Raw genomic sequence first — 57,671 nt, 5'->3', positions numbered from 1 at the left:
GGCGCCCTGCCGGGCGCGCTGTACGTCTACCAGGGCGACGAGCTCGGCCTGCCCGAGGCGGACGTGCCGCGCGAGCTGATCCAGGACCCGATGCACTTCCGGTCCGAGGGCGTGGACCCAGGCCGCGACGGCTGCCGCGTGCCGCTGCCGTGGACCCGCGGCGGCACCAGCCTGGGCTTCGGGCCCGACGGCGGCGCCGCGCCCTGGCTGCCCCAGCCCGCCGGCTGGGCGGACCGGTCGGTGCAGGCGCAGGACGGCGACCCGGACTCGATGCTCAGCCTGTACCGCACGGCGCTGCACCTGCGGCGCGACCTGACGGCCCTGCACACCGAGGACCTCACCTGGCTCGACCTCGGCGGCGACGACGTCCTCGCCTTCGCTCGCGGCGCCGGCTTCGCCTGCGTCGTCAACCTCGGGACGACCCCCGTCCCCCTGCCCGCCGGGGCCACCGTGCTCCTGGCGAGCGGCCCCGTCGACGGCGCCGTCGGCCCGGACATCGCTGTCTGGCTCGGCCTGCCGTCCTGATCAACTGCAGCTTTCCCCCAGACGTGCCGTCCCAGCGGCACACGACCAAGGAGTGACAATGAAGTCAGCAAACAAGCGCGCGGCGTTCGCCCTGGTGGGTGTCCTCTCGCTCGCGGGAACCCTCACGGCCTGCGGCTCGTCGACCGACGCCGCCGAGGAGCCGGACGGTCCCGTGACCATCGAGGTCTCGATCGACGCCGGCCTCGAGCAGCCCGCGATCGACGCGTTCGACGAGCGCATCGCGCAGTTCGAGGAGGCCAACCCGGACATCACGGTGGAGACCAAGGAGTTCACCTGGTCCGGCACGACCTTCGCCGCCGAGCTCGCGGGCGGCACCCTGCCCGACGTCTTCCCGATCCCGTTCACCGACGGCCGGGCGCTGATCGAGCGCGGGCAGATCGCCGACGTCAGCGGGCTCGTGGCCGAGCTGCCGTACGCCGACCAGTTCAACCCCACCATCGCCGCCGCCGGCCAGGACGCCGAGGGCAACATGTGGGCCGTCCCGATCGCCGCCTACAACCAGGGCCTGCACTACAACCGGGCGCTCTTCGAGGAGGCCGGGCTCGACCCCGACAACCCGCCCGCCACGTGGGACGAGGTGCGCGAGGCCGCCAAGGCGATCTCCGAGAAGACCGGCCAGGCGGGCTACGCCCACATGACCCAGAGCAACACCGGCGGCTGGATCCTCACCACCGAGACCTACGCCCTGGGCGGCCGCATGACCGAGGGCGAGGGCGAGGAGACCACCGCGACCGTCGACAACGACGCCACGGTCGCGGCGCTGGAGATGCTCCAGGAGATGCGCTGGGAGGACAACTCCATGGGCTCGTCCTTCCTGTACGACTGGGGCACCATCAACCAGGACTTCGCCGCCGGCAAGATCGGCATGTACGTCTCGGGCGGCGCCAACTACCCCAACCTGTTCACGCAGAACCAGATGAACCCGGACGAGTACGGCGTCACCGTGCTGCCCCTGGAGGGCGACGACGCCGGCACGCTCGGCGGCGGCACGCTGGCCGCGGTGAGCTCCGCGGCGTCCGAGGCCGAGCAGGCCGCGGCCGTGAAGTGGATCGACTTCTACTACATCTCCAAGCTGACCGACCAGGACGCCGCCGTGGCCGAGGCCGAGGTCGCCGCCGAGACCGACCAGCCCGTCGGCGCCCCGGCCCTGCCGATCTTCGACCAGGCCACCTACGAGGAGCAGCAGAGCTGGATCAAGGACCTCGTCAACGTCCCGCTGGAGAACTTCGCGCCGATGACGGACCAGATGTTCGACCAGCCCGTCATCCCCGAGCCCGCCGTCGCCACCCAGGACGTGTACGCGGCGCTCGACCCGGTGGTCCAGGCGGTACTGACGGACGAGAACGCGGACATCGACGCGCTCCTCGCCGACGCCCAGACCCAGGTCCAGGGACTGCTCGACCGCAGCTGACCCTGGGATGACGACACTGTCCAGCCCGCTCCGGGCGACGACGGCGGACGCCCCGCCGTCGTCGCCCGGACCCCGCCGGCGTGCCCGCCGCACGCCCCGGGACTGGCTGCGCGACGGCGGCCTGAGCACCCTGGTCATCGCCCTGCCGATGATCCTCGTGTTCGGGGTGTTCTCCTGGTTCCCGATCGGCCGGGCGCTCGTCATGAGCGTCCAGCAGACCAACCTCATCTCGACCCCGGAGTTCGTGGGGCTCGAAAACTTCGTGTTCGTGCTGCAGGACCCCCTGCTCGGCAAGGCCGTGGCGAACACCCTGTGGTTCGCCCTGCTCGCGCTCGTCTTCGGCTACCCGCTGCCGCTGGCCGCCGCCGTCCTGATGAGCGAGGTGCGGCGCATGCGCGGCCTGTTCTCGGCGCTCGCGTACCTGCCCGTCGTCGTGCCGCCCGTCGTGGCCGTGCTGCTGTGGAAGTTCTTCTACGACGCCTCGCCCACCGGCGTGTTCAACACCATCGCCGGCTGGGTCGGCCTCGGGCCGTTCCCGTGGCTGCAGAACGCGGACAGCGCCATGCCGTCCCTGGTGCTCGAGGCCACCTGGGCCGCGGCCGGCGGGACCGTCATCATCTACCTCGCCGCGCTCGTCGGTGTCCGCACCGAGCTCTACGAGGCGGCCGAGGTGGACGGCGCCGGGGTGTGGCGCAAGATCTGGCACGTGACCCTGCCGCAGCTGCGCGGCGTCCTGTTCATCACCCTGATCCTGCAGGTCATCGGCACCTCCCAGGTGTTCCTGGAGCCGTTCCTGTTCACCGGGGGCGGCCCCAACAACGCGACGCTGACGATCCTCATGCTGATCTACGACTACGCGTTCGGCAGCAGCCTCGGCGGCAACTACGGCGCCGCGACCGCCCTGAGCCTCATGCTCGCCGGCGTCCTCGCCGTCCTGTCCGCGATCTACTTCCGCGTGACCCGACCCTGGAGCAGCTGACATGGCAGTCAAGAACCAGGCCGCGGTCGCCGAGCGCGGCATCGTCTCGGCCCACGACCGGCGCCGGGCGAGCGTACGGGGCTCGCTCGGCGTGCTCCAGGGCGGCCTCCTGGCCACCCTGGTCCTCGCCGGGCTCGGGCCGATCCTGTGGCTCGCGAAGGCCGCGGTCACCCCGACGCAGGACACCCTGCGCCAGCCGCTGGGCCTCTTCCCCCACGGCGTCGACTGGGCCAACCTCGCCACCGCGTGGGGCCGGGCCGAGATCGACCACTACTTCGTCAACACGCTGATCCTCGCGGTCGGGGCCTGGTTCTTCCAGCTCCTCGTCGCGACCACGGGCGGCTACGTGCTGTCCGTGCTGCGGCCCCGGTACGGCAACCTGATCTTCGGCCTCGTGCTCGCCACGCTCTTCGTGCCGGCGGTCGTGCTGCTCGTGCCGCTGTACCTGACGATCCTCGACGTACCGCTCCTGAACATCAGCCTGCTCAACACCTTCTGGGCCGTCTGGCTGCCCATGGGCGCCAGCGCGTTCAACGTGCTGCTCGTCAAGCGGTTCTTCGACGGCCTGCCGCGCGAGGTCTTCGAGGCCGCGCGGGTCGACGGCGCCGGACCCTTCCGGCTGCTGTGGTCCATCGTGCTGCCGATGTCCAAGCCCATCCTCGGCGTCGTCTCGGTGTTCGCCGTGATCGCCGCATGGAAGGACTACCTCTGGCCGCTGCTGGTGCTGCCCGACCCGGACAACCAGCCGCTGTCCGTCCGCCTGCCCGCGATCGCGCCCTACCTAGAGCTCGACGTGTTCCTCGCGGCGCTCGCGATCTCGACCGTGCTGCCCATCGCGCTGTTCCTGGCGTTCCAGCGCCTGTTCCTCAGCGGCGCGGGCCTCGGCGGGGCCGTGAAGGGGTAGTCCCGGAAGGCTTCCGGCGGGTGCCCGGGCCTGTGGACGAGGCAGGGTGGATGTCGGTGGTCCGGCCTAGGATCGACCGTGTGACCAGCCTTTCCGACGCACCCGCCGCAAGCACCGATTCCGCCGAGATTCCCGAGGTGGAGGAGCTGCTCGACCTCGCGGTCGGCCAGCTCGGTGGCGGGCGCAGAGAGGGCCAGCACGCCATGGCCGTCGCGGTCGGCGAGGCCATCGACAAGGGCGAGCACCTGCTGGTCCAGGCGGGCACGGGTACCGGCAAGTCGCTCGGGTACCTGGTGCCCGCCGTCCGGCACGCCGTGGCCGCGCAGAGCAAGGTCATCGTCTCCACCGCGACCCTCGCCCTGCAGCGGCAGGTCATCACGCGCGACCTGCCGCTCGTGGCCAAGGCCGTCGCGCCGGCGCTCCCGCGCGAGCCCCGCGTCGCGCTGCTCAAGGGCTGGCACAACTACCTGTGCGTGCACAAGGTGGGCGGCGGCTACCCGGAGGACGAGACCACCCTCTTCGACCTGCCCGGCGGCGAGGACCACCCCAAGACCGAGGAGGCCTCGGGCGGGGCCGGCCGCTCGCGGCGGCGGGACGACGGCGCCACGCTCGCCGACCACGTCCGGCGCCTGCACGAGTGGGCGAGCGAGACGGACAGCGGCGACCGCGACGACCTGGTGCCCGGCGTGCCCGAGCGGGCCTGGCGCCAGGTGTCGGTGACGGCGATGGAGTGCCTGGGCGGCAAGTGCCCCATGCTCGCCGAGTGCTTCCCGGACAAGGCGCGCGCCGCCGCCCGCGAGGCGGACGTCGTGGTCACCAACCACGCGATGCTCGGCATCGCGGCCACCGGCAGCCCGGGCGTGCTCCCGGAGCACGACGTCGTCGTGGTGGACGAGGCGCACGAGCTCACCGACCGCGTGACGTCGTCGGCGACCGTGGACCTGTCCATGGCGTCCGTGGAGAGCGCGGCGCGGCTCGCGCGGCGGCACGCCGGGACGAACACCGACAACCTCGACGCCGCGGCGCAGAACCTCGGAACGCTGCTGGTCACCGCACCGGCGGAGCGGTTCCCGAGCGGCCTGCCGGACGAGCTGCGCACGGCGGTCGGCGCGGTGCGGGACGCCGCGCGCGAGGTGCTGAGCGCGCTCAAGCCCGAGGCCGGCGGCAAGGGCGCGAAGGCCAAGGACGCGGGCCAGCCCGACCCGGGGCTCAAGATGGCGCAGGGCGCCATGCTCCAGCTCTTCGAGACGGCCGAGCGCATGGCGTCGCAGGACACGACCGCCGACGTGCTGTGGTGCTCGCGCCCCGACAACGGCTGGGGAGGGTTCGGCGACAACGTGACGCGGCTGCACGCCGCCCCGCTGCACGTCGCCGGCCTGATCCGCACGCACCTGCTGGGGGAGTCGACCGGCGTGTTCACCTCGGCCACCCTCGCGCTGGGCGGCACGTTCGACGCCGTGGCCGGCACCCTCGGGCTCAAGGGCGAGGACGCCCCGCCGTGGCACGGCCTCGACGCGGGCAGCCCCTTCGACTACCCCAAGCAGGGCATCCTCTACATCGCGCGGCACCTGCCGGCCCCCGGCCGCGAGCCCACCACCGAGGCGCAGCTCGACGAGATCGCCGAGCTCATCACGGCCGCCGGTGGCCGCACGCTCGGCCTGTTCTCGTCCCGGCGGGCCGCGAACGCCGCCGCCGAGGCCATGCGGGAGCGGCTCGACTTCCCGATCCTGGCGCAGGGCGACGACCAGCTCCCCACCCTGGTGCGGGAGTTCGCCGACGACCCGGCCACGTGCCTGTTCGGCACACTGTCCCTGTGGCAGGGCGTCGACGTGCCCGGGCCGTCGAACCAGCTCGTGCTCATCGACCGCATCCCGTTCCCACGGCCCGACGACCCGGTCAAGGCCGCGCGCGCCCGCGCCGTCGAGCAGGCGGGCGGCAACGGGTTCATGGCCGTCTCCGCGCAGCACGCCGCGCTGCTGCTCGCGCAGGGCGCGGGGCGTTTGGTCCGCAGCATGGACGACCGCGGTGTGGTCGCGGTCCTGGACCCGCGGCTCGCGACGGCGCGGTACGCGTCGTTCCTCACCCGGTCGATGCCCGGGTTCTGGCCGACCACCGACCCGAAGCTGGTCCGCGCCGCGCTCGCCAGGCTCGACACATAGCCTGAGGGCATGGCAGCCCCCTCGGACATCCCCGCCGCCCAGCCCGCCTCCCGGACCACCAAGATCGCCGTGGTGGGCGCCGGGGCGGTGGGCTCCACGCTCGCCTTCGCGGCGCTGACCCGCGGCTCGGCGCGCACCATCGCGCTGCTGGACATCGACCGGCAGAAGGTCGACGCCGAGGTGCTCGACCTGCAGCACGGCCTGATGTTCACGCCGCAGGCGCACGTGATCGGCTCGGACGACCCGGCGGTGTGCGAGGGGGCCGACGTCGTCGTCGTGACCGCGGGGGCCAAGCAGAAGCCCGGGCAGAGCCGCGTCGACCTGGCGGAGGCGACCATCGGGCTGATGCGCAACATCCTGCCGGGGCTGGTCGAGGTCGCGCCGGACGCGACCTACCTGATGGTGACCAACCCCGTGGACGTGGTGACCTACGCGGCCCTGAAGATCTCGGGCCTGCCGCCCGAGCGACTGTTCGGCAGCGGCACCGTGCTCGACTCCTCGCGGCTGCGCGTGGTGCTCGCCGAACGCTGCGGCGTGGCCGTCGGGAACGTGCACGCCTACATCGCGGGCGAGCACGGCGACTCGGAGATCGCGCTGTGGAGCTCCGCCTCGATCGGCGGCGTGCCGCTGCTCGACTGGGTGCCGGTGGGTGGCACCGGGCCGATCGACGCGGCGACGCGGGCCGAGGTGCACCACGAGGTGGTCGACTCCGCCTACCGGATCATCGCGGGCAAGGGCGCCACCAACTACGCCGTCGGACTCGCCGCGACGCGCATCATCGAGGCCGTGCTCAAGGACGAGCGGCGGATCATGCCGGTGTCCTCGCTGCTGGACGACTACCACGGCATCAGCGACGTGTGCCTGTCCGTGCCGTCCCTGGTGGACCGGCGGGGCGTCACCGGCACGGTGCGCGTGCCGATGTCCGACGACGAGCTGGCCGGGCTGCGCGCCTCGGCGGAGAGCGTGCGGGCGGTGCAGCGGAGGTTCGGGTTCTAGGTCTCGACAGGCTCGACCAACGCAGGACGGGCTCGACCAGCAGTCGCTGGTCGAGCCCGTCGGACCTACCTCAGAGGCTGCGCAGCACCGCGACGACGCGGCCCAGGATCTGCGCCTCGTCACCCGGGATGGGCTCGTAGGCCGGGTTCTGCGGCAGCAGCAGCACGTGCCCGTCGGTCTGCTTGAACGTCTTGACCGTGGCCTCGCCGTCGATCATGGCGGCGACGATCTCGCCCTGCTCCGCCACGTTCTGGCGGCGCACGACGACCCAGTCGCCGTCGCAGATCGCGGCGTCGACCATCGAGTCGCCGGCGACCTTGAGCAGGAACAGCTCGCCGTCACCGACCAGCTGGCGGGGGAGCGGGAAGACGTCCTCGACGACCTGCTCGGCGAGGATCGGGCCACCGGCCGCGATCCGGCCGACGAGCGGCACGTACGACGGCGGCGGGGTGCCGGCGTCGTCGGGCACCGAGCTGCCCCAGTGCACCTGGCCGCTGCGCCGCGGCTCCGGCCAGTGGATCTCGCCGCGCGACGGCTTGTCGACCTGCTCCGCCATGGGCTCGACCAGCTCCATCGCGCGGGGCCGGTTGGGATCGCGGCGCAGGAAGCCCTTCTTCTCCAGCATCTGGAGCTGGTGCTTGACGCTCGACGGGCTGGCCAGCCCGACGGCCTCGCCGATCTCTCGCATCGACGGCGGGTAACCGCGCGTCTCGAACGACTGCCGAATCGTGTCCAGCACAAGGCGCTGTCGCTCGGTGAGGCGGTCTGCCGGCGAGATCGTGTGCACGTCGGCGACGACTCCGTCGCCCGGCGCGTCCAACGTGGCTACACCCGAGAGTGCCGTGTCGACGGCTCTCGTGTCGCTGGTCCCGTCCCGTCCCGTCATGCCCGTGCCCCTCCCGTTCCGACAAATGTTCTCCTGTGCGCTGCCCACTCTAGATCACAATTCCACTCGGCTCAAACGAATGTTCGAGCGTGTCTCGACATCGACGGTGTCCCGTGCTACACAATGGTACGAGCGTTCGACGAACGTGTGTATGACGGACAAGAGTTCGAGTCACCTTTCGAGGAGGGGCCATGGGGGACGTGATCCCGCTGCGGCAGTACACCCCGGCGTACGGGCAGGTGTCCGGAACGAGTGCGGCGGTGCGGGCGTACCGGCTCAGCCCGGCGCACCCGGCCGTCCGGAGGGTCGCCCCGGCCGGGCCCCGCGCGGTCGCCCCGGCCCAGGGACCGTCCCGTGCGCACGCGTCGCACCGTGACAACGCGTCGCACCAGACGTACGCGTCGCACCAGGCCTACGCCCCGCAGGGCGCGCGCTCGGTCGCCGACCGGCTCGGGCTCGACGGCCTCCGGCTCACCCGCCGCGGCCGGTTCGTGCTGGTGCTGCTGGCGATGCTCCTGGTCGCGCCGATGGTCACGTGGGGCGCGACCGCCGTGGCGAGCTCGCCCGGCGAACCGACCGAGGTGCGGGTGCACGCGGTCCAGCCGGGGGAGACCCTCTGGGGCTTCGCCCAGGAGGTCGCGAGGCCCGGCGAGGACGTGCGGCACGCCGTCGGCCGGCTGCAGGACCTGAACGAGATGTCGACCGCCACGGTGCGGGTCGGAGAGCTGCTCCTGCTCCCGAAGGAGTGACCGCGGACACCCCGAATCTGGCCAGAGGCGACGATTCGCCGTCAAATGTTGCGGCGATGTTGCATGGGGGTGGTTTGCCCGCTTACGGTCGGGGCGCGACCGGATGTCTCCGGTCCGTGGCCGACCATGCAGGAGTGAAGCATGCACTGCCCGTTCTGTCGCCACGCCGACTCGCGCGTGGTTGACTCGCGGACCGCCGACGACGGCCTGTCGATCCGGCGCAGAAGGCAGTGCCCGAACTGCAACCGCCGGTTCACCACGGTCGAGACGGCGAGCCTCTCGGTGGTCAAGCGCTCCGGCGCCACCGAACCCTTCAGCAGGGACAAGGTCGCGGCCGGCGTGCGCAAGGCGTGCCAGGGCCGCCCCGTCAGCGACGACGACCTCGCGATCCTGGCCCAGCGCGTCGAGGAGACCCTGCGCAGCAACGGCAGCGCCGAGATCGACGCGTACGAGGTGGGCCTCGCGATCCTCGGCCCCCTGCGCGAGCTCGACGAGGTGGCCTACCTCCGGTTCGCCAGCGTCTACCAGTCCTTCGACTCGCTCGAGGACTTCGAGAGCGCCATCACCTCGCTGCGCGCCGAGCGCGCCGAGCGTGAGGCCGAACGGGCCGCCGCCCAGGCGTAGGGCCTGGCCCGCGGGGCGAAAAAGCGATTGGCACCCCGGCGCGCGGTGGTGCAGGCTGGGGCCGACGACGGACCCGATCGAGGGACCCCCGAAACAAGAGGAGGTGATCGGTGTGACGGACGAGAAGACCGATGCCGAGGAGGCAGTGGCCCAGGGCGCAGAGGCGCCCAAGGCCGCGACCGCGCCGAGCACGGACGCGAAGGCGCGGTTCAAGGAAGCGCTGGACCGGAAGAACGCCGCGCGCGGCCGTTCCGCCGCCGGCGACGTGAACACCGGATCGGTGCACGGTTCGGAGACGACCGGCCCCGTGCAGAAGATGTTCCGCCGCAAGTCCGGCTGAGCCTGCTCGAACGAGGCCGCTGACCAGGTATCTGACCTGGTCAGCGGCCTTTGTCATGCAGCTGTGACGCCGGCTACGGCAAGAAGCCGCTGATCAGCTTCGCGACCGCCTCGGGCTGCTCGGCGAGCATCGCGTGGCTCGCCTCCAGCTCCTCGACCCGGATGTGCGCGGGGAGCCCGGCCAGGTCACGGCGGACGCCGCGGCGGAACGCGGTCATCAGCGCGCCGCCGGGCATGCCGGGCGGGTCCTGGGTGGGGATGACCACGAGCGCGGGGCAGGCGACGCGGCGCAGCAGCGGTACGGTGTCGCGGAACTCGGGGGTGTATCGCACCGCGGCGAGGAGCTCCGCCGAGGGGCGGGCGTAGGCCTGCCCGTCCCGTTCGGTGAGCGCCCGGGCCGGCAGCATGGCGCGCAGTTCGTCGGGCAGCGGATGGCTCACGCTCGCGGCCTGCGCGTCGAACATCGCCCGGAGCCGTGCCAGCTCCTCGTCGCGTGCGGCGGGATCCATGCCGGGGTAGTTGCCGGGATCGCTTTCGGCGGACCGGAGCCCGTCGAGGTTGACGATGCCCGGGCACTCCGGGTGGCGCAGCGCCCACCGGGTGGCGAGCATCCCGCCCAGGGAGTGCCCGACGACCGCGGGGTTGCCGAGGCCGAGGTACCGCACCACGGCCTCGACGTCGTCCAGCACCTGCGTCCAGTCCCACGGGGCGTCGCCCGACAGCCCGTGGCCGCGCAGGTCCATCGACACGGCCCGGCGCCCGTCGAGACCCTGTCCGTCGAGGCCCAGTGGGTCCCAGGCCTCCAGCGTCCCGCCGAGGCCGTGGAGCAGCAGCACCGGTGTGCCCCGCCCTCCGTGGTCCCGGACGGCGAGGGGGATCTCGTGGTCGTCGACAACCAGGTCCTGCGGCATGGTCTCTCCTCTTTCGGTGCGGGCGGACACGATCGGGGTGGGCACCAGGCCGGTCACCGGACCTGGTTCAGCCGTGCGTGGACGGACGTCGTCGTCACGCCGCCGTCGGGGTGGCGGTCGAGCTTGGCGCGCTTGACCAGGTCGTGGACACCCTGCCGCGTGATGCCGAGCATCGCCCCGGCCACGGCGAACGTGACCGAGTCGCGGCCCGGGTGGCCGATGCGCCTGGCCACCACCCGCCCGAACGCGGTGCCCCACCACTCCTCGGGCGGGGCGAACACCGCGTCCCCGGGGAAGAGCGCGGCGATCAGGCGGGCGCAGGTGTTCACGGCCAGGGCCTGGTCGGGGCCCAGCAGCTGGGCGGCCCACACCTCGCTCTCGATCCGCAGGCGGTCGCCGACCGGGCTCACCAGGTCGGCCGATCCGAGGAGGATCTCCAGGGGGTCCACGATCCGCCGGTGGACCAGGGTCAGCAGCTCACCTGCCAGCTCGACATGCTCGTCCGTCGTCACTTGACGGACTCTAGCAAGTACTTGACGAACGGTGTCAAGTGGCGTGGCCGGCGGGCGGGTTCGATGGGACCGTCCGCTTATGCGCTCATCCCGTCCGTCTCCACGTCCAGGAGCCGGTGGTGCCGGAACGTGAGCGCCCGCTCGACGCCCGCGAGGGCCGCGGCGACGGTCAGCACCGCGTTCGCCCGTGCCGGGAGGTCGACGGGGGAGACGAACGACGGGAAGCGGTCCGCCCAGAGCGGCAGGTGGGTCACCACCTCGAGCAGCTGCGGTGCGAGCAGCGTCAGGTTGACCACCAGCACGATCACGGCCCCGGTGGCCAGGGCCCGCCCGAGCGCCGGGTGGCGCCGGGAGAGCTGGGCCCGCCAGTGCTCGGGCGTCCCGGGAGCCGGATCGAGCCGCCGCTCGCCGCCGTCCGCGCCGACCAGGTGGATGCGCTGCATGCCGTACCTGCTCGCGGCTACCTCGATGCGGCCCGGTCCGACCGGGAACCGGGTAGGCATGTCGGCGGTCCGCACGTGGCGGCCGTCCCGGTAGAGCGACGCGCGGCCCTCCATGTGGTCGACGTCGACGGTTGCCACCGAGGCGTCGGGGAGCACCGTCTCGAACCGGGTCCGCTCGAGCGAGGCGGAGGGGCGGAACGGCGGCAACGGCGCACCGGGCCTCGGTGCGGGCGTCGACCACGCGCCCGAACCGTCGTCGGCGTCGCCGAGCCCGTCGAGTCCGTCCAGGCCCCCGAGGCCGTAGGGATCGTCGCGTGTCACGCCGGCTCCTCTCCGTGGATCTGGGTGCGTCACTGGTCCGTCGGGCACCACTCCCCACCGTGCCGCAGGGGCCCGGTCAACCCTCGGGCGGAAGGTCGTGACACCTGTCATGCGTCTGCCGCCGCCGTGTCACGCACACGCGTGACTTACCGGCACTCCCGGCTGCCGCGGCCCGCCGGGAGGGTTGCGACATGAGCCGAACCAGCACGCGCCTGCCCCACCCGGTCCCCGCGGGAGCTCCCTACCACCTGGCGCTCGCGGGCGAGGAGCGCCGCATCGGCCGGGGCGTCCTCGCGATCGTGCTGCTGCACGCCGGCCTGCTGGGCTTCGGCGCCGCGTTCGCGCAGCTCGGGGGCCAGATCGACCTCGCGCTCGGGCGGGACAGCGTCGTGACGGGCGGCACCGAGTTCACGTCCGTCACCCTGGCCAGCACCTACGCCTCCACGGCGCTGCTGATCCCGTGGAGCATGCTGATCCAGCGCTGGCTGTACGGCGTCGGCGGCACCTCGCTGCACTCGGTCGCGGGCGTGTTCCGGCCCGCGGTCCTCGGCCGGGCGATCCTGGTCCTGGCGCCGGTCTGGGCGCTCTACATGGCGGCGCTCGCGGTGCTCGAGCCGTCCCCGGCCGGGTCGTGGACGACGGCCGACCTCGTGCTCATGTTCGTGGTCACGATCGTCGTCGTGCCGCTGCAGAGCGCCGGGGAGGAGTACGGCTACCGCGGGCTGATCTTCCGGGTCGCCGCGAGCTGGGGCCGGGGGCCGCGGGCCGCGCTGGTGCTCGGTGTCGCCGTCTCGGCCGTGCTCTTCGCGACGATCCACCTGTCGACCGACGTGTGGCTGAACCTGCAGTTCCTGGCGGTCGGCGTCGCGTTCGCCCTGATCGCCTGGCGCACGGGTGGCCTCGAGACCGGGGTCGTGCTGCACGCCGCCAACAACGTCTTCGGGCTCCTGCTGGCCCTGGTGCTGCACGCCGATCTCAACGCGTCGACGGACCGGTCCGCCGGGGCCGGGTCCGTCGTGTACGTGATCCCAGTAGTCCTGCTGGCGGCGGTCACCGCGGTGGTCTGGTACCGCACGCGCGCGCCGCGGGAGGCCTGACCCCTGCGGCGCGCACCGCGCGGACGCGGCTCGGGTAGGCCCGCCCCGGTCAGTCGGCGACGTGGGCCGTGCTGTCCAGCCAGTGCCGGACGAGCGCGGCGTCGCCGTCGACGGCGACGCCGGCCGGTGCGCCGTCGACGGCGAGCGGGAGCCGCCGGGTCAGCGTGAGCAGGAGTGCCCCGGCCGGGCCGGTCACCGTCACGTCGGCCGGCCCGGTCCCGGGGTGCCACCGGGCGCCGTCGGGCCGCCGCTCGACGAACCAGGCGCCCGTGCCGTCGTCGGTGTCGGTGGCCCGCCACTGCAGGGTCTGGCCGGTGCCCCGGATGGCGCCCGCGGACTCGGGCCGCCGCATCTTCCACGTGGGGGAGGTCAGCATCGCGAGGTGGTTGTCGATCAGCGGCGCCGCGACGTCGGGCTCGACATCGACCCACCGGCCCGCGGCGTTCGCGCCGTCGAAGCCGTGCACCACCGACTCGTTGAGCACGCTGGCCATCCAGAACCGCGCGCCGGTCCGCGCGTCCCCCGCGGCGTTGAACACCAGGGCGTCGAGGGCGTCGTCGTCGAGCGAGTCGGCGACCCGCCGCGCGGACCCCGCCAGCCAGGCGGGCCACTCGCCGGGGTCGGCGGGCAGCTCGGCGTCCCCGGCGGGCAGCCGGGCCGGGTCGATGATGCGCCGCTCGACGATCTCCGCGACCCAGTGCTGGGTCTGGCCCACGTGCGCGACCAGGTCGGCGACGGTCCACTCCGGCGTGGTGGGGACGGCGGCCGCGGGGCCGGCCGCGGCGGCGGAGACCGCCAGCTGCCGGGTGTGCTCGACGATCGCCCGGCGGGCGACCTCGGGGTTCAGCTCGGTCATGGGTCCGTCCGTTCCGTAGGTTCGGTGTTCCCTGACTGACGTGGCGGGGCGGGTGAACTCATCGCCGGGCCGCGCATCGCCCGACGTGCGAGTGGCGACGGGCCGTGATGAGGGTGGAATTCGCCGCAGCACCGCCCGCGACCGGAGGGGTTCCTGATGGAGGACAAGATCGAGGAAGTGCTCGACGGCGGTGACATGCCACCCGTCGGGCGTTACCTGTTCGATCTGGCGACCGAGACGTGGTCGTGGTCCAGCGAGGTCTACCGCATGCACGGCTTCGAGCCCGGTCAGGTGGTGCCGACCACGGCGCTCATGCTCGCGCACAAGCACCCGGAGGACCTGGGCCGGACCGACGGGATGCTGAAGGAGGCGGCGGAGACCGGCAGGACGTTCAGCTCGGTGCACCGCATCCTCGACGCCCAGGGCGGCACACGCACGCTCGTGATCACGGGCGAGGCCCGGCGCGACCCCGGCACCGGCCGGGTGGCGGAGCTGGCCGGCTACTTCATCGACGTGACGGGCTCGCACCGGGCGGCCGCGGCACGCGACGCCACGCTCTCCATCCAGGCGTCCTCGGAGCGCCGGGCGGTGATCGACCAGGCCAAGGGGATCCTGATGATGACCTACTCCCTGGAGGACACGATGGCGTTCGAGCTGCTGCGCCGGGTGTCCAACGAGACCAACGTCCCGGTGCGTGACATCGCCCGGTCGCTGGTGGACCTCGCGTCGTCGTCCGCGCTGGTCGCCGCGGTGGAACGGTCCGTGGTCGACGAGTTCCTGCGGTCACTGAGCCCGGCCGGCCGGGACTGAGGTCAGGCGGGCGGCTCGGGCGGCCGGGGCGCGGTGAGCACGGCGATGACGTCGGCCGCCGTGCTCCGGGTGCTGGTGAGCTCCACGATCAGGCGGGCGACGTCGCGAACCGCGACGTTGGTGTCGTTGGAGGCGCTGCGCAGGCGCTCGAAGGCCTCCGCCGAGTCGATGCCCAGCGCGAACGCGATGATGCCCTTGGCCTGCTCGATCGGGGCGCGGGTGGCGGCCGCAGCCCGGATGGACGTGTCCGCCGCGCGGTTCGCCTGGTCCTTGATCCCGGCGGTCACGTCGATGAAGTAGCCCACGAGCTCGACGACCTGCCGGGTGCCCGGGTCGCGGCGGCCCTGACCGACCACCGCGAGCGTCCGCTCCTGCCCGCGCGCGTCCATGATGCGGTGCACGCTGCTGAACGGTTTGCCCGTCGCGGCGACGTAGGCCGCGACCTGGGGCGTGGACGGCAGGTCCTCGGGATGCTTGTGCGCGAGCATCAGGGCTGTCGTGGGCACCACGTCGCCAGGCTCGAAACCGTGGATCCGGTAGGTCTCGTCCGACCACCACCACTCTTCGGTAGCCAAGTCGTAGCGGTATCGACCTACTGTGTGGTTCACACCCAGCGTCAGGGCGCGCTCCACTTCCATGGGTTCTGCGGTCAACGGCAAGCCTCCTCGTGCGCTATGCGCCGACGAGCCGCGTCCTGACCCGCGAATACCCTAGCCTGAATGCACCGTTACTGACACATCGGATGGAAGAGGCACGGCCTGCCCGGCACACAGCGCATCACCGGCCGACTGATGTCCGGCGCCCGCATGTCATGCGACACGCGTTCGCCCGGTGGCCCGCCGACGCTGGACGGGGGCGTCAGACACGGGCTACGACGCGGTCGTGCTCCGGGCCGCCCGGCGGCGCTCCACCACCCGGGTGACCAGGGCGACGACCGCGCCCCCGGCGAGGGTGCCCAGCAGCACGAGCAGGGCGCCGACGGCCCAGAGCCCGGAGTCGTCGGTCGCCTGCGCCTGGATGGTCCACGCCGCGGTGAACGGCACGGCCACCGCGAGCACCGCGGCCCACGCCGGGGCGGACAGGGTGCCGACCACCACCAGGGCGGCGAGCACGAGCACGCACGCGATCACCTGGGGTGCCCCGTACGGGCCGGTGACGTCCCCGGTCGCGGGGTCGACCTCCCGGACGACGTCCCGGCCCAGGAAGATCCACCAGGCCACGACGGTCAGCACGACCACGGTGAGCGTCGTCAGGGTGGGGGAGGGCTTCTTCCGCGTCGTCATTCCCCCACCCTGCCCTTGATCCGTCCGAAAAGTGCTGTGACATCCCGGCGGGGTGCGCGTCTGAGAGGCATGACACACACGACCGGCAGCGTGACGTCGCCCTCTACCACCACCGCCACCGAGCTGCGGACGGCCCCTCCGGCCGCCCTCCGAGCAAGCACCGGGACCCGCACCCTGGTCGCCCTCGACATCGACGGAACACTGCTGGGCGCCGACGGGATCGTCCCGGCCGTGACGGTCGGAGCCGTCCGGGAGGTGCGCAGGTCGGGGCACCACGTGGTGCTCGCCTCGGGCCGGTCGCTCGTGGGGATCCTCCCCGTGGCCGGCCAGCTCGGCATCGAGCAGGGCTGGGCGGTCGCGTCCAACGGTGCGGTCGTGGCCCGGGTCGACGCCGACCTGCCGAGCGGCTACCGGATCGAGAAGATGCACTCGTTCGACGTCGAGCCCGTGGTCCGGCTCGCGCGCGCGGCGCTCCCCACGGTGCAGGTCGGGGTCGAGGAGGTGGGCTGGGGGTACCGGGTCAACCGTGCCTTCGAGCCGGGCCTGGTCAACGGGGAGCAGCGCCGGGTGGCCGACGCCGAGCTGTGGAAGGCCCCCGCCGCGCGCGTCATCCTGCGCGGCGGCGGCGCGTTGTCGCTGCTGGAGCCCCTGCGCGAGCTGGGTGTCACGGCCACCCCGGCCGGGCCCGACTGGGTGGACGTCACGCCGCTGTCCCTGAGCAAGGCGACGGCGCTCGAACGGATCCGCGAGCGGGTCGGCGTGGACCCGGGAGCGACCCTCGCCGTCGGCGACGGGGTCAACGACCTGGAGATGATCACCTGGGCCGCGCGCGGCGTCGCGATGGGGCACGCGCCGGCCGCCGTCCTCGACGCGGCGGACGAGGTGACCGGGCCCATCGAGGAGAACGGCGTCGTGGCGGTCCTGAGCACGTTGCGCTGAACTCGTCCGACTCGCCGGGGGACGGAGACAACCTTTCGGGTGAATTGCACGTCATAGTCGTGGCGTCCCGACCGGGGCGCAGGTGCACACACCCAGGAGGACTTGCCCTATGAGCAGGAGATTCGTCGTCCGTTCCTCGGCGGTCACGGGCGCGCTGGCGCTCGTGCTGGCCGGCTCGCTCGCCGCGAGCCCGGCCGGCGCGAGCCCGGCCGACCCGGTGTCCGGCACGCACCAGCCACCGCGGGTGCCGACGTCGGTCGGCTACGGCGGCGCGGTCAGCTCCCTCGACCCCGTCGTCTCAGAGGTGGGCCTGAAGGTGCTGCGCCAGGGTGGCAACGCCACCGACGCCGCCGTCGCGATGGCCGCCGCGATCGGCGTGACCGACCCGTACAGCGCGGGCATCGGCGGCGGCGGGTTCTTCGTGCACTACGACGCCGCCACCGGCGAGGTCGAGACGATCGACGGGCGCGAGACGGCGCCGGCCGGCGCCGGGCCCGACACGTTCGTGGACCCGGCGACGGGGAAGCCGTACCCGTTCTACCCGGACCTGGTCACCGGCGGCGTCAGCGTCGGCGTCCCCGGCACGCCCGCCACCTGGGACCGCGCCCTGGAGCGCTGGGGCACGACGACGCTGCGCCAGGCGCTGCGCCCGGCGACGGCGGTCGCGGAGAACGGGTTCGTCGTCGACCAGCTCTTCCACGACCAGACCCTGGCCAACCAGGAACGCTTCGAGGCGATCACCTCCACGACCGACCTGTTCCTGCCGGACGGCGCGGCGCCCGCGGTGGGCTCGGTGTTCCGCAACCCGGACCTCGCCGCGACGTACCGCGAGCTCGCGGCCGGGGGCGTCGAGGCGTTCTACGAGGGACCGCTGGCGCACGAGATCGCCGACGCCGTGCAGGCGCCGCCGGTCGCGGCCGGTACCGCGCTGCCGGTGCCCGCGGGCTCGATGACGCCCGCGGACCTCGCGGCGTACGAGGTCGTGGACCGTGACCCGACCGTCTTCTCCTACCGCGGGTACGACGTCTACGGCATGGCGCCGCCGGCGTCGGGCGGGACCACCGTGGGCGAGGCGCTGAACATCCTGGAGCAGTTCGACCTGGCGTCCCTGGACGACGCCGCCGCGCGGCACCACTTCTTCGAGGCGAGCGCGCTGGCGTTCGCGGACCGGGCCGCCTACCTGGGAGACGGCGACTTCGTGGACGTGCCGGTCGACGGCCTGCTGGACGACACCTTCGCGCGGGAGCGCGCCTGCCTGCTCGACCCGCGGGCCGCGGCGCCCAAGCCGGTCGCGCCGGGTGACGCCCGCTCGTACGACGGCGTGTGCGATGCCGCCCCCGCGCCCGGCACGGTGCCCGAGGACACGGAGAGCACGTCCACCACGAACCTGACGGCGGTCGACAAGTGGGGCGACGTGGTCGAGTACACCCTCACGATCGAGCAGATCGGCGGGTCGGGCATCGTGGTCCCCGGTCGGGGGTTCCTGCTCAACAACGAGCTCACCGACTTCAGCATCGCGTACGACGCCGACGACCCGAACCGGATCGAGGCGGGCAAGCGCCCGCGCTCGTCGATGGCGCCGACGATCGTCCTGCAGGACGGGAGCCCGGTGCTCGCGCTGGGGTCGCCCGGCGGGTCGAACATCATCTCGACGGTCTCCCAGATGCTGGTCAACCGGATCGACCTCGGCATGACGATCCAGGAGGCGATCGCCGCGCCGCGGGCGGCGCCGCAGAACGGCACGCGGACGACGGCCGAGCAGGCGTACGTCGACGCCTACGGCACCGCGCTGGCCGCGTACGGGCACACGCTCGTGCCCACCGCCAACGCGATCGGGGCGGCGACCGCCATCGAGATCGGCCCGGACGGGCTGCTCACCGCCGTGGCGGAGCCGGTGCGGCTCGGCGGCGGCTCGGCCCGCGTGGTGCGGCCGGTCGGCCAGTGACGTGAGCGCGGGGTGCGGTCACGCCGTGCGGGCCCGCACCCCGCGCTCCTCGCGCAGCAGGACCTCCAGCGCCACGAACGCCAGCACGTCCAGGACCAGGCCGAACGCCGCCGTCCATCGCACGGCCCGGAACACCAGGAGCTGGGTGAACAGCAGGCTCACGAGCACCGCGCGGCGCACCCAGACGGCGCCCTGGAGGTGGTTGCGCCGCCCCACGACGACGCCGACCACCAGTAGCACCACGGACACGCCGACCGCCACGAGGATCGCGGCGCCCGTCCAGGCCGGCACGCCGGTCACGTCCCCGGCCAGCACGCGGAGGCCGACGGTCGCCTCGGCCCCGGCCACGACCAGCAGGAGCGTGATGACCAGCCACGCGGCCCACGCCCGGTCGACGAGCCCGTCGAGCCACCGCACCACGCCCCGCACCCCGGTGCGCACCGGGTCGGGGACGTCGGCGTCGTCGTCGGGCACGGCGTCCACGAGCTCGGCGACCAGGGGAGCGCCGGGCTCGCCCGCGCCCCTGGCGGCGAGCTCGCGCGCCTCCTGGCGTGCGGTCGGCGTGAACCCGCCGGCCAGGCCGGCGGCGAGCCGGTCGGCCGCCACGGCGAGGTACTCGGCCGGGTGGTGCGGGCGGCGGCCGTGCAGCCCCTCGACCACGAGCACCAGCACCACCGTGACGAAGTAGATGATCGCGGCCGTGGGGGCGTAGAAGTAGTCGTTGTCGGACGTGACGAACTTGCCGACCTCGTCGATGAACAGCCCGAAGCCGACGCCGCCGAGCAGGGCGCCGAGCGAGCGCGGCACCGGCCCGACGTACGACAGCAGGAGCATCATCGCCAGGGCCATGAGCAGGCCGCCCCACAGCACGTGGGCCAGGTGCAGCCCGCCCCCGCCGATCTGCGGGTAGCCCGTCGCGGCGAGGTAGGCCCGCGTGGCGAGCACGGTCACGACGCTCGCCACCAGGAACGTCACCAGGTGCCGCACCGCCGCGGTGTCGCGCGGCGCGCCGAGCCGCAGCAGGTGCCCGCGGCGGGCCAGGCGGCCCGATCCGGTCTTGCGCGTCTCCGTCACAGCGTCTCCCCTCGACCGGGGACGGCCCCCGCCGCCTCCAGGTGCATCCTCCCGCACGAGGGTCAGGTGTCGCTGGTCTGCTCGTGGGTCTGCTCGCCCGCGGGCGGCGCCTCCCAGCCGTACCGCAGCGAGACCATCCGGAGCGCGAACACCAGGGCGGCGATCGCCGCGCCGGTGCCGAGGTTGAGCCAGCCCACCGAGGCCAGCAGGCTGGTGAGCGCGGCGCCGAGCAGCGCCGGGATCGCGTACAGGCCGCGGGCCCGGAAGATCTGCGGCACGTCGTTGGCCACGACGTCGCGGATGACGCCGCCGCCCACGGCCGTCATCAGGCCGAGGATCGCGGACGCCACGGGGTTCATGCCCGCGGCCAGCGAGACCAGGGTGCCGGTGATGCAGAACAGCGCCATGCCGGCGGCGTCGAACGTGATCAGCACGTCGTGGAAGCGGTGGACGACGTGCGCGAAGAAGTACACGACGACCGCGGCGACGACGGGCGGGACCAGGTAGATCGGCGAGTCGAAGGCGCGCGGCACGCCGGCGTCGAGGATCACGTCGCGCAGGATGCCGCCGCCCAGGCCCACGAGGGTGCCGAGCAGCAGCGAGCCCACGACGTCGAACTGCCGCTGGGCGGCCAGCAGCGAGCCCGACACGGCGAAGAAGAAGACCCCCAGGAGGTCGAAGACGAGCTCCGCCCACGCCACGTCAGGCTCCTTCCGGTCAGCTCTCCGTCACGGGACCGGGACCGACGACTCCCGGGTGACTATGCGGCACGGTAGCTCCTCGATGCCCGAGGCCGCCTGTCCTTCGATCGCCTCGAACAGCCGGCGCGCGGCGACGCGGCCCACCTGCTCCAGGTTCATGTCGACGCTCGTGAGCTGCGGCCGGGTGTTCGTGGTCAGCACCGCCCAGTTGTCGAACCCGATCACGGAGATGTCGCGCGGCACGTCGCGGCCCTTCTCGCGCAGCGTGTCCAGCACGCCGCGGGCGATCTGGTCACTGCCGCAGAAGAACCCGTCGACGTCCGGGTACTGGTCCAGGATCATGCTCGCCACCCCGCGGCCCCAGCCCTCGCTCCAGGACCCGAAGAACGTGCGGCCGCCCACGAGCTCCAGCCCGGCCTCGGCCATGGCGCGCTCCGCGCCGCGGCTGCGGTCCTGCGCGGCGGCGTAGGAGGCGTCGCCCGTGACGTGCGCGATCCGGCGTCGTCCGCAGGCCAGCAGGTGGTCGATCGCGAGCCCGCCCGCCTCGACGTTGTTGGCCGTGATCGAGATGTCCTCCGGGTTCTCCGACGGCGCGTACGCGTAGACCACGGGCACCGGGAGGTCGCCGGTCAGCGGCGGCCGCGGGTCCGTGCGCGAGCCGACGACGATCAGCCCCTCGACGCGGCGCGACAGCAGCGCCCGGATGTGGTGCTGCTCGCGGATCGCGTCGCCGCGGGCGTCGCACAGGAAGACGGAGACCTGGCCGGCGCCGAACGCGTCCTCGGCGCCCATCAGCACCGGGATCGAGAAGCGGCCCTCCAGGTCGGAGGTGAGCAGGCCGACCGTCCCGGTGCGGCCCTGGAGCAGCCCGCGTGCCAGCGCGTTCGGCGCGAACGAGAGCTGCTCGGCGGCCTCGAGCACCCGGGTGCGGGTCTCGGCGCGCACCTGGGCGCGGCCGTTGATGGCCTTCGAGGCGGTGGCGATCGAGACCCCCGCGAGGCGGGCGACGTCGGTCAGGGTGGCGTTGCGCGGCGTTTCGCCCGAGGCCATGGCTTCCTCCTGGGAGTTCGAGGTCGAACAGTACCGAAAAGGTGTAACACAAACGTGACGAAGGTTCGTCCTTGACGTGGTGGCACGCCCACCCTACAGTCACAGAAAGCCTTTTCGGACGGTTTCGGCATCGGGTCTCCCACATGCTCATCCACCGGCCGAGTGACGACGAAGTCAAGGAGACTGATGATGGCTACCCACCGCAGGGCGAGCGCGAGGCTCGTGGCCTCCTTCCTCGCGGCCGGTCTGGCGGGCTCGGTGCTCGCCGCGTGCGGCACGTCGAGCGCGGACGGCGGCACGCAGGAGGCGCAGGTCTCGGCCGAGGGCGTCGACGACGGCGCCGAGCTCACGCTCTGGACCCGCGCCCCGCTGGAGCAGCAGGCGAACCTGCTGGTCGAGGCGTACAACGCGTCGCACGAGAACCAGGTCGAGCTCACCGTCGTGCCCAACGACGACTACGTCGCGAAGGTCGGCGCCGCCGCGGGCAGCGGCGGCCTGCCCGACCTGTTCGCGGCCGACATCGTCTACGTGCCGAACTGGGTGCAGCAGGGCCTGTTCGCCGACGTGACCGACGCGATCGCGGAGCTCGACCACGCCGACCAGATCAACCAGGGCCACCTGGCCGGTGGCACGCTGGACGGGCGGCAGCACGTGCTGCCGTTCGTGCTCGACGTGTCGGTCATGTTCTACAACAAGGACCTCTACGAGCAGGCCGGCCTGGACCCCGAGCAGGGGCCGACAACCCTGGCCGAGTTCTCCGAGCAGGCCAAGGCCGTCGACGAGCTCGGCGGCGACGTGAACGGCACCTACTTCGGCGGAAACTGCGGCGGCTGCCTCGTCTTCACCTGGTTCCCCCAGATCTGGGCCGCCGGCGAGGACGTCATGAACGAGGACGGCACCGAGTCGCTCCTGGCGGGCGACACCGCGCAGGAGGTGTACGGCGTCTGGAAGGACCTCGTGGACTCCGACGCCGTGGGCGAGGGCTCCAAGGAGGAGACCGGCGCCACCTGGACCGGCCCGTTCCTGGAGGGCGAGGTCGGCGTCATGCCGTTCCCGGCCACCATGCTCGCCACGGCGGACGAGGCGCTCGGCGAGGTGGGCGTCGCGCCCATCCCGGGGCCCGACGGCGGCGCGTCCACCTTCGTGGGCGGCGACGGCATCGGCATCTCCAAGGACTCCGAGAACGCCGACCAGGCCTGGAACTTCATGTCCTGGCTGATGTCGGAGGAGGCCCAGGTCGAGGTGCTGGCCAAGAACGGCGACGTGGTCTCGCGCGGCGACCTGGCGGAGAACGAGTACTCGTCGAAGGACCCGCGCGTGCTGGCCGTCAACGAGGTCGCGGCCCAGGGCCGCACCCCGCTCGCGATCAACTTCCAGCAGGCGTTCAACGCCCCCGGCAGCCCGTGGATGACCATGATCCGCAACGAGGTGTTCGGCGAGGGCGGCACCGTCGAGCCCGACAACGAGGAGATCACCGCCGTGCTGGGGCAGTAGCCCCGCCGCAGTCCCTCCTGCGTGGTCCCGCCGTCGCCCCGGCGCGGCGGGACCACGCGCCCCGTCTACTCGCCCTGCCGACGAGGAGCATCCCCGTGCCCGTCACCCCTTCCGCCTCCCCGCCCACCCGGCCCGCCGTCGTCGCCGTCGCGCGCCGTCGTGCGCTGCACGGCTGGGCCTACGCCGCGCCGACCGCCCTGCTCGTGGTGGGCCTGTTCGTCCTGCCCGTGCTGCTGGTGGGGCAGATGTCGCTCTCCGACTGGCCGCTCTTGGCCGGCAACCAGGGGCTCAACGCGCCCGAGAACTACGTCGACGCCGTCACGCACCGGTTCTTCTGGGACTCGGTCGTCTTCACGCTGAAGTACACGCTGATCGCCACGGTGCTGCTCATCGGCCTCGGCCTGGGCCTCGCGCTGCTGGTGCAGGAGTCGAGCCGCTGGTCCGCGGTGCTGCGCACCTCGATCCTGGTGCCCAGCGCGCTCGGCCTGGCGTCGGCGTCGCTCCTGTTCTACGCGCTGTACTCGCCGCAGGTCGGCCCGCTGTCGCCGCTGCTGCAGCGCCTCGGGCTGGCCGACGGCCCGGTGTCGTTCCTCGGCACCCCCGACAGCGCGCTGTGGTCCACAGTGTTCCTCGTCGTCTGGCGGTTCGCCGGGTTCTACATGCTGCTGCTCATGGTGGGGCTGCAGGGCATCCCGCACGAGGTGATCGAGGCCGCCCGGATGGACGGCGCCAACCGGTGGCAGAGCTTTCTCCACGTGACGCTGCCGCTGCTGCGCCCGTCGCTGGCGCTGTGCACGGTGCTGTGCGTGACCGGCTCGCTGCTCGCGTTCGACCAGTTCTACATCCTGACCAAGGGCGGGCCGGACAACAGCACGCTCACGGTCGTCCAGCTCATCTACAACGTGGCCTTCCAGGGGCAGAACGACCTCGGCATCGCGGCCGCGCTGTCGATCGTCGTCCTGGTCGTGCTCGTCGTCGTGAACGTGGCCCAGATGCGTGCCATGCGCGCAGGCCAGGAGGACTGACATGACCACGACCGCACTCCCCGCCGGCGCGGCCAGCCCGCCCGGCCCCACCCGTCCGCAGGCGCGGCGCCGTCCGCGCGCAACCCGGGCCCGCCTCGCCGGGATCGCCCTGCGCACGCCGTACTGGGTGCTGACCGGCGGGCTCGCCCTCGTCTTCGTCTTCCCGCTGATCTGGGCCGGCGTCGCCTCCGTGGCGCCCCAGCCCGGCAGCAGCCAGGTCGACGGCTGGGGGCTGGGCAACTACGCCACCCTCATGGAGTACCAGGCCGGGCTGCCCCAGTACCTGCTCAACTCCACGCTGGTCTCCACCATGACGGTGCTGTTCACGCTGGTGGCCTCGGTGCTGGGCGGCTACGCGTTCTCCCGCTTCAGGTTCCCGGGCCGCAACGTGCTGTTCCTGCTCACGCTCGCGATCCTCATGGTCCCGTACGCCACGCTGCTCATCCCGCTGTACGTGATGCTCAACGCGATCGGGCTGCAGAACACGCTGGTCGGCCTGGCGCTCGTGCTGACGGTGTTCCAGCTCCCGTTCGCGACGTTCATGATGCGCATCTCGTTCGACGCCGTCCCGCGCGAGCTGGACGAGGCGGCCCTCGTGGACGGCTGCTCCTCGTTCCGGGCCCTGCGCACCGTGCTGCTCCCGGCGGTCAAGCCCGGGATCATCACGGTCGGCCTGTTCGCCTTCCTCGCGGCGTGGAACGACTTCGTCGCGCCGCTCATCCTCATCTCCGACTCCACCAAGATCCCGCTCCCGCTCGCCGTGGCGAACCTCCGGGCGCAGGTCATGGGGATCGTCGACTACGGCGCCACCGAGGCCGGCGTCGTCGTCATGGCGCTGCCGTGCGTCGTCCTGTTCCTCCTGCTCCAGCGGCACTACGTCCGCGGGTTCATGTCCGGTGCGCTCAAGGGCTGACCGCCCCGCGCCCCGAACAGCCCGTCCATCTCTTCCCGGAGGTCCCCGCATGCTCTTCCCGACCGGACACCGTGGCGCCGCCGCGCCCACGCCCGTCGCGCCGTCGACCGGCCGACTGCAGCCCCTCGGCCTCGACCAGGTGCGCATCACCGGCGGCCCCTGGGCCCGCCGCCAGGAGGTGAACGCCACCGCGACCCTGGCGCACATCGAGCACTGGCTCGAGCGCGAGGGCTGGCTCGGCAACTTCGACCTGGCCGTCTCGGGCGGCCCGGTCCTGGCCGAGGGCCGGCGCGGCCGGGAGTTCAGCGACTCGGAGGTGTACAAGCTGCTGGAGGCCATGGCGTGGGAGCTCGGTCGCCGGCCCGACGACGACCTGCGGGGCCGGTTCGACGCGATCGTCGCCCGGGTGGCCGCCGCCCAGGAGCCGGACGGGTACATCGGCACGCGGTTCGGCCGCCCCGGTCAGCAGCCGCGCTACACCGACCTGGAGTGGGGGCACGAGCTGTACTGCCAGGGCCACCTGTTCCAGGCGGCCGCGGCGCGGGCCCGGACGGGCGGCACCGACGACCTCCTGGTCCAGGTCGCCCGGCGCAGCGCCGACCACGTGTGCGCCACCTTCGGCGCCGACGGCAACCAGGGGATCTGCGGGCACGCGGAGGTCGAGGTGGGCCTGGCCGAGCTCGGCCGGGCCCTGGGCGAGCCGCGCTACCTCGCGCAGGCTGCGCTGTTCGTCGAGCGGCGCGGGCACGGCGTGCTCGCCGACATCGAGTTCGGCCGCTCCTACTACCAGGACGACGTGCCGGTGCGCGAGGCCGAGGTGCTCCACGGGCACGCCGTGCGCGCCAACTACCTGGCCGCGGGGGCGGTCGACGTCGCGGTCGAGACGGGCGACGCCGGGCTGCTCGACGCCGTCGCCGGCCAGTGGGCGCGCGCCCAGGCCCGGCGCACGTACGTGACCGGCGGTCAGGGCTCCCACCACCAGGACGAGGCGTTCGGCGACGACTGGGTGCTGCCCCCGGACCGCGCGTACTCCGAGACGTGCGCGAGCGTGGGCTCCGTCATGGTGTCGTGGCGGCTCCTGCTGGCCCGCGGCGGCGCCGAGCACGCCGACGCGATCGAGCGCGCCCTGACGAACGTGGTCGCGACCTCGCCCGCGCACGACGGGCAGTCCTTCTTCTACGCGAACACGCTGCACCAGCGCGTCCCCGCCGAGCACGTCGACACCGACGTGGTGAGCAAGCGCGCCGAGGCGTCGCTGCGCGCGCCGTGGTTCGAGGTCTCCTGCTGCCCGCCCAACGTGGCCCGCACCTTCGCGAGCCTCGCGGCGTACGTCGCCACCGTGGACGACGCCGGTGTGCAGCTCCACCAGTACGCCCCCGCCGAGATCCGGGCCGAGCTGCCGTCAGGGGAGCGGGTCGGGCTCGATGTCGTCACGGACTACCCGGGCGAGGGTCGCGTCGAGGTGCGCGTCGTGGCCGCGCCCGCGGGCGACTGGACGCTCACGCTGCGGGTGCCGGCGTGGTCTTCTTCCGCGCGAGTGGGGGTGGGCGACGGTGCTGTCCGCGAGGTGGGGCCGGGGCTGGTCGAGGTGGCCGGGCCGCGGACCGGGGGTGTGGTGGTGCTCGACCTCGATGTTGCCCCGCGCTTCGTGGTGCCCGACCCGCACATCGACGCCGTCCGCGGCTGCGTCGCGGTCCAGCGCGGCCCGGAGGTGCTGTGCCTGGAGTCGGTGGACCTGGCGGCGGTTGGGCTGGGGGCAGCTGGTGCTGACGGCGGCGGTGCTGACGGTGGTGTGGACGACATCGTGGTCGACGCCTCGGTCCCGCCCTGGGAGGCGGACGGCGTGGTGTATGTCCGTGCGGGACGCCGGGGTGTCGCCGGTGCCGGTGCTGTTGGTGGCGCTGGTGCCGCTGACAGCGGTGACACCGACGTCGTCGGCTGGCCGTACGCGACGGCCGCCGACGTCGACCCGGCGCCGCGTCCCGAGCTCCACGACGTGCCGCTGGTCGCGTACCACGACTGGGCCAACCGAGGCCCGGCCACGATGCGCGTCTGGCTCCCGACCCTCTGACCCCGACCTGACCGACCCCGCCCCACCCCCCCCGCGCCCGCGAAAGTGCGCTTCTACCCAGCCATTAGGCCCGGAATCACCCTGGTTTCGGGCCTAATGGCTGGGTAGAAGCGCACTTCTGTGGGGCTGCTCCCGCGTCCGAACGACGTCGGGCAAGCTGCGCGCCGGATGACGCCACTCAGCTCGGTTCCCGGGTTGTCCGCCCGCGAGCCGGGGAGAACCTTCGCGAGCGGGGTGTGTTGCTCCGTGTAGACGTTGTCGACGCAGAGCAACACACTCCGCGGACGTACATTCGCCCCGCGGCGCGCGGGGCCTTCTACCCAGCCATTGGGCCCGGAATCACCCCGGTTTCGGGCCCAATGACTGGGTAGAAGCGCACCTCGCGGAGCGGGTCACGGGCGGCAGCTGACCGCCCCGTACTCCACCGTGACCTCGTTCGTCAGCGCCGCGGCACCAGCAGCAGCGGAACCACCGGCCCCAGTCGCCCGCACCACCACCGCCCCCGCCTCCGCCGACGCCGCACGCACCGCGAACGACTGGTACGCCGCAGCGCCCGCCGCCACACCGCTGAACGAGCGCGTCCCGTACGGCGTGGTGAGCGTGACGTCCACCGGCCCGTCGTGCTCGTTCACCGCCCGAACGGCCAGGGCGGCGCTCCCGGCCACGCAGCGAAGATCAGCCGTCACCCGCACCGCGGGCCCGACCGGCCCCGTCCCCGGGTCGTCCGCGATCACCCGCCACTCGCTCGCGGCCACGGCGGCGTACTGGCTGCCGTTCCCGTTCGCGTGCACCGTCGCCCGCAGGCGCGACGTCGTGACCGCCTCGAACGTCATGCGGTTGAACTCCGTGGCGCTCGTGCCGGCCGGCGAGGGATCGGGCACCGGGGCCCACTCCCCGGCGGCCTCGTCCCAGTACGACAGCTCCCAGGTGTCCGGCCGGGCCACGCCCGCGCCGGTGCCCTGCGGCTGGTCGTTCCAGAACTTGATCTCCGCCGCCGTCAGCCGGATCGGCCGGGGCCACGTGTACTGCGCCCACTGCGTCGCCGGATGGTTGCCCGACCACGTGCCCCAGAGCTGCGCCTGCGCCGGGCTCGCGGGGTCGAGCCCGTCGTTCAGCGCGAGCACCGAGTTCCAGCCCGCCGTGTACGACGCCGTGGGTGTCGCCAACCCTGCGACGTTGCCGGTCAGCGGTCCGCTGAGATCGGCGGGGATCGTGACCGTCCGGGCGGTCTCGGCGTTGCCCGCCCGGTCGACGGCGCGGTACCGCACGTCGTGCCGGTCGCCGTCCGGCGCGGGCACGGCGCCGGAGTACGGCTCGAACCCGCCGCCGTCCACCGCCACCTCGATGCGCGCGACGCCGGACGTCGCGTCGGCGGCGGTCACCGCCACGGAACGCGCCTCCTCGTCCACGGTCGCCGTGCTCCGGGGCGCGGTCGCGTCGATCCGCACGCCCAGCGCGGCCTCCGCCGAGACGTTGCCCGCCCGGTCCGTCGCCGTCGCGGTGACGGTGTGCTCGCCGTCGCCCGTCACCTCGACGTCGGTGTACCGGACGGCTTCGGCCACGACCGGCGCGGCGTCGTCGACGGACGTCGAGAGCGTGACCCGGCCGCCGCCGTCGTCGGTGCCCGCGACCCGGACGCGCACGGCCGAGCGGAACCAGCCGCCCGTGCCGGCGCTGCCGCTCGGGGTGAGGACCACCTCCGGCGCCGTCGAGTCACCCGACGTGTCCGACGGGTCGACGACGGTCACCGTCGCCGTCACGCGCCCTGCCGCGTACCCGAGCACCGACCCCTCGACGTCCAGCGAACCCGGCGACGCGACGTCGTCGGCAGAGAGGGCATCCCAGTACGCCGGCACCTGCAGGGACACCCCGCCCGGGTAGGTCGCCCGCACCGTCCCCGGCAGGTCGGTCTCGCCCACCTCCACGGTCATCCGCCCCGGCTCCACCGAGGATGCCTGCTCTGCCAGCACCTTCCACTCCTCGACGGCCACGCCCGAGTACGTGGACCCGTTGGTGGACGCGTCGAACACGGCCCGCAGCTGCGTGGTGGTCACCGCGTCGAACGACGTCGACTGGAAGCCCGCGGTGCCGGTGGGATACCCGGAGGCGCCCGCCACGTCCGCCCAGGCGCCGTCGTCGGCGTCCCAGTACTGGATACGCCAGGAGTCCGGCGCGGCCACGCCCACCCCCGAGCCTCGCGGCTGGTCGTTCCAGAACTCGATCTGCGACCCGGCCACACGCACCGGCTGGTCCCACGTGTACTGCACCCACTGCTGCGGCGGGTTGTTGCCCGTCCACGTGCCCCACATGTCCGGGGGCAGCGGGTTGGGCCGCACGATCTCGTCGTTCAGCGCCTTGACCCAGTACTGCGTGGGCACGGGGTCGTTGGAGACCGTGACCCGCGCCTCCTGCGCGATGTTCGCGCGCGGCGTGCGGTCCGGCTGCCGCTCCGGCGTGATGGTCACGGGGCGCATCCGGGGCGGGTCCTGCGTGTCGTCCCACTCGACCTTGTCGAGCGCTACCGACCGGCGGAAGTGGTTGCCGCCCTCGGCGTCGGCCGTGTGATAGGCGATCCACCACTGGCCGTCCAGCTCGACGATGCCCGGGTGGCTCGTCGTCGACGAGACGGGCGGGAGCACCGTGCCCCGGTAGGTCCAGGGCCCCTCGGCCGACGGCGCCGTCGCGTACGCGATGCACGCGTGGTAGTTCGCCGGCGTGCAGGCGCTGGTCGGGCCCGCGTTGTTGCCGGCGTAGGCCAGGTAGTAGGTGCCGTTCCGCTCGAACAGCCAGGGCGCCTCGAAGAACCCGGTCAGGCCCGTCACGGTCCGGACGTCGCCCACGGTGGTCCGCATGTCCTGCGCCAGGTCGACCCGGCGGAGGTTGCCGAAGCTGCCCCAGTACATGAACACGCGCGCGTCGTCGCCGGTGCCGTCCACCAGCACGGTCGGGTCGATGTTGTGGATCGTGTTGGGCGCGGGCAGCCGCTGCGAGACGATCGGCCCGCCCGCGTGGTCGGTCCAGGGCCCGGTGGGGGAGTCGGACACGGCCACGCCGATGCCGAACTTGTCGCTCGCCGGGCTGGCCGCCTCGTGCACGGGGACGTACCAGTAGTAGCGGCCGTCGAGGCCCTCCTGCACCTCGCCTGCGTACGCGCGGCCGGGCGTCGCCCAGTCGAACACGTCCTCCGGGCGCATCAGCGACGGGTGGTGGGTCCACTCGCCCGCGTCGGGGTCGGCCGTCACGAAGGCGCCCCACTCGTTCATGATGAAGTCGTTGCGCGTCTCGCCGGCCTCGTCGTGGCCGGTGTAGACGTAGAGCTGGTCGGCCCCGGTGTCGTTGCCCGGTGCCCCCGCGGGGACCACCAGCGGGGCGGGGTCGGCCGAGTAGTAGCTCCCGTCGGCCAGGATCGGGTTCTGCGTGCTCGTGAAGTCGTACGAGTCGGCTGCCTGCGCCGCCGGTGCGGCGACCCCCGCACCCAGTCCGGTGGCGAGCACCACCGCCAGCGTGCCGGCCGTGGCCGGCCGTCCTGCTCGGACCTGTCTCATCCCTGTCCTCCTGTCGTGGCACTTCGTCGTGGCGCACTGACGGGCCGACCCTGCCACACGGCCGTGCGGCCAACAATGGGTTTCGGTGTTTTTCGGTATGGATGAGGCTGCAACGGGTGATCTCATACCGAAAACACCGAAAACCATTGCCGGAGCCGGAGGGGTGATGCTTCACTGGTCCGCGCCGGGCCCCTCGATGGTGAGCGGGCCGGCGGGAACCACCACCTGGCGGACAACGTCGCGAGCCAGGGTGGGGTGCGCAGCGATGTGCCGCCTCCGCCCGTGCGGCACACCTCGTCCGTCCGAGTGCCTGGCCGTCGACGGAGAGGACATGTGATGTCGGCACGAACACGAAGAGGCGCGGTGGCGGCGTTCGCCGCGGCCGCGATGGTCGTCTGCGGTGGCGCGGCGGTGCTGCCCGCGGCCCACGCGGCACCCGCGGTACGCGCGGCGGTGCTGCCCGGCAACGAGGACGACGTCGGCGTCTACACCGACGGCCTGACGGACTCCCTCGACATCGGCGACCCCGTCTACCGCAACCTGGACGCGGTGCAGGACGCGCTGGAGCCCGGTGTCCCGTACACCGCGGACAGCATGTACCGCTCGATCTTCGACGCCGACGTCGCGGCCGGGGGCACCGACTTCTACCTGGACAGGGTCCTCGGCGTGACCGGGGCATCGGGCAACAACGTGCTGCAGACCCGCGGCCGCACCCTGTACCTGCGCGGCGCGGGCGGCGCGAGCTGGAGCTCCATGGGCTTCGGCGGCAACGCCTTCGCGGGCGGCCCCAACGACCTGGGCGCGTTCTACACGATCACCGTGCCCGGACAGACCGTCGCCGAGGTGGGCAGCGCGCGGTTCAACGCGCCGAGCCACGCCAAGGCCCGCTACACGATCGGCTCCACGGGCGTGACGGCGGACCTGCGCAAGCTGATCACGTACGACAACACCGCGCTGTCCGCGCTCACGTTCACCAACCCGGGCGCCGCCGACGTCACCTTCACCGTCCGCGCCGCCTCCCCGATCGCCCGCGGCGCCGCGGACGCCGACGACGAGCTGACCGGCACCCGCACCCTGACCAGCGGCGCCAACAACGGCCTGGTCGACACGCCGTGGTCGTCGGTCACCGTGGGCCTGAAGGCCGACGGGTTCACGCGCAGCGGCACCAACCTGGACCGCGAGGTCACGGTGCCGGCCGGCGGCACGGTGGACCTGTCCGTCGTCGGGTCCCTGTACTCGGCGAGCCTGCCCGACGGCGAGGACCAGCTCCGCGAGTACGCGGACCTGACCCCGGACGAGGCGTTCCGCACCGGCGTCACCGCGTTCAACGAGCGCTGGGCGCAGGACATCCCGTACATCGACGTGCCGGATCCGGCCATCGAGAAGGCGATCGTGTACCGCTGGTGGGGCGAGCGGTACAACAGCCTGGACGCGAACGAGCCGGGCTACGTCTACCAGTACCCGACCACCATCGAGGGCGTGAACCTCTACCAGAACTCGGTGGTGCTCACGCAGCCGATGCACCTGCAGGACACCAAGTGGATCCGGAACCCGTACCTGGCCTACGGGCAGGTGCTGAACGTCGGTGAGCTGTCCGGCTCCTCGGCGTTCCTGGACAGCCCGGGCCACACGAGCTGGAACAACCACTACTCCCAGTACCTCGGTACGGCCGGCCTGGAGGCGTACAACGTGCACGGCGGCGGCGCCGACGTCGCCGAACGGTTCGCGTACTACTTCGAGCAGGACGGCGTGGGCCAGCTCGAGCACTACGACGGCAACGACGACGGCCTGATCGCCTACGACACCAACTACATGCCCGGCAACGACGCCGACGCGATCAGCTTCGGCTACCCGCGCTCCAACGGCGGGGCGCCGGGCGCGCGCACCATCGAGCGGCCCGAGTCGGCGTACGTCTGGGGCGCGTTCGACGCCGCCAGCAAGCTGTACGAGATCGCGGGCGCCGACCCCGAGCGCGTCACCAGCACGGCCGCCGAGGCCGACCGCATCCAGGAGGCCGTGCTCGACCGGCTCTGGAGCGAGGAGACCCAGATGTTCCTCGCCGGCACGTCGCACGGCGCGACGTCGGCGGCGTCGTCGGGCGGCAGCGCCAACCCGCTGCCGGCGGGGGAGCGGGACCTGATCCCGGCCAAGGAGTCCAACCTGTACGACGTCTACGCGGAGAACCTGATCCCCGCGGACGACTGGGAGCAGTACGTCGACGGGTTCCGGTTCCTGCGGTACGGCGACAACTTCCCGGTCTTCCCGTTCTACACGGCCAACCAGTACGACCGGTCGAAGTTCTCGATCGGCGGGTCCAACAACTTCTCGAACATCAACTTCACGGTCCAGTACCGCGGGGTGCGCGCCGCGCTGCGCGACTACGACCCGGAGAACCGGTACATCACGCCCGAGTACGCGGCCAAGCTGCTCGACTGGATGGCGTGGAGCATCTACCCGAACGGTGACGCGCGGGTGGCCAACCAGGCCGAGTACTACTCGGGCTGGAACGCGGCCAACCAGACCTTCAACCGCAACAACCCGAACCACGTGATGCTCGGCAACATGAGCTACATCTTCGTCGAGGACATGGGCGGCATCCAGCCCCGGTCCGACGACAGGATCGAGCTCGACCCGATCGACCTCGGCTACGACCACTTCATGGTGAACAACCTGCGCTACCACGGGCAGGACGTCACCATCGTCTGGGACCCGGACGGCACGCACTACGGGCTCGGGGCCGGCTACTCGCTGTTCGTCGACGGTGAGCGCAAGGTGAGCGCCGACGCGATCGGCGGCTTCGTCTACGACCCGGCCGCCAACGAGATCGTCGAGTCCGACGAGGGCCTGGACGTCACGGTCGTCGCCGACGAGGGCGCCGACCTGCCCTCCGCCGTCGACACGCCGATCGAGGACGAGCGCGTGGTCTCCTACCTGAAGACCGCGGGCATCGACCTCACCCAGCCCGCGGAGAACCTGGCGCAGGGCGCGACCCTGAGCTCGTCCGCGACGCAGGACGGCGCCCGCCCGGCCGCGTGGCGCAACTTCCACACCCCCGGGTTCTCCACCAGCTCGATGAACTACACGCCGGGCGCCATCGCGACCACCGAGCGGCCCGTCTCGCTCGACGCGGTCACCGACGGCGTCACGGTCAACGAGCCCTACTGGGGCAACTACGGCACCGACGGCGACACCGGGTACGTCGAGCTCGACCTGGGCGAGGCCGTCCCGGTCGACAACGTCAAGGTCTGGTTCGTCGACGACCGGCAGGCGGGCGGCTACGCCCCGCCGCGCCGGTACTCCATCCAGGTGCCGGACGGCAACGGCGGCTGGGCGGCGGTGCCCGAGCAGGCCAAGGCACCCAAGGTGCCCGGCCCCAAGGCGAACGAGGCGCTGTTCCCCGAGGCGACCACCGACAAGGTGCGGGTCTCGTTCACCAACGCGCCTGGTAAGTGGACCGCGATCTCCGAGGTCCAGGTGTTCGACTCCGGCCGGCCCGTGCCGCCGGTGGAGAACGACCCGCCCACGGTCACCGCGACGTCGGACGACGCCGCGAACGGCAACCTGTCCACCGTGCTGGTGGCGACCGCCACCGACGACGGCGTGCCGGAGGACGGCGAGCTCACCTACGGCTGGGAGACCGTGTCGGCGCCGGAGGGCGCGGGTGTGATCTTCGCAGACGACGAGGCCCTCACCACCCGGGTGACCGGCACCGTCGAGGGCGACTACGTGTTCCGCTTCACCGCGACCGACGGGGCGCTGAGCACCTCCCGCGATGTCACGGTGAAGCTGGCCGAGCGCGAGACCACCGCCGAGTTCGGGCGGCTGGCGACCATCACGACGAGCGGTTCGGCGTCGTGGGAGAACCCGGCCCGGGTCAACGCGGAGAGCACGCCGGCCAGCTCGAACCCCGGCGCGGGCAACGGCTGGGGCACCTGGGGCCAGGCGCAGAACGGCACCAGCGCGGCGCAGGCCGCGTGGATCCGCTACTCGTGGGGTGCGCCGGTGCTGCTCAGCTCGACGGACATCTACTGGTACGACGACAACGGCGGCACCCGCACCCCGCGGGCCGACACGTACGTGGTCGAGTACACGACCGACGGCACCACGTGGACGCCGGTCACGCTCACGGACGGCTCGACCTACGGCGGGGCGCTCGCCCGGAACGCCTACAACAAGCTCGCGTTCGAGCCGGTCGAAGCCAGCGCGCTGCGCATCCGGATCTCGGGCGTGCAGTCCGGCGGCGCGGGCACGGGCGTGCTGCGCTGGCGGGTGAACGGCGACACGGTGGACTCGGTCGCGAGCCCGGTGATCATGCGCACCACGGTCGGCGTCGTGCCCGAGCTGCCGGCGGCGCTGGACGTCGTCTACTCGGGCGGCACCCGGGGGACCCTGCCGTTCACCTGGCAGGAGATCACGCCGGCCATGGTCGCCGAGACCAACGTCGAGCCGTTCACGGTGTACGGCACCAACGGCGAGCACGGGCTGATCGCGCAGGCCCAGGTGTACGTGCGGCCGGAGACGGCGCAGGACGGCATCGCCATCCAGGGAGCGGAGCAGTTCGAGCGGACCGTGGAGGTCGGCGAGCTGCCCCACCTGCCCACCCGGGTGGCCGTGTCCTACAACGACGGGTCGCGCGACAACCAGGCGATCGGCGTCGAGTGGGACTTCGACGAGTCGCTCGTCGAGACGCCGGGCGTGCACGTGGTCACCGGGCGGCTGATCCTGCCCGACTACGTGAGCGAGGCCGGCACCACGCAGACCACGCTCACGCTCACCGTGCTCGGCGACCCCGCCGAGGGACCGGTGTTCACCGCGACGGCGGAGCCGCGCTGCCTCGCGGGCCGCGCCACCCTCGCGATTCGCGTGGTGAACGACGAGGACGGGCCGCTGGACATCGGATTCGCCAGCCCGTTCGGCGACAAGTCGTTCACCGGCGTCGCCCCGGGCGCCGCGGCCTACCAGTCGCTCGCCACGCGCGCGGCGTCGGTCACGGCGGGCACCGTCGCGGTCACGGCGTCCGATGCCGCCGGCCGCACCACGCAGATCAGTGTCGAGTACCCCGCACTCACGTGCGGCTGACGGAAGGGAGCACCATGCACCGCGACATCCCGAGCACGCAGCACACGGAAGTCTCCCGCCGGTCCCTGCTCCGCCTCGGAGCAGCCGGCCTCGCCGGGGGCGTCGCCGCCCTCGGGCTGACCAGCGGGGCGGCCTCGGCCGCCCCGCTGGGGGCAGGACCCGCCGCGGCCGCACAGGGCGCGGCGGCGGTCGCCCGCCTGCCTCGCAAGTACCTGCGCCTGCTGGACCGGACCCCGGCGTCCGACCGCTGGCTCGCCACCCCGTTCCCGCTCGCCGACGTGAGCCTCGCGCCCAGCGTCGCCACGCGGTCGCAGGACCAGCTCCTGCACCTGCTGCGGGTCTACCCCGTCGACCGGGTGCTGGCGGTCTTCCGCCGCAACGCGGGCCTCGACACCCGCGGCGCCAACCCGCCCGGCGGCTGGGAGGGCTTCGGCCACGCCAACGAGCAGCCCTGGGGGCCCGACGACTACCCCGGCCGCGCCAACGTGCAGACCGCCAACCTGCTGCGCGGCCACTACGGCGGCCACTTCCTGTCCGCGCTCGCGCTCGCGTGGGCGTCCACCGGGGAGCAGACGTTCAAGGACAAGGTCGACCAGGTCGTCGCCGGCCTGGGCGAGGTCCAGGCGGCGCTCGCCGCCATGGACCGGTTCAGCCACCCGGGCTTCCTCGCCGCGTACGGGGAGTGGCAGTTCAGCCGGCTGGAGGGGTACGCCCCGTACGGCGAGATCTGGGCGCCCTACTACACCTGCCACAAGCTCATGGCGGGCCTGCGGGACGCCTACCAGCTCGCCGACAGCGACCAGGCGCTGGAGGTCTGGGCGCCGATGGCGGACTGGGTCTCCGGCCGCCTCGACCCGCTGCCCGCCGACCAGCTCACCCGGATGTGGGGCATCTACATCGCGGGCGAGTACGGCGGCATGAACGAGGTGCTGTGCGACCTCGCCTCCATCACGGGCGAGGACAGGTACCTCGCCACGGCCCGGAAGTTCGACCTGGACCCGCTGGTCGACGCCTGCGCCGAGGGCCGGGACACCCTGAACGGCAAGCACGCCAACCAGCACATCCCGCAGTTCCCCGGCTACCTCAAGGCCTACGAGCACACCGGCGAGGAGCGGTACCTGGACGCCGTCACCGGGTTCTGGGGCATGGTCGTGCCCGGCCGCACCTACGCGCACGGCGGCCACGGCGAGGGCGAGCTGTTCGGCCCGCCCGGGACCGTCGCGGGCGACATCGGGGCGCGCAACGCCGAGACGTGCGGCACGTACAACATGCTCAAGCTGTCGCGGCTGCTGTACCTGCACACGCTCGACCCCAGGTACATGGAGTTCTACGAGCGCGGCCTGCTGAACCACATCGTGGGCTCCAAGCGGAACACGCAGTCCGACACCAGCCCCGACGTCACCTACATGTACGGCGTCAACCCCGGCACCCGCCGCGAGTACGGCAACACCGGCACGTGCTGCGGCGGCACCGGGCTGGAGAACCACGTCAAGTACGCCGACACGGTGTACCTGCGCTCGGCCGACGGCGGCGCGCTGCACGTCAACCTCTACCTCGCCTCGACGCTGGACTGGCCCGAGCGCGGGCTGCGCGTGGTCCAGGAGACGCAGTACCCGAAGGCCGGGTCCTCGCGGCTGACGGTCGAGGGCTCGGGCGAGCTCGACCTGCGGCTGCGGGTTCCGGCCTGGGTGCGCAAGGGCTTCACGGTGCGCGTCAACGGGGTGGCCCAGGACCTGGACGCCGTCCCGGGCGAGTACGTGAGCATCGACCGCACCTGGGCGTCGGGCGACGTGGTCGACGTCGACATGCCGTTCAGCGTCCGGGCCGTGCCGACCATCGACGACCCGGCCGTGCAGAGCATCGAGTGGGGGCCGACGGTGCTGCTCGTCCGGGACCCGTCGACCAGCTACCTCGACATCTCCCTCTACGGGCACATGGGCCTGGACGGCACCCTCGACAGCGCCTTCGAGGCCACCGGCGACGGCTACTTCCGGCTCGGCGACCGCGTGCTCGAACCCGCCTGGTCCGGCGACCACACGAACTACCACATGTACGTGCGCCGGGCGGAGCCGCGCGTCGTGTTCGCGGGCCTCGACAGCGGCGTCGCCAACGCGGCCCGTCCCGACGGCACCACGCTGCTCGACGCCGTCTGGGCCGACGGCGGGTTCGCCACCCGGGCTGACTTCCTCGCCCAGGTGCAGCGCACCACGGAGCGGTTCACCGCCGACGGGCTGATCAGCCGCCGGGACGCGCAGCGCGTCCTGCTCACCGCGGGAAAGGCGGACATGGCATGACCACCACTCGCAGAGCGCCCGGCCACCGGGCCGCCGCCGTCGTCGGGGCGCTGATCCTGGCCCTGGCGGGCCTGGTGCCCGCCGCGGCGGCGGACGCCGAACCCGCCAACCTCGCCCCGCTGGCCGAACCGACGGCCAGCTACACCGCCTCCTGGAACCGCGTCGCCGCCGTGAACGACGGCGCCGGCGTCAGCACGGGCGGGGCGCACGACGCCACCTGGGCCACCTGGGGCGAGGACCCGCGACCCGCCAGCCAGTGGCTCGAGTACACGTGGGAGGCGCCGGTCCGGGTCGACCGCTCGGTCCTGCGCTTCTGGTCCGACGGCACGGACGCCAACGGCGACAACGTGCGCGTCCCCACCTCCTGGAAGATCCAGTACTGGGACGCCGACGCCGGGGCGTTCACCGACCTGCCCGCCCCCAGCGGCTTCCCGACCGACCGCCTGGGGCTCAACGCGACCACCTTCGAGCCCGTGGAGACCACCCGGCTGCGGGCCACGTTCCAGGCCCTGCGGGGCGGGGACGAGAACACGTACTCGGCCGTCGGTGTCTCCGAGTGGGAGGTCTGGGGCACCGGCGGCGTCGTCGACCCGGAGCCGGAGGACCCGTTCGGCCCCATCGACCACACGCCGGTGCACATCCCCACGCAGGTGGGCGAGCTGCCCGACCTGCCGGACCGGCTCGACGCCGTCTACGAGGACGGCCGCGTGGTCCGGGTCCCCGTGACCTGGGCCCAGGTCACGGCGGACGATGTCGCCGAGCCCGGCTCGTTCGAGGTCACGGGCACCTCGCCCGACCTGGTGGAGCCCGTGACCGGCACCGTGTACGTGCGTGACGGCGCGCCCGGCGACGTCGTCGGGGTCGACAACGTCGCCGTGGTCACCCTCGCGGGTACCGCGCCGGTGCTGCCGGCCGCCGTCACGGCCGAGTACGCGGACGGGTCGCGGGACAGCCGCATCCCGGTCGCGTGGGCCGACGTCGACCCCGCCGACTACGCGGAGGCCGGCGGGCTGTTCCTGGTGGCGGGCGAGGTCGAGGGTACGGACGTGCCGGCCGAGGCCGTCGTGTTCGTGCTGGAGCCGGACGACGCCGAGGACACCTCCCCGCCGTCGGTCACCGTGACCACGACGCCGGCCGCCGCGCCGTCGGGCTGGTTCCTGGAGCCCGTGACGGTCACCGTGCGTGCCACCGACAACCGTGACCCGGACCCGCGGGTACGGGTCTCGGTCGACGGCGCCGACCCGGAGCCGTACACCGGGCCGTTCACGCTGGCCGACGGCACGCACACCCTGCGCGTGACGGCCACCGACGCGGCGGGCAACACCGGCGACGCGGAGCGCGAGCTGCGCGTCGACTCGGCCGCGCCCGTGACCACGGCGTCCGTCGAGAACCTGGGCGCGAGCGTCGAGATCACGCTGGAGGCCACCGACGGCGACGGCTCCGGCGTGGACCGGATCCAGTGGGAGGGACCCGGCACGTTCTGGGGCACCTACACCGGGCCGTTCACCCGCGCGCTCACCGAGACCGAGCAGGTCATCGAGTTCGCGGCCACCGACACCGCGGGCAACGCCGAGGAGCGCCGGTCGCTGACCCTGCCGGCCGCCGGGGCCGACCTGCCCGTGACGGCGGAGGCGTCCGCCCGCTGCGTGGCGGGCAAGGCGCACGTCGCCGTCCGCGCCGTCAACGGCTCGGACGTCCCGGTCGACGTGGTGCTGACCACCGAGCACGGGTCGCGGTCGATGTCCGGCGTCGAGCCTGGCGACGCCGCGTACCAGTCGTTCGCCACGCGTGCCGCGTCGGTGCCCGAGGGCGCCGCCTCGGTGACCGCCACGGCCACGGTCGACGGCGAGGAGGTCACCGTGCGCCACGACCTCACCGTCCCGGCCCTGTCCTGCTCCTGACCTCACGCAGTGCCATCACGAAGAGAAGAGACGACATGAACAACCACCGCACCACCCAGCGGATCGCGGCGGCCGCCGCGGGCCTGGCCGTCGCGACGGTCGGGGCGCTCGCGGTCACCGCGACCACGGCAACGGCCGCCGACGGCGACGAGACCGGCGTCGACCTGTCCGTCAGCATCGAGGACAACACCCCGGGCGCCCTGACGATGTCCGTGGCGCCGAACGACGGCGTCGTCCTGGCCGAGGACGGTTCCGACGCCGAGGCGCGCCAGTTCGTCGGCACCCTGCCCACGGTCACCGTGGCCGACACCCGGGACGCCGAGGAGATCCCCGAGGGGTCGTACTGGGCCGTCGTCGGCCAGGCGAGCGAGTTCACGGCCGAGGGCCGCGAGCCGATCGGGCCCGAGTACCTGGGCTGGGCGCCGCGCCTGCTGACCCCGTCGCCGTCGGGCGACGTGGCCGCGGGCGAGCCCGTGTCCAGCGTGCTCCCCGACGGGTCGGGCGGCGCCGCCGTCGGCCTGGAGGGGCAGGAGCTGCTCCTGTCCACGTGGGCCGCCGGGTCCGAGGCCGGGCCGTGGGACGTGAACGCGGACCTCACGCTGCGCACCCCCGCGGACGTGGCGCCGGGCGACTACTCGTCCGTCCTCACGCTGTCCCTCTTCGAGGGCTGACCCCCGACGTGTCAGACGCACAGGTCACCCGGGTGATCTGTGCGTCTGACACGTCGCCCGAACCGACCGACCCAGGAAGATCCGTGCATGCGCATCCCCACGAAGGTCGCGGCGATCCTCGCCCTCGCCGTCCTCGCGCCGGCTCTCGCGGCGCCTGCTCTGGCCGCGCCGGCTCTCGCCGCGTCCGTTCCTGCCGCGCCCGTTCTCGTCGCGGCCGACGACGGTCGGGTCACCTGGTCCGTAGTACCCGCCGACGCCGCGGGGCCGGACGGGCGCCGCGTCGTCGACCTGGAGCTCGCCCCCGGCGAGCGGGCGACGGAGCACGTGGCGGTGACCAACCACTCGGCGGACGAGGTGACGTTCGCGCTGTCGGCCAACGACGGTTACCTGACCGAGCGCGGCAGCTTCGACATGCGTCCGTCCGCCGTCGAGCCGGTCGACGGCGGCGCGTGGATCACCGTGCCCGACCAGGTCGTGGTGGGTCCGGGGGAGACCGAGGTGGTGCCCGTCGAGGTGGTGGCGCCCGAGGGCGCCCTGCCCGGCGACCACCCGGCCGGTGTCGCGGCGTCGGTGCGCTCCGGCGGGGAGATGCAGGTGGAGTCGCGGGTCGGCGTGCGCATGAACCTGCGGGTCCCGGGGGACGTGGTCGCCGCCCTGGACGCGGAGCTGCTCGGGGTGTCGTTCACGCAGGGGGCTGGCCTGTTCGAGCCCGGGTCCTTCGTGGTGCGGTACGCCGTCGTCAACGACGGGACGGTCGCGCTGGACACCACCGCGCGGGTTCGCGCGGACAGCGGCTTCGGCGGGCCGGACGCCTCCGCGCCGCAGGGGGAGGCGCTGGAGGTGCTGCCCGGCGGACGGCGCGAGGTCAGCGTCGAGGTGCCCGGGGTCTGGCCGCTCGGGCCGTTCGGCGTGGAGGCGGTGGTCGGGGCGGTGGTGGCCGGCGACGGGGCCGGCGGTGGCGGTGGTGAGGGCGGCGGCGAGGGCGGCGGTGTGGCCGCGCCCGCCGACATCGTCCTGACAGACACCGCCTGGGCCCTGCCGCTGCTGCACGCCCTGGTGCTGCTCGTGCTGGTGCTCGCCGGCTGGGCGGTGCGCCGGGCGCTCCGCGCGCGCCGGACGCGGCTGGACCGGCTCATCGAGGGGGCCCGCGCGGAGGGGCGGGCGGAGGTGCTGGCCGGGCGGAGCTGAGGGATCGGCCGGGCGGGGTCTGGTTGCTCGGTGGCTGGTGCCACGGGTTCGGTGCGTCGTGTGGTCGTGGGCCCAGGTGATCGGTAGAAGGTCAGGTGATCGGCAACTCGAGTTGCCGATCACCTGACCTTCTACCGATCACTTGCGCGGCCATCGAGCGCGGCCGTCGAGTCGCAGGGTTCTGTCGTGAGGCGCAGTCGATTCTGCTGATGGCAGATCGGGTCGATTCAACGAGCGGTGCGTACGTGTGTGCTATATGTTGATGGCATGACGCGAACGGGTGAGGTGCCAGGATCGGCGGGCGAGCAGGCCGCTCGATCGGTGCTGCCCGGGAACGGGGCGAGGCGGCCTGCCGGGTCGGTGCTGCCCGGTCGTGCCGGGACGTCCGATGCCGCCGGGATGTCCGGTGCCTCCGGTGCATCCGCGCCCGGCGGGGCCGTCGACGCGGCGGGCGTGCGGGCGGTTCGCGAGGCCCTCGCAGGCATGATCTTGCCCGGTGCCACTGACATCGAGTCCGGAAGTGCTGATGTCTCGCGTGCGGTGCAGGCCGAGTGGGTCGACCTCCTCGGCGAGCTCGAGTCCGTGAAGAACGCCATCACCGCGACCCAGGCCCGGCTGACGGTCGCGTTGGACGAGGCAACACGCGCCGATGAGGCCCGGCAGAGCATCCGGGCCGAGCGGCGTGGGCGGGGTGTCCCCAACCAGGTCAGTGCCGCCCTGCGAGTCAGCCCGCACGCCGGGGCCGGGTTCGTCTCCACGTCCCGGGTCTGGGTCACGCAGATGCCCCACACCTTCGCCGCAATGCAGGCCGGAGTGCTGTCGCAGTGGCGGGCGACCATCCTGGTCCGCGAGACCTCCCACCTGTCCCTGGAACACCGCGCCCTGATCGACGAAGAGATCTGCGGACCCGCACGCCTGGCCGAGCTGGCGAAGATGAGCACCCGGCGGCTCATCGCACGGATCAAGGAACTCGCCGCCCAGCTCGACGTGCACGCGTGCGTGAAGCGCAACGCGAAGGCCGTGACCGAACGTCGCGTGTCCATCCGCCCGGCACCCGATCTCATGGTCTACCTCACCGCCCTGGTCCCGATGGCACAGGGCGTGCAGGCCTACGCCCAGCTCAAGGCAACGGCCGAGACCGCGAAGGCCACGGGTGACGAGCGAGGGGTCGGGCAGATCATGGCCGACACCCTCATCGAACGCGTCACCGCCCGCGAACCGGGCCACGCGAACGATGTCCCGGTGACGATCAATCTCCTGGTCTCGGACGACACCCTCTTCGCGGGCGGTAACCAGCCAGCCGTGGTCGTCGAGGGCGCGCCCTCCGGTGCGGGCGTCGTCCCGGCCCCGGTCGCCCGCAACCTCGCCGCGCACGCGATCGACACCGACACCGCCTGGCTGCGCTCGATCTACGTCAACCCGCACGGTCGCCTCCTGGCCACGACATCTACGTCGCGGTTTCACCCCCAGGGACTCGCAAGCCTGCTGCGAGCCCGGGAACAGGGCATCTGCGCGACCACCTGGTGCGACGCCCCCATCCGACACACCGACCACGTCACCCCGTACGCGGAGGGCGGCCCGACCAGCCTCGACAACGGCCAAGGCCTGTGTGCCAGGTGCAACCACGCGAAGCAAGCACCGGGCTGGTCACAGAAGACCACCGACCTCAACGGCCGGCACGCGGTCGAGACGGTCACCCCGACAGGGCACACGTACGTCTCGGTCGCGCCCACGCCGCCGACACCCGCCAGGACCCTGAACGCGACACCCATGCGTGACACGTCCTCCACCTCCGACGCTCCCTCGCCCCCTGCGGTGACACCGATCGTGGGTGCCAGCGGGCTCGGTGACGCGTCGGTCGGCGGGTCGGCACCGGACGCGGATTTCAAATCGCTCGGTGACGCCCCAGCGACCGCTGCTTCGGAACCGCCCTTTGACCAGGAGCCGGCCGGGAATCGCTCAACGGCGCTTCTCGCGTCGGTGACCGGCGAGCTCAACCACGTTCTGGACGCCACCCCGGCCCGCGACCGTGCCGCGGCTCCGGCCGTCGACATGACCGGCCTTGCGCCCGGCCGTACCCCACGCAGCCGCTACTCGATCGGCTGCCGGGCCACCCCCGGCCACGGCTTGATCGCCTACCGGCCCAGCCCACCACCTCGACAGCCACGCCCGACGTACGGGCCACCTGGTCGAGTCCGCCCCAGGTCACGCCGCCCCGACCTCTCCTGGGCCCACCCCATCTGACGCCAGCTAGGAGACCAGCCGGTCCCGCGCGCCCTCGGGCCGGCTGATCTCCGCCCACACCTCGTCGAGGGACAGGCCCAGCACGCCCGCGATCGCCGCGATCGTCGAGAACGCGGGCGTGGCCACGCGGCCCGACTCGATCTTGCGCAGGGTCTCGGGGGAGACGCGGGCGTCGAGCGCGGTCTCCAGCATCGAGCGGTCCCCGCGGGCGCGGCGCAGAAGGGCGCCGAGGCGCTGTCCGCGCTCGACGTCGGCGGGGGTGAGCGGCAGCCTGACCATGACACCGATTCTAATACCGGTATAACATTGCCGGGATAGTTATTGGTAGAAAGGGCACCCCATGATCGAGATCCTCAACCCCACCGAGCTGGCCCGCGCCAGGGAGACGGGCGCCCTGGTCGGCGGCTTCCTGCGGACGCTGCGCGACCGCGCCACGCCTGGCACCAACCTCCTGGACATCGACCGCTGGACCCGGGACCTGATCGCCGACGCCGGGGCGCAGTCCTGCTACGTCGACTACGCGCCGTCCTTCGGCCGCGGGCCGTTCGGCCACTACATCTGCACCGCGGTGAACGACGCCGTGCTGCACGGCATGCCGCACGACTACACCCTGGCCGACGGCGACCTGCTCACCCTCGACCTCGCCGTGTCCCTGGACGGGATCGCCGCGGACTCCGCGATCAGCTTCGTCGTGGGCGAGCCCGGACCCGAGGCGCAGGAGAGCCGAGCGCTCATCGAGGCGACCGAGCGCGCGCTCGCCGCGGGCATCGCCGCCGCCGGCCCCGGGGCCCGCATCGGCGACCTCTCGCACGCCATCGGCACGGTGCTCGGCGCGGCCGGGTACCCGATCAACACGGAGTTCGGTGGGCACGGCATCGGCTCGACCATGCACCAGGACCCGCACGTCTCGAACACGGGCCGGCCGGGCCGGGGCTACCGGCTGCGCCCGGGCCTGCTGCTGGCGCTCGAACCGTGGGTCATGACCGACACCGACGAGCTCGTCGTCGACGCCGACGGCTGGACCCTGCGCAGCGCCACTGGCTGCCGCACCGCGCACAGCGAGCACACCATCGCCATCACGGACGACGGCGCCGAGATCCTCACCCTCCCGAGGTAGCGGCGGCGGCCGCAGCGACAGAAGCCCCGACGTGAGCCCGCGTCGCCGCGAACGCCGTCGCCAGCTCGCGTGCCATCCCCGGGTACTGCGCGTGCCCGGCGGAGTGCACCGCGAGCTCCAGGCTCGCCCCCGTGCCCGCCGACGACGCCCGCCGCACCCCGGCCGCGACCGCGAACTGGCCCGGCGGCGGCACGTGCACGTCCCAGGCCGCGCACTCGACGCGGGTCGGGACGCGCAGGTACCCCGCCGCCACCGACGCGTCGTGGAACGCGAGCACCGCGCGGGCCTCGGGGTGCTCGGCCACGTGGTGGCGCACCGCCTCGCCGCTCCCGGTGCACGGCATCCGCAGGCGCAGGTCGTGCTGCCCGAACGTCGGCACCTCCAGGGTGGCGCCGACGAACCGGTCGTCCCACGGCACGGCCAGCGCGCCGATGCCGCCGCCGAAGCTCGTGCCCACGAAGTACAGCGGCAGGCTCCCGAGGGCGGCGTCGCGCAGGGTCAGCACGTCCAGCAGGGCCGACGCCGCGTGCCACAGGTCCACGGCGCTGCGCCCGACGGTGTACGTCTCGACCGACCCGAACCCGTGCAGCACGTGCCGCGCGCTCGTGTCCGGGGCGCCCACGCCCGCGTTGAGCGTGCCGAGCCCTCGCGCCACGGGGAAGACGACGGCGGCGTCGCGCGGCACCCGCTCGAAGCTCGGCGCGTCCCGGCCGCCGTACCCGTGGCTGTGCACCACGCCCACCCGCGGCTCGACGCCGACCGGCAGCGCCACCCAGGCGCGCAGCCTGAGGCCGCCGTCGGCCGTGAACGTGACGACCGAGACGTCGTGCGCGCCCTGGCGCACGGCGGGCCCGGCCACCACGTCGGGCGCGACGTCGCGCGCCGCCGCGTACCAGGACCGCCACAGGTCGGCGAAGCCGTCCGGCTCGGCGGCCGGCTCGACGCCGAGCAGGGCGTCCCGGTCGTACCCGTAGGTGCCGTCGATCAGGCTGCCGGGGAACCACCGGTCGTACGGGCTCGGCAGGCCGGCGGGTGCGGTCACGGTCACGCGGAACTCCTCGGGCAGGGCGCGGTTCGACGGCGCGGCGCGCGGCTCGTGGCACACTGAGCCGGTCGTCGAAAGGGGTAGGTGTGCTGGTCGCCGAGCGCAGGGCGCGGATCGTCGAGGAGGTCGCCCGGCGCGGCGCCGCGAGCATCGCGGAGCTCGCCGACGAGCTCGGGGTGAGCGCCATGACGGTGCGCCGCGACATCGACGTGCTCGCCGACCACGGCAAGCTCGACAAGGTGCGCGGCGGCGCCACGGCGCGGCAGAGCGAGACGACGCGGCACGACCGCACCTTCGTGACGCGCATGCACCACCAGGTCGAGCAGAAGCGCGCGATCGCGCGGCACGCCGCGGCCTGGGTCGAGCCCGGCATGGCGGTGGGCCTGTCCGGCGGCACGACGGCGTGGGTGCTGGCCCAGGAGCTGCGGGACGTCCCGGAGCTCACCGTGGTGACCAACTCCCTCCCTGTTGCCGAGGTGTTCCGCCGCCCCGACCGCTCCGACGAGCCGTACACCCAGTCCGTGGTGCTGACCGGCGGCGTGCGGACGCCGTCCGACTCCCTGGTGGGTCCCGTCGCGGTGCGCTCGCTGGAGCACCTGCACCTCGACATCGCGTTCCTCGGCGCCCACGGCATCGACCTCCAGGCCGGCCTGACCACGCCCAACCTCCTGGAGGCCGAGACCGACCGGGCCCTGCTCGCCGCCGGCGGCCAGGCGGTCGTGCTCGCCGACCACTCCAAGTGGGGCGTCGTCGGGCTGACCACCGTCGTCGACCTGCGCGACGTGGAGCGGCTCGTGGTCGACGACGGCCTGGACGCGGCGGCCCGCGCGACCCTGGCGGACCAGGTCGGCGAGCTCGTCGTCGTGCCGGAGGACTGACCGAAGGGCCGGACTCACCGGGCCGTGCTGGCCCGGGGCACCACGCGCGCCCCGACCACCACGTGCTCCACGGGCAGGTTGCCGCCGGGCGGGGTGGCGATCTGCCGCTCGAGCTCGCTCAGCGCGCGCTCGACCAGCGCCTCCTTGTCCGGGGCGACCGAGGTCAGGGCGGGCACCGTGAAGCGCGCGCCGCGCACGTCGTCGATGCCCACCACGGCCACGTCGTCGGGCACCCGCCGCCCGCCGGCCTCCAGCGCGACCAGCGCGCCGAACGCCACGGAGTCGTTCGCGCAGACCAGGCCGTCGAACGCGACCCCGCGCCGCACCAGGTCCGCGACCGCGCGCAGGCCCTCGTCGGGCGTGAACGCGTCGACCTGCGCCACCAGGTCCGGGTCCTGCGCCAGGCCCAGGGCCGCCACGGCGTCCCGGTAGCCGGTGTACCGGCGGTCGGCGGCGTCGGACGGGCGCGCGTCCCGGGTGCCGACGTACGCCACGCGGGCGCAGCCGACCTGGGCCAGGTGCTCCGCCGCGGCGTACGACGCGGCCCGGTTGTCGATGGTGACGTGCGTGAACGGGCTGACCAGGATGTGCTCGCCCAGCAGCACGAGCGGCCCCGGCGTGGCGCGCCGGGTGAGGTCGGCCACCGACAGCGCGCGCGGGATGTGGATCAGCCCGTCCGTCGGGGGCAGGCCGATGCCGTTGGCGACGTTCACCTCGCGCTCGTGGTCGCCGGCGGTCTGCTGGATGAGTACCGACAGGCCGCGCTGGTCCGCGCGCCGCACCAGCAGCGCCGTCAGCTCGGCGAAGTACGGCTCCTCCAGGTCCGGCACGGCGAGCGCCACGATCCCGGTGCGCTCTTTCCTGTGCACGACCGACAGCGTAGTGGTGCCCGCCCGGCGGCGGGGGACCGGCGACACGACGGGCATCATCGCTCCTGGACCCGGAACGCGACCACGCGGGCCTGCTCGGCGCCGTTGGTGGCGGCCACCACGAGACGCGCGGAGCGGACGGCGCCGACGTCGTCCGGCAGGGGGTGCACGCGCAGCCGCTGCCGGTTGTCGGTGACGGCGGCGACGGTGACCCACTCCTGCCCGCCGGCGGGCAGCACCTCGACGCGGTAGTCCTTGACCAGCGTGGGCAGCACCTCGTGCGGGGTGCGGTGGTGGTGCAGCGTGTTCAGCTCGACGTCGAGGTCGTCGTCGAGCACGACCCGCACCTCGCCCGGGGTGACGGGCTCGTCCCAGTCGAGGCGCAGCCACTCGTCGCGGCCTGCGGTCAGGGGTTCCGAGGCCCACATGTTCGGCCCGCCGTGGTTGCGGTGGTACCCGCCGGTGGCGCGCTCGGGCGCCAGGGCGCGGGTCTCCGGGGCGGTCCGGAAGACGACCGACCGGCCGCGCAGCGGCTTGGTGGGCCACTGCACGAGCAGCTCGTCGGTGCTGATCTGCACGTTCTGGTCGTCGCTGTCGACGCGGTGCACCAGGGTGAGCACCCCGGGCGGGAGGGCGGTGGTGGTGTGCACGGCCAGGTCGGGGTTGGCGCGCAGCACCACCACGGCGTTCTGCGGCACCTCCGGGGCGAAGGGCACGTGGGCCGTGACCCAGCGGTGGTCGCCGGCGGGGACGACGACGTCGGTGGCCGCCTCCAGGTGGGCGGGCACCACGTTCTGCCTCTTGCCGGTGGAGTACACCTCGACGCGCAGCGTCGTGTCGCTGCGGGCGGAGACCAGCAGGTCCACGCTGTCGAGCCGCGGGTCCACGGGCAGCGCGATGCCGAGGTCGACGTCGAGGTCGTGCACGTCGAAGTCGTCGTAGGGGTCGCCGGTCGCGGCGGCCACGGGGGCCGCGACGGTCGTCGCGGTGCTGGACGCGGTGACGCGGGCCCGGCGGGCCAGGTCGCGCTCGTCGGCGTTCGCGACGCCGACCAGGGGAGCGTCCCAGGCGAGCAGCGTCTGGCGCAGCTCGTCCAGGTGGTCGGTGTACACGCCGCGCGGCGTGGTGCCGTGCTCGACGCACAGGGCCGCCGCGGTGCCCGCGGCCTGGCCCATGGCGCCGCAGGTGGCCATGACGCGCGCCGCGCCGAACGCGATGTGCGTGGCCGACACGTCGCGGCCCGCGAACAGCATGTTCTCCACGTTCACGGAGTACAGGGACCGGTAGGGGATCTCGAAGACGCCGTCGGAGAAGCGCTGCAGCGCCCCGGCCCCGGTGGCGTACATGCCCTGCGCGGGGTGCAGGTCGATGGACCAGCCGCCGAACGCGACGCCGTCGGCGAACTCGGTCTGGCCCACGATGTCGCCCTGGTGCAGCGTGTAGTCGCCGATGAACCGGCGGTACTCGCGCTTGCCGGGCACGTTGCCGATCCACTCCAGGGTCAGGTTGTCGGCGTCGAACTTCCCGGAGTTCTTGATGTGGTCCCAGATGCCGAGGATGACGCCGCGCAGCTCGTCGCGGATCCGCTCGTTGTCGTCGACCGTGTCGAGCTCGCCGCCCCACTCGATCCACCAGTAGTGCGCCCCGGAGTCGCCGCTGCGGATGATGCGGTGCTCGGGGATGGGCGTGCCCGAGATGTCGATGGCGCTCTCTGGCGCCACGTACTTCACCGGGTGCCCCAGGTCCTTGGTGTAGAACAGCAGCGTCGAGCCCAGGAACTCGCGCACCGCCTCCGGCGGCGCCCACTCCTCGCCGAACTCGGCGTGGCTCTCCTTGCCGAGCCGGTACCGCGCCCCGGCGAGGTGGCCCACGAGCCCGTCGCCGGTGCAGTCCAGGAAGACCGGCGCCGTGAACGTCGTCAGGATCTCCGACGCCATGGTCCAGCCGGTCACCGACTCGATGCGCCGGGCGTCGTCCGGCCCCGTGGCGCGCACCTCGCGGACGTCGGTGTTGAGGAACAGCCGGATGTTCTTCTCGCGCCGCACGGTGTCCAGCACCACGTCGTCCCAGTAGACCGGGTTCCCCTCGGGGTTGCGGTACTGGTTCTCCACGTACATCTCGCCGATGATCCCGGTCTCCCGGGCCCATCGCTGGTTGCCGTGCGCGGTCGCCCCGCACACCCACACCCGCACCTCGGACGACGAGTTGCCGCCGAGCACCGGCCGGTTGTTGATCAGCACGACCTGCCGGCCCATCCGGGCGGCCGCGACGGCGGCACAGACGCCGGCGAGGCCCCCTCCGACGACGACGATGTCGGCTTCTACCGTCTGGGTGCGCATGTTCTCCTTGTTTCCTTGGTGCTGGTCAAGAGTGCTGGTGGGGGTGCGGGGCGGGCGTGCGGGGGTGGAGCGGGACTAGCCGTCGACGGCGAGGGCCTCGACCTCGTAGACCCGCGCGACGTCGGTGGCCGACGCCGACGGGTCGGTGACCAGCAGCCGCACCTGGTCGGCCGTGGCGGCGGGGAACGTGAGGGTGACCGTGCCCTGCGTGTTGCCGCTGACCTGGCCCACGGGCACCCAGCCGGCGGCCGTGTGCAGCTCGACCGAGAAGTCCCGCAGCACGTCGGCCGTGCCGGTGGCCTTGCTGTAGCCGCTGCGCACGCGGACCGTGTCGACGGCGGTGGGCGTGCCCCAGTCGGCGGTGAGTACCGGCTGGGTGTCGTCCAGCGCGGAGATCCAGCGGCTGGCGTCCGTGCAGGAGCCGTCCACCGCGAGCTCGCCGCCGGTGTCGGCACGCAGCGTCGAGGACACGGTCACGTCCGCGCCCCGGGCGACGTTGGTCCGGGTGGCCTCGCCGCGCAGGTCCGCCACGAGCTGGGCCGCGGTGGTGCCGGCCGGTGTACCGCCCGTGCGGGGGAGCGTGGCGTGGAAGAGCTGCCCGGCGCTCGGCACCGTGACGTAGAGCTGGTCCGTGCCGGTCGGCGCCGTCACGGCGCTCAGCCGCTGGGCGCCCGTTCTCGGTTCGCCCACGGTGCCGAACCGCCACGTGCTCTCGCCGCGCACCCGCTCGGCCCGCACGACGGCGCTCTGCTGGCCCGTCACGCAGGAGGTGGTCTCCACCACCGCGTACACCCGCGTGGTGGCGCCCGCCGACGTCGTCTCGATGGCCGCCGACGTCTCGACGCCCGGGCCGAGCCCGGCCAGGTCGAGCACGGTCTCCCGCTGCCAGGCGGCGCCGTCCCAACGGGCGTACCGGACGTCGTAGCCGTCGAACGCCGTGACGCCCTCGGTGCGGAACCGGTAGGCGATGCCGTCCAGCGTGTCGCCGTGCACGGCGAGCTTCGCGGTCTGCAGGGCAGGCCAGTACGAGCCGATCTCCTCGCCCGCGGTGTACGGCTGGTAGATCACGGCCCCCGGCGTCGTCGGCGTGATCGGCGTGGCCAGCGCGTCGCCCGCGGCGTCCCGGAACGAGCCGTCGGCCGGGTCGTACACGGCGTACGAGCCCAGGTGCCGCGACGGGTCGGCGGGCCAGGGGCCCCACTCCCACAGCACGTGCACGCGGCCGTCCGTGCCCACCTTCAGGTCGTCGGGGTAGAACGAGTGGCCCACCGCGTCGGCGACGACGGCGACCCGCGACCACGTGCCGGCCGCGGTGTCGAAGCGGTACAGGTTGCCCGTCCGCGCCTGCCGCTGGTCCGCGCCGGCGCGGACCATGACGTAGACGTCGCCGTCCGCGCCACGGGCGGTCACGGGGTAGGTGATGGCGAGGTCCTGGTCCGGCATCTGCGCCGAGACGTCCACCAGCGAGGTGACGTCGCCCGGCGTCGTGGTGCGGAAGTAGTTCCACTGCTCGTGGTGCATGGAGACGAACGCGTGCACGTGCCCGTCGCCGTCCACCACGATCGAGGGCTGGTTGTGGCCGTTGTCGTCCGCGAAGGTGACGCAGGCGCCGTCGGCCGCCCGCAGGCAGCCGTCGGTCCAGTCGCCGTCAGCGCCGCGCGCGGCCACGTGCACCTCGTGCGTCGCGGCCGTCGGACCGGGCGCGTTGTAGGCGACGTAGGTGACGCCGTCCACCACGTCGAGCGGCTTCCACCAGCCCGCCTGGTTGGACGAGTCGACGGTGAAGGGGAGCTGGTCGACCTGCGCCGCGTGCCGGGGCGCGGCGGCGGCCGCGGGCAGTGCGGCGCCGATGGTCACGGCCGCGGCGAGGGCGGCCGTGACGGCGCGGGGGCCGGGGTTGTTGAGCCCGCGCATCAGTCGACCAGCTTCTGCGCGGCCGCGCCGGCCTTCTCCATGGCGGCCTTCGGCTCGGCGCTGCCCACCAGCACCGCCTGGACCTGCTCGGCGATGACGGTCTCGATCTGGGCGTACTGCGGGTAGACCCAGAACGGGTTGGTCGTGGCCGTGGCGGTGATCCGCTCGGCGAACTGCGCGCCGAACGCGTCGTCCGCCACCTCCGGCAGGGCCAGCGCCGACTCCGTGGCCGGCGGCAGGCCGCGCGCCGCGAAGTACTGCTTGGCGACCTCGACGTCCGACGTCATCCACCTCGCGAAGTCGGCGGCGGTCTCCGCGCCCTCTCCCTGGACGACGGCGAGGGCGCCGCCCCAGACCAGGGCGCGCGGGGTGTCGCCGGCCGCGAGCACGGGGCGGGACCAGGCCGTGAGCTTGTCCGCCAGCTTCTTGTCGGGCGACTCGGAGACGACGGCGTCCCGGCCGACGATCGCGTCGTCGTAGATCGCGGCGCGGCCCTGGGCGAACAGCGACCGCGCGTCGAACCGGTCGACGTCGGCCGCGATGAGGCCCTGGTCGTAGAGCGACTTGTACCAGGTGACGGCCTCCACGCTGGCGTCGTCGCCGATGGTGACCTTGCCGCCGTCCAGCAGCGGGCTGCCGAACGTCTCCATCCAGATCAGCACGTCCTTGAGCTGCGCCGCCTTGGTGGACGCCGCGTAGGGCACGACGCCGCCGCCCAGCTTCTTGAGGTCCTTGAGCGCGGCCTCGAACTCGTCGACCGTCGCGGGAGCGTCGCCGATCCCGGCCTGCTCGAGCAGGCCGGAGTTGGCGATGAGGCCGATCGCGCCGATGTTCCACGGCAGCCCGTACTGCACGCCGTCGAACTGCGACGCCGTGAGCCCCGCCTGCGTGTAGTCGGCGCCCTGGGCGAGCGGGCCGAGGTCCTGCAGCTTGCCGAGCGCGGCCAGCGAGCCGAGCCACGCGACGTCCACGTGCACGGCGCCGGTGACCTGGCCGCCCTTGACCTGGAGCGTGAGCTGGCTGATGTACTCGTTGTACGGGTAGGAGACCTCGCGGACCTCGACGTCGTTGGCGTCCGCGTACTGGCCGAGCAGCTCGCGGATCGCCGGGGCGGCCGTCTCCTCGGTCAGCGACCAGGACGCGAAGCTGAAGTCCGTCTTGGCCCCGGCGGCCGCGGTGCCCGCGGCCTGCGGCGCGGCGGGGCCGGCCTCGGGCACGCAGGCGGCCAGGGTGAGCGTGCCCGCGCCGAGGCCGATCAGCTGCAGCAGGCGACGGCGGGACAGGGCGGTGGTGTCGAGGGCGGGGTAGGCAGGCATGGGAATCCTCCACGATGAGGGTCGGGCGTACGGAGACTGCGGGGCAGCGGCGGGGACGGCGGTGGCCGCCCCGCGCCGTCAGCCCTTGACGGCGCCGGCGGTGAGGCCGCCGACCAGGTACTTCTGCAGGGCGATGAAGGCGATGGCCACGGGCAGCGAGACCACCAGCGACGCGGCCATGAGCTCGGGCCAGGCGGTGGACGCCTCGCCCACGAACGTGTTCACGAGGCCCGGCGGCAGGGTCTGCTTCTCGGGGCCGGCGAGCGTGAGGGCGAAGATGAAGTCGTTCCATCCGCGCACGAAGGCGAACAGCCCGGCGGCGATGAGGCCCGGGGCCGACAGCGGCAGCACGATCGCGTGGATGATCCGCAGCCGCGAGGCGCCGTCCACCCGGGCCGCCTCGATGAGCTCGTCGGGGATCGTGTCGAAGAACCCCTTGAGCATCCACACGCACAGCGGCAGCGTGAACGTGGTGAAGCTCAGCACCAGCGCGGTGTAGGTGTTCAGGAGGCCGTACGCGCTGAACAGGGAGTAGAGCGTCACCAGCAGCAGCGCCTGCGGGAACATCTGCGAGGCCAGCACGAAGTACATGAGCGACCGGCGCCCGCGGTAGCGGAACTTGGAGAACGAGTAGCCCATGTACGCCGAGACCAGCACGGACAGCACGGCGGTGAGCACCGAGACCAGCAGGCTGTTGCGCAGGTAGACGAACAGCTGCTCGTTGCCGGCCAGCGCGGCGAACGCGTCGAGCGTGGGCGCCGCGGGGAACAGCCGGGGCGGGTAGGCGAAGACCTGCTCGCGCGGGGTCAGCGCGGTGGCGAGCAGCCAGTAGACCGGCAGCAGGGCGAACCCGCCGCAGACCACCACGGCGGCCCAGGCGGCGATGCGCACCCCGCGGCGCTCGGAGCGCAGGGCGCCGCGGCGCGCCTTGCGGACCGGGGCGGGGGAGTCCGGCGTGGCCTGCGGACGGGGGACGGGCGTGCGGGTCGGCGTCAGTGCGCTCACTTGCCCTCTCCCTTCTCGGAGAAGCGGATGTACACGACGACGAGGCCCATCAGCAGGACCATCCAGAGCAGGCCGAGCGCGCCGGCGTGCCCGAGGTCGAACCCGTGGAAGGCGGTCTCGTAGACGGCGGTCGCGAACGTCTGCGTGGCGCCGGCCGGGCCGCCCCCGGTGAGGACGTAGATGATGTCGAAGTGCTGGAAGTTCCAGATGAGCTCCAGCAGCAGCACCAGGCCGACGATGCCCTTGACCTGGGGCAGCGTGATCGAGAAGAAGCGGCGGACCGTGCCGGCGCCGTCCATCTCCGCGGCCTCGTGCAGCTCGCGGGGCACCGTCTGCAGGCCGGCCAGGAGCATGACCATCATCCAGGGGAAGGACTGCCAGGTCTTGGCCACCACGACCGCCGTCATGGCGGTGCCGGGCTGGGCGAGCCAGGCCACGGGCCCGTCGATCAGGCCGAGCGTCTCCAGGAGCGCGTTCAGCACGCCGTAGTTGGCGTTGAAGATCCACATCCACAGGAACGAGACGACGACGCCGGGCACGAGCCAGGGGATGAGCATGAGGCCGCGCAGCACCTTGGCGCCGCGGATCCGGGTGTTCAGGGCGAGGGCCAGGGCGAAGCCGATGACGAACGGGAAGATCGTCGTGCCGACCGTGAAGACCAGGGTCTGCCACAGCAGGCGCGGGAAGTCGACGGTCAGGACGTCGACGATGTTCGCCAGGCCGACGAACGTGCGGCCCGGGACGACCAGGCTCTGCTCGAAGAACGCCGTCACCAGCGCCGCGACGAGCGGGTAGAGCACGACGCCGAGCAGCAGGGCGCCGCCGGGCAGGAGCAGGAGCAGGGCGAACTGACCGTCGGTGAGCCGCCGTGGTGGCGAGTGTGAATTAGTGTGCTGAAGAGTTTCAACTTGTGAAGCGGACATCGCTGATGTTCCTCGTCGTCGAGGGCGGGCGGCTGGTGCGACGGCAACAATGGCCGATGCTGTGCGGTTCTGTCAATCAGCCGCCCAGAATGTGTCATGCGCCGGGCGCACAGATGTAACAGAACATCACACAACGGATCAGAAGATGAGCACAAAGAAGAGGCCCGCCGCACCGACCGGGGTCGGGTGCGACGGGCTGACCTGCGGGTCCGCGCTAGTGCGCCGGCGGCGCCGTCGTCGGGAACAGGGGCCGGGGCGGCGCCTGTTCGCGCGGGGAGGGGAAGGTGACCGGCAGCCGGGCCGGGAACCGCATCCACGGGCTGGTGGCCCACTCGACCTTGTCCGGGTCGCCGTCGAGCGTGACCTGCAGGCGCTGCAGCAGCTCGGCCACCGCGATCCGCGAGACCACACGGCCCAGCCGCGGCGCGGGGCAGCGGTGGGCGCCGGCGCCGAACGACAGGTAGGCGCGGTTGCCGACGGTGTCCCACGGGTCGTCGGACTGGACCAGCGGGTCGTGGTTGGCGGCGTGCACGGCCACGACCACCGGGTCGCCGCGCCGGATCAGCTTCCCGTCGATCTCCACGTCGCGCACCGCGAACCGCGGCATGAGGTTCGGGTTGGTCGTCGAGCGCCACAGCACCTCGTCGAGCGCGTCGTCGATGTGCAGGCGGCCGCCCGAGATGCGGTGCGAGAACCGGGGGTCGCTCAGCACCAGCACGAGGGTCTGGGCGATCCACGCCATGAGCGCCTCGGTCGCGGCGGCGGTGATCGCCGTCAGCGTCTGGGCACGTTCCAGGTCGTGCTCGAAGTTGGCGTGCACCGAGAGCACCCCGGCGATGTCCCGGGTGCCGCGCTCGCGGCTGTACGCGATGTGCCCCGTGACGATCTCCCGGAGCTCGTCGGTCAGGGCGCGGGCGTCCGCGCCGGCCTCGAAGATCGCCCGGGTGATCTCCTGGAGGCGCTGCGCCTGCGTGGGCTCCAGGCCGTCCAGCTCGGACAGCACCAGGAACGGGACCACCGCGGCGTACTCGGCGACCAGGTCGGCCCGGCCCCGGTCCTCGAAGCGGTCGATGAGCATGCCGCACAGCCGTCGGGTGATGGCGCCGGCGCGGGTCTCGTCGATCTGCTCCAGCGCGTCGTCGACCGGCGGGCGCAGGCGGGCGTGCTTGGGGCCGTCGGCGTCGGCCAGGGTGGGCTTGGGGGTCTTGGCCAGCACCAGGTGCAGGGTCGAGGTGGGACCGAGCAGGCCCGCGCCGTGCCCGTTCCAGATCGAGGGGTCCTTGATGAACGTGCGGTCGTCGCGCAGCATGCCCACGGCCGCGGAGTGCCCCAGCACCAGCCAGGCGGGGACGCCCGGCTCCAGGTCGACCGGGGCGATCGAGCCCCACCGCGTCCGCAACCGCTCGTACACCGCGTTCGCGTCGGCGGCCGACGTGGTCTCCGCCAGCAGCGTGCGTGCGGTCGTGTCGCCCAGCTGCAGTGCTGGGCCCGACGGCGGTGATGCGGTCACTTTTCCCCTCTCGTGGGCGGCCTGGTCCGGGTCGTGCGTGACACCCGGCATAGGCCCTCGCTCGGGATGCTAACCGCGAGCGGACCGGCATCGCCAGTAGCAATGCCGCAGGTCACGATCAGGTCCGCCGCCCCGGGTCGCTTGTCGCCGCCGGGCCGGATGGGCAGGATGTGCCCTATGCCCCAGGCCACCCCGCTGCTTCGACTTCTCAACGTGCTGCTCGCCCCCGGGCTGCGCACCCGCAAGGACCCGGACGCCGTCTTCGAGCGCCTGCTCGCCGACGCCCAGAGCGGCCGCGTCGCGCTCGGCGACGACGAGCTCGCGGCGCTGGACGGGCTGCGCCTGCTCCTGGCCGACCACGCCGCCAACCCCGACCTGAGCGGCATGGGCTGGTCGAGCACGCAGAGCCAGATCCGGACCCGGCTGACCAACCGCGCCATCGTCCGCGACGTCCAGGCGAGCCGCCCCGACGTGCGGGACGAGCCGGTGACGGCGCCGGTGTTCGTCGTCGGGCTGCCGCGGACCGGCACGACGCTCACGTACAACCTGATCGCCCGGCACCCCGGCAACCGCGGCCCCAAGCTGTGGGAGATGGACAACCTGGGCCTGCCGCGCCCGCAGGCGGAGCGCGAGAAGCTGATCGCCGAGGCCCGCAAGCGGTACGCGACGGTGGCCAAGCTCAGCCCCGTGTGGGGGCACCTGCACCCGCTGGTCGCCGACAGCGAGGAGGAGGACTTCATGCTGCGCGCCCACACGGAGATGTACGCGACGTGGGGTCCCGCGCCGCGCTACCTC

General features: G+C 73.0%; 46 protein-coding genes (2 of these 46 cut by a window edge). 26 read left to right on the top strand and 20 right to left on the bottom strand.

Annotated elements, in window-relative coordinates; genetic code table 11:
* The 6 genes in view from H291_RS0119800 to H291_RS0119775 are tightly spaced (at most 58 nt apart) and all read left to right on the top strand, a layout consistent with a single transcriptional unit that may run on beyond the window.
* On the top strand, positions 1 to 525 hold the final stretch of the coding sequence (locus H291_RS0119800) for a glycoside hydrolase family 13 protein (protein WP_020016757.1). Its footprint begins 1,131 nt before the window's first position; 525 of the gene's 1,656 nt are visible here — the last part of the coding sequence; its start codon lies off the left edge, out of view; its stop codon occupies positions 523 to 525.
* Between the two features lie 58 nt (positions 526 to 583).
* The gene (locus tag H291_RS0119795; RefSeq protein WP_020016756.1) at positions 584 to 1,957 is read left to right on the top strand and encodes an ABC transporter substrate-binding protein; all 1,374 of its coding nucleotides are present in this window, start codon (positions 584 to 586) and stop codon (positions 1,955 to 1,957) included.
* A gap of 7 nt (positions 1,958 to 1,964) precedes the next feature.
* Positions 1,965 to 2,936 carry a carbohydrate ABC transporter permease gene (locus H291_RS0119790; RefSeq protein WP_020016755.1) on the top strand — a complete coding sequence of 324 codons (972 nt, stop codon included), beginning with the start codon at positions 1,965 to 1,967 and terminating at the stop codon, positions 2,934 to 2,936.
* 1 nt (position 2,937) lies between these two features.
* Complete coding sequence (locus tag H291_RS0119785) at positions 2,938 to 3,840, top strand: carbohydrate ABC transporter permease (protein ID WP_020016754.1); 903 nt, start codon at positions 2,938 to 2,940, stop codon at positions 3,838 to 3,840.
* A 50-nt stretch (positions 3,841 to 3,890) separates the two neighbouring features.
* Positions 3,891 to 5,999 carry an ATP-dependent DNA helicase gene (locus tag H291_RS0119780; RefSeq protein WP_051109557.1) on the top strand — a complete coding sequence of 703 codons (2,109 nt, stop codon included), beginning with the start codon at positions 3,891 to 3,893 and terminating at the stop codon, positions 5,997 to 5,999.
* A gap of 9 nt (positions 6,000 to 6,008) precedes the next feature.
* Complete coding sequence (locus H291_RS0119775) at positions 6,009 to 6,995, top strand: L-lactate dehydrogenase (protein WP_020016752.1); 987 nt, start codon at positions 6,009 to 6,011, stop codon at positions 6,993 to 6,995.
* Positions 6,996 to 7,065: 70 nt separating this feature from the next.
* On the opposite strand, the gene lexA is transcribed toward H291_RS0119775, so the two are convergent.
* Positions 7,066 to 7,881 carry a transcriptional repressor LexA gene (gene lexA / locus H291_RS0119770; protein ID WP_084468272.1) on the bottom strand — a complete coding sequence of 272 codons (816 nt, stop codon included), beginning with the start codon at positions 7,879 to 7,881 and terminating at the stop codon, positions 7,066 to 7,068.
* 191 nt (positions 7,882 to 8,072) lie between these two features.
* Here lexA and H291_RS32765 point away from each other — a divergent pair, with 191 nt between their 5' ends.
* The 3 genes from H291_RS32765 to H291_RS0119755 all read left to right on the top strand — a co-directional run bounded on the left by H291_RS32765 (position 8,073) and on the right by H291_RS0119755 (position 9,594).
* Positions 8,073 to 8,630, top strand: a complete 558-nt coding sequence (locus H291_RS32765) for a LysM peptidoglycan-binding domain-containing protein (RefSeq protein WP_020016750.1) — start codon at positions 8,073 to 8,075, stop codon at positions 8,628 to 8,630.
* Between the two features lie 141 nt (positions 8,631 to 8,771).
* Complete coding sequence (nrdR, locus tag H291_RS0119760; RefSeq protein WP_020016749.1) at positions 8,772 to 9,254, top strand: transcriptional regulator NrdR; 483 nt, start codon at positions 8,772 to 8,774, stop codon at positions 9,252 to 9,254.
* A gap of 112 nt (positions 9,255 to 9,366) precedes the next feature.
* Positions 9,367 to 9,594 (top strand): DUF5302 domain-containing protein, encoded by a 228-nt coding sequence (locus tag H291_RS0119755; protein ID WP_232216118.1) that lies wholly within the window; start codon positions 9,367 to 9,369, stop codon positions 9,592 to 9,594.
* Between the two features lie 73 nt (positions 9,595 to 9,667).
* Here the strand turns inward: H291_RS0119755 and H291_RS0119750 are convergent, their stop codons facing one another.
* The 3 genes from H291_RS0119750 to H291_RS30875 all read right to left on the bottom strand — a co-directional run bounded on the left by H291_RS0119750 (position 9,668) and on the right by H291_RS30875 (position 11,780).
* The gene (locus H291_RS0119750; RefSeq protein ID WP_026365935.1) at positions 9,668 to 10,504 is read right to left on the bottom strand and encodes an alpha/beta fold hydrolase; all 837 of its coding nucleotides are present in this window, start codon (positions 10,502 to 10,504) and stop codon (positions 9,668 to 9,670) included.
* A gap of 53 nt (positions 10,505 to 10,557) precedes the next feature.
* A complete protein-coding gene (locus tag H291_RS0119745; protein ID WP_020016746.1) occupies positions 10,558 to 11,016 on the bottom strand; it encodes a hypothetical protein in 459 nt (152 codons plus the stop codon).
* 77 nt (positions 11,017 to 11,093) lie between these two features.
* Positions 11,094 to 11,780: a hypothetical protein gene (locus tag H291_RS30875; RefSeq protein ID WP_051109556.1), complete on the bottom strand. Its 687-nt coding sequence runs from the start codon at positions 11,778 to 11,780 to the stop codon at positions 11,094 to 11,096.
* A gap of 191 nt (positions 11,781 to 11,971) precedes the next feature.
* Between H291_RS30875 and H291_RS0119735 the strand changes: the two genes are divergently transcribed.
* Positions 11,972 to 12,877, top strand: a complete 906-nt coding sequence (locus tag H291_RS0119735) for a CPBP family intramembrane glutamic endopeptidase (protein WP_020016745.1) — start codon at positions 11,972 to 11,974, stop codon at positions 12,875 to 12,877.
* Between the two features lie 49 nt (positions 12,878 to 12,926).
* Here the strand turns inward: H291_RS0119735 and H291_RS0119730 are convergent, their stop codons facing one another.
* The gene (locus H291_RS0119730) at positions 12,927 to 13,733 is read right to left on the bottom strand and encodes a maleylpyruvate isomerase family mycothiol-dependent enzyme (RefSeq protein WP_020016744.1); all 807 of its coding nucleotides are present in this window, start codon (positions 13,731 to 13,733) and stop codon (positions 12,927 to 12,929) included.
* A 156-nt stretch (positions 13,734 to 13,889) separates the two neighbouring features.
* Between H291_RS0119730 and H291_RS0119725 the strand changes: the two genes are divergently transcribed.
* Complete coding sequence (locus H291_RS0119725; RefSeq protein ID WP_020016743.1) at positions 13,890 to 14,543, top strand: PAS and ANTAR domain-containing protein; 654 nt, start codon at positions 13,890 to 13,892, stop codon at positions 14,541 to 14,543.
* Between the two features lie 2 nt (positions 14,544 to 14,545).
* Here H291_RS0119725 and H291_RS0119720 read toward each other — a convergent pair whose 3' ends face one another.
* Positions 14,546 to 15,118 carry a PAS and ANTAR domain-containing protein gene (locus H291_RS0119720; RefSeq protein ID WP_020016742.1) on the bottom strand — a complete coding sequence of 191 codons (573 nt, stop codon included), beginning with the start codon at positions 15,116 to 15,118 and terminating at the stop codon, positions 14,546 to 14,548.
* A 294-nt stretch (positions 15,119 to 15,412) separates the two neighbouring features.
* Positions 15,413 to 15,826, bottom strand: coding sequence for a hypothetical protein (locus H291_RS30870; RefSeq protein ID WP_020016741.1), 414 nt, complete (start codon positions 15,824 to 15,826; stop codon positions 15,413 to 15,415).
* Positions 15,827 to 15,916: 90 nt separating this feature from the next.
* On the opposite strand from H291_RS30870, the gene H291_RS0119710 reads away from it, so the two are divergent.
* Both H291_RS0119710 and ggt read left to right on the top strand, forming a co-directional pair.
* Positions 15,917 to 16,765, top strand: a complete 849-nt coding sequence (locus H291_RS0119710) for an HAD family hydrolase (protein WP_020016740.1) — start codon at positions 15,917 to 15,919, stop codon at positions 16,763 to 16,765.
* Between the two features lie 109 nt (positions 16,766 to 16,874).
* A complete protein-coding gene (gene ggt, locus H291_RS0119705) occupies positions 16,875 to 18,710 on the top strand; it encodes a gamma-glutamyltransferase (RefSeq protein WP_020016739.1) in 1,836 nt (611 codons plus the stop codon).
* Between the two features lie 18 nt (positions 18,711 to 18,728).
* On the opposite strand, the gene H291_RS0119700 is transcribed toward ggt, so the two are convergent.
* The 3 genes from H291_RS0119700 to H291_RS0119690 all read right to left on the bottom strand — a co-directional run bounded on the left by H291_RS0119700 (position 18,729) and on the right by H291_RS0119690 (position 21,535).
* Positions 18,729 to 19,784, bottom strand: a complete 1,056-nt coding sequence (locus tag H291_RS0119700; RefSeq protein WP_020016738.1) for a hypothetical protein — start codon at positions 19,782 to 19,784, stop codon at positions 18,729 to 18,731.
* Between the two features lie 62 nt (positions 19,785 to 19,846).
* Positions 19,847 to 20,485 (bottom strand): trimeric intracellular cation channel family protein, encoded by a 639-nt coding sequence (locus H291_RS30865; protein ID WP_020016737.1) that lies wholly within the window; start codon positions 20,483 to 20,485, stop codon positions 19,847 to 19,849.
* 27 nt (positions 20,486 to 20,512) lie between these two features.
* Entirely contained in the window at positions 20,513 to 21,535 is a 1,023-nt protein-coding gene (locus H291_RS0119690; protein WP_020016736.1) for a LacI family DNA-binding transcriptional regulator, read from the bottom strand.
* A gap of 189 nt (positions 21,536 to 21,724) precedes the next feature.
* On the opposite strand from H291_RS0119690, the gene H291_RS0119685 reads away from it, so the two are divergent.
* The 4 genes from H291_RS0119685 (at position 21,725) to H291_RS0119670 (ending at position 27,038) form a co-directional block, all read left to right on the top strand.
* Entirely contained in the window at positions 21,725 to 23,029 is a 1,305-nt protein-coding gene (locus tag H291_RS0119685; RefSeq protein WP_157237199.1) for an ABC transporter substrate-binding protein, read from the top strand.
* Between the two features lie 95 nt (positions 23,030 to 23,124).
* Positions 23,125 to 24,054 (top strand): carbohydrate ABC transporter permease, encoded by a 930-nt coding sequence (locus H291_RS0119680; protein WP_020016734.1) that lies wholly within the window; start codon positions 23,125 to 23,127, stop codon positions 24,052 to 24,054.
* Between the two features lies 1 nt (position 24,055).
* Positions 24,056 to 24,967, top strand: coding sequence for a carbohydrate ABC transporter permease (locus H291_RS0119675; protein WP_020016733.1), 912 nt, complete (start codon positions 24,056 to 24,058; stop codon positions 24,965 to 24,967).
* A gap of 49 nt (positions 24,968 to 25,016) precedes the next feature.
* Positions 25,017 to 27,038 carry a glycoside hydrolase family 127 protein gene (locus H291_RS0119670; protein WP_020016732.1) on the top strand — a complete coding sequence of 674 codons (2,022 nt, stop codon included), beginning with the start codon at positions 25,017 to 25,019 and terminating at the stop codon, positions 27,036 to 27,038.
* Positions 27,039 to 27,430: 392 nt separating this feature from the next.
* Here H291_RS0119670 and H291_RS30860 read toward each other — a convergent pair whose 3' ends face one another.
* Positions 27,431 to 30,583, bottom strand: coding sequence for a family 43 glycosylhydrolase (locus H291_RS30860; RefSeq protein WP_157237198.1), 3,153 nt, complete (start codon positions 30,581 to 30,583; stop codon positions 27,431 to 27,433).
* 336 nt (positions 30,584 to 30,919) lie between these two features.
* Between H291_RS30860 and H291_RS0119655 the strand changes: the two genes are divergently transcribed.
* From H291_RS0119655 to H291_RS30855, 6 genes are all read left to right on the top strand, one after another.
* On the top strand, positions 30,920 to 35,662 hold the full coding sequence (locus H291_RS0119655) for a galactose-binding domain-containing protein (RefSeq protein ID WP_232216117.1): 4,743 nt from the start codon (positions 30,920 to 30,922) through the stop codon (positions 35,660 to 35,662).
* A gap of 14 nt (positions 35,663 to 35,676) precedes the next feature.
* Entirely contained in the window at positions 35,677 to 37,956 is a 2,280-nt protein-coding gene (locus H291_RS0119650; protein ID WP_157237197.1) for a glycoside hydrolase family 127 protein, read from the top strand.
* Positions 37,953 to 39,857 (top strand): Ig-like domain-containing protein, encoded by a 1,905-nt coding sequence (locus H291_RS0119645; protein ID WP_020016727.1) that lies wholly within the window; start codon positions 37,953 to 37,955, stop codon positions 39,855 to 39,857. The genes H291_RS0119650 and H291_RS0119645 overlap by 4 nt, the downstream gene beginning before the upstream one ends.
* Before the next feature lie 35 nt (positions 39,858 to 39,892).
* Positions 39,893 to 40,528 carry a hypothetical protein gene (locus tag H291_RS0119640; RefSeq protein WP_020016726.1) on the top strand — a complete coding sequence of 212 codons (636 nt, stop codon included), beginning with the start codon at positions 39,893 to 39,895 and terminating at the stop codon, positions 40,526 to 40,528.
* An 87-nt stretch (positions 40,529 to 40,615) separates the two neighbouring features.
* Positions 40,616 to 41,716 (top strand): COG1470 family protein, encoded by a 1,101-nt coding sequence (locus H291_RS0119635; protein ID WP_020016725.1) that lies wholly within the window; start codon positions 40,616 to 40,618, stop codon positions 41,714 to 41,716.
* 483 nt (positions 41,717 to 42,199) lie between these two features.
* Positions 42,200 to 43,960 carry an HNH endonuclease gene (locus H291_RS30855; RefSeq protein WP_157237223.1) on the top strand — a complete coding sequence of 587 codons (1,761 nt, stop codon included), beginning with the start codon at positions 42,200 to 42,202 and terminating at the stop codon, positions 43,958 to 43,960.
* 6 nt (positions 43,961 to 43,966) lie between these two features.
* Here the strand turns inward: H291_RS30855 and H291_RS0119625 are convergent, their stop codons facing one another.
* Positions 43,967 to 44,239, bottom strand: a complete 273-nt coding sequence (locus H291_RS0119625; protein WP_020016723.1) for a helix-turn-helix domain-containing protein — start codon at positions 44,237 to 44,239, stop codon at positions 43,967 to 43,969.
* 61 nt (positions 44,240 to 44,300) lie between these two features.
* Between H291_RS0119625 and map the strand changes: the two genes are divergently transcribed.
* Positions 44,301 to 45,077: a type I methionyl aminopeptidase gene (gene map / locus H291_RS0119620; protein WP_020016722.1), complete on the top strand. Its 777-nt coding sequence runs from the start codon at positions 44,301 to 44,303 to the stop codon at positions 45,075 to 45,077.
* Here map and H291_RS0119615 read toward each other — a convergent pair.
* Entirely contained in the window at positions 45,061 to 46,125 is a 1,065-nt protein-coding gene (locus H291_RS0119615) for an acetylxylan esterase (protein ID WP_051109575.1), read from the bottom strand. The genes map and H291_RS0119615 overlap by 17 nt on opposite strands.
* A gap of 83 nt (positions 46,126 to 46,208) precedes the next feature.
* Between H291_RS0119615 and H291_RS0119610 the strand changes: the two genes are divergently transcribed.
* Positions 46,209 to 47,000 carry a DeoR/GlpR family DNA-binding transcription regulator gene (locus tag H291_RS0119610; RefSeq protein ID WP_020016720.1) on the top strand — a complete coding sequence of 264 codons (792 nt, stop codon included), beginning with the start codon at positions 46,209 to 46,211 and terminating at the stop codon, positions 46,998 to 47,000.
* Between the two features lie 14 nt (positions 47,001 to 47,014).
* Here the strand turns inward: H291_RS0119610 and H291_RS0119605 are convergent, their stop codons facing one another.
* The 7 genes from H291_RS0119605 to H291_RS30850 all read right to left on the bottom strand — a co-directional run bounded on the left by H291_RS0119605 (position 47,015) and on the right by H291_RS30850 (position 56,876).
* A complete protein-coding gene (locus tag H291_RS0119605; protein WP_232216116.1) occupies positions 47,015 to 47,869 on the bottom strand; it encodes a LacI family DNA-binding transcriptional regulator in 855 nt (284 codons plus the stop codon).
* A 56-nt stretch (positions 47,870 to 47,925) separates the two neighbouring features.
* The gene (locus H291_RS0119600) at positions 47,926 to 50,208 is read right to left on the bottom strand and encodes an FAD-dependent oxidoreductase (RefSeq protein WP_020016718.1); all 2,283 of its coding nucleotides are present in this window, start codon (positions 50,206 to 50,208) and stop codon (positions 47,926 to 47,928) included.
* 75 nt (positions 50,209 to 50,283) lie between these two features.
* On the bottom strand, positions 50,284 to 52,122 hold the full coding sequence (locus H291_RS0119595) for a BNR-4 repeat-containing protein (RefSeq protein ID WP_020016717.1): 1,839 nt from the start codon (positions 52,120 to 52,122) through the stop codon (positions 50,284 to 50,286).
* Positions 52,122 to 53,438, bottom strand: coding sequence for a sugar ABC transporter substrate-binding protein (locus H291_RS0119590; RefSeq protein ID WP_020016716.1), 1,317 nt, complete (start codon positions 53,436 to 53,438; stop codon positions 52,122 to 52,124). Before H291_RS0119590 ends, H291_RS0119595 begins: the two co-directional genes overlap by 1 nt.
* A gap of 78 nt (positions 53,439 to 53,516) precedes the next feature.
* On the bottom strand, positions 53,517 to 54,443 hold the full coding sequence (locus H291_RS0119585) for a carbohydrate ABC transporter permease (protein WP_020016715.1): 927 nt from the start codon (positions 54,441 to 54,443) through the stop codon (positions 53,517 to 53,519).
* Entirely contained in the window at positions 54,440 to 55,366 is a 927-nt protein-coding gene (locus H291_RS0119580) for a carbohydrate ABC transporter permease (RefSeq protein ID WP_026365929.1), read from the bottom strand. Before H291_RS0119580 ends, H291_RS0119585 begins: the two co-directional genes overlap by 4 nt.
* A 214-nt stretch (positions 55,367 to 55,580) precedes the next feature.
* Positions 55,581 to 56,876 carry a cytochrome P450 gene (locus tag H291_RS30850; RefSeq protein WP_020016713.1) on the bottom strand — a complete coding sequence of 432 codons (1,296 nt, stop codon included), beginning with the start codon at positions 56,874 to 56,876 and terminating at the stop codon, positions 55,581 to 55,583.
* A gap of 177 nt (positions 56,877 to 57,053) precedes the next feature.
* Between H291_RS30850 and H291_RS0119570 the strand changes: the two genes are divergently transcribed.
* Positions 57,054 to 57,671: the 5' portion of a sulfotransferase family protein gene (locus H291_RS0119570; protein ID WP_020016712.1), read on the top strand. 582 nt of this gene lie beyond the right edge of the window; only the first 618 of its 1,200 coding nucleotides appear in the window; the start codon lies at positions 57,054 to 57,056; the stop codon falls past the right edge of the window.

It is taken from the genome of Promicromonospora sukumoe 327MFSha3.1, assembly GCF_000385135.1.
In the GTDB taxonomy this organism is placed as follows: Bacteria; Actinomycetota; Actinomycetes; order Actinomycetales; family Cellulomonadaceae; genus Promicromonospora; species Promicromonospora sukumoe_B.
This window is presented reverse-complemented; position numbering and strand designations above follow the sequence as displayed.

Bases quoted from the DNA above. Each gene is read 5' to 3' on its own strand.
- H291_RS0119595 (WP_020016717.1), bottom strand. From the start codon at position 52,122: ATGCGCGGGCTCAACAACCCCGGCCCCCGCGCCGTCACGGCCGCCCTC.
- H291_RS0119670 (WP_020016732.1), top strand. From the start codon at position 25,017: ATGCTCTTCCCGACCGGACACCGTGGCGCCGCCGCGCCCACGCCCGTC.
- H291_RS0119785 (WP_020016754.1), top strand. From the start codon at position 2,938: ATGGCAGTCAAGAACCAGGCCGCGGTCGCCGAGCGCGGCATCGTCTCG.
- H291_RS0119780 (WP_051109557.1), top strand. From the start codon at position 3,891: ATGTCGGTGGTCCGGCCTAGGATCGACCGTGTGACCAGCCTTTCCGAC.
- H291_RS0119735 (WP_020016745.1), top strand. From the start codon at position 11,972: ATGAGCCGAACCAGCACGCGCCTGCCCCACCCGGTCCCCGCGGGAGCT.
- H291_RS30860 (WP_157237198.1), bottom strand. From the start codon at position 30,583: ATGAGACAGGTCCGAGCAGGACGGCCGGCCACGGCCGGCACGCTGGCG.
- nrdR (WP_020016749.1), top strand. From the start codon at position 8,772: ATGCACTGCCCGTTCTGTCGCCACGCCGACTCGCGCGTGGTTGACTCG.
- H291_RS0119645 (WP_020016727.1), top strand. From the start codon at position 37,953: ATGACCACCACTCGCAGAGCGCCCGGCCACCGGGCCGCCGCCGTCGTC.
- H291_RS0119650 (WP_157237197.1), top strand. From the start codon at position 35,677: ATGCACCGCGACATCCCGAGCACGCAGCACACGGAAGTCTCCCGCCGG.
- H291_RS0119675 (WP_020016733.1), top strand. From the start codon at position 24,056: ATGACCACGACCGCACTCCCCGCCGGCGCGGCCAGCCCGCCCGGCCCC.
- H291_RS0119590 (WP_020016716.1), bottom strand. From the start codon at position 53,438: ATGCCTGCCTACCCCGCCCTCGACACCACCGCCCTGTCCCGCCGTCGC.
- H291_RS0119685 (WP_157237199.1), top strand. From the start codon at position 21,725: ATGGCTACCCACCGCAGGGCGAGCGCGAGGCTCGTGGCCTCCTTCCTC.
- H291_RS0119655 (WP_232216117.1), top strand. From the start codon at position 30,920: ATGTCGGCACGAACACGAAGAGGCGCGGTGGCGGCGTTCGCCGCGGCC.
- H291_RS0119730 (WP_020016744.1), bottom strand. From the start codon at position 13,733: ATGACCGAGCTGAACCCCGAGGTCGCCCGCCGGGCGATCGTCGAGCAC.
- lexA (WP_084468272.1), bottom strand. From the start codon at position 7,881: ATGACGGGACGGGACGGGACCAGCGACACGAGAGCCGTCGACACGGCA.
- H291_RS0119580 (WP_026365929.1), bottom strand. From the start codon at position 55,366: ATGTCCGCTTCACAAGTTGAAACTCTTCAGCACACTAATTCACACTCG.
- map (WP_020016722.1), top strand. From the start codon at position 44,301: ATGATCGAGATCCTCAACCCCACCGAGCTGGCCCGCGCCAGGGAGACG.
- ggt (WP_020016739.1), top strand. From the start codon at position 16,875: ATGAGCAGGAGATTCGTCGTCCGTTCCTCGGCGGTCACGGGCGCGCTG.
- H291_RS0119635 (WP_020016725.1), top strand. From the start codon at position 40,616: ATGCGCATCCCCACGAAGGTCGCGGCGATCCTCGCCCTCGCCGTCCTC.
- H291_RS0119790 (WP_020016755.1), top strand. From the start codon at position 1,965: ATGACGACACTGTCCAGCCCGCTCCGGGCGACGACGGCGGACGCCCCG.
- H291_RS0119775 (WP_020016752.1), top strand. From the start codon at position 6,009: ATGGCAGCCCCCTCGGACATCCCCGCCGCCCAGCCCGCCTCCCGGACC.
- H291_RS32765 (WP_020016750.1), top strand. From the start codon at position 8,073: ATGGGGGACGTGATCCCGCTGCGGCAGTACACCCCGGCGTACGGGCAG.
- H291_RS0119795 (WP_020016756.1), top strand. From the start codon at position 584: ATGAAGTCAGCAAACAAGCGCGCGGCGTTCGCCCTGGTGGGTGTCCTC.
- H291_RS30855 (WP_157237223.1), top strand. From the start codon at position 42,200: ATGATCTTGCCCGGTGCCACTGACATCGAGTCCGGAAGTGCTGATGTC.
- H291_RS0119690 (WP_020016736.1), bottom strand. From the start codon at position 21,535: ATGGCCTCGGGCGAAACGCCGCGCAACGCCACCCTGACCGACGTCGCC.
- H291_RS0119600 (WP_020016718.1), bottom strand. From the start codon at position 50,208: ATGCGCACCCAGACGGTAGAAGCCGACATCGTCGTCGTCGGAGGGGGC.
- H291_RS0119725 (WP_020016743.1), top strand. From the start codon at position 13,890: ATGGAGGACAAGATCGAGGAAGTGCTCGACGGCGGTGACATGCCACCC.
- H291_RS0119750 (WP_026365935.1), bottom strand. From the start codon at position 10,504: ATGCCGCAGGACCTGGTTGTCGACGACCACGAGATCCCCCTCGCCGTC.
- H291_RS30870 (WP_020016741.1), bottom strand. From the start codon at position 15,826: ATGACGACGCGGAAGAAGCCCTCCCCCACCCTGACGACGCTCACCGTG.
- H291_RS0119625 (WP_020016723.1), bottom strand. From the start codon at position 44,239: ATGGTCAGGCTGCCGCTCACCCCCGCCGACGTCGAGCGCGGACAGCGC.
- H291_RS0119640 (WP_020016726.1), top strand. From the start codon at position 39,893: ATGAACAACCACCGCACCACCCAGCGGATCGCGGCGGCCGCCGCGGGC.